The sequence below is a fragment of the Lentzea sp. NPDC051208 genome (genome assembly GCF_040682435.1).
In the GTDB taxonomy this organism is placed as follows: Bacteria; Actinomycetota; Actinomycetes; order Mycobacteriales; family Pseudonocardiaceae; genus Lentzea; species Lentzea kristufekii.
On the sequence record NZ_JBFBAW010000009.1, the window covers coordinates 56132 to 109736 of the forward strand.

Annotated in this window: 63 protein-coding genes and 1 tRNA gene (2 of these 64 cut by a window edge); 36 read left to right on the top strand and 28 right to left on the bottom strand. The window is 67.6% G+C overall.

Annotated features, from left to right (window positions below; genetic code table 11):
* Positions 1–114: the end of a GAF domain-containing protein gene (locus AB0M48_RS22655; protein ID WP_363845347.1), read on the top strand. It extends 366 nt beyond the left edge of the window; the window shows 114 of its 480 coding nt (coding positions 367–480); its start codon lies beyond the left edge, outside the window; its stop codon occupies positions 112–114.
* A 1-nt stretch (position 115) separates the two neighbouring features.
* On the opposite strand, the gene AB0M48_RS22660 is transcribed toward AB0M48_RS22655, so the two are convergent.
* Together AB0M48_RS22660 and AB0M48_RS22665 are read right to left on the bottom strand one after the other, a co-directional pair.
* Complete coding sequence (locus AB0M48_RS22660; RefSeq protein WP_363845350.1) at positions 116–412, bottom strand: antibiotic biosynthesis monooxygenase family protein; 297 nt, start codon at positions 410–412, stop codon at positions 116–118.
* 10 nt (positions 413–422) lie between these two features.
* Entirely contained in the window at positions 423–650 is a 228-nt protein-coding gene (locus tag AB0M48_RS22665; protein ID WP_363845353.1) for a hypothetical protein, read from the bottom strand.
* A 1165-nt stretch (positions 651–1815) separates the two neighbouring features.
* Between AB0M48_RS22665 and AB0M48_RS22670 the strand changes: the two genes are divergently transcribed.
* The 3 genes from AB0M48_RS22670 (at position 1816) to AB0M48_RS22680 (ending at position 5097) form a co-directional block, all read left to right on the top strand.
* Positions 1816–3249 carry a pentapeptide repeat-containing protein gene (locus AB0M48_RS22670; protein WP_363845356.1) on the top strand — a complete coding sequence of 478 codons (1434 nt, stop codon included), beginning with the start codon at positions 1816–1818 and terminating at the stop codon, positions 3247–3249.
* Positions 3250–3390: 141 nt separating this feature from the next.
* Entirely contained in the window at positions 3391–4623 is a 1233-nt protein-coding gene (locus AB0M48_RS22675; RefSeq protein ID WP_363845359.1) for a helix-turn-helix transcriptional regulator, read from the top strand.
* A gap of 108 nt (positions 4624–4731) precedes the next feature.
* Positions 4732–5097: a hypothetical protein gene (locus tag AB0M48_RS22680; RefSeq protein WP_363845362.1), complete on the top strand. Its 366-nt coding sequence runs from the start codon at positions 4732–4734 to the stop codon at positions 5095–5097.
* Between the two features lie 177 nt (positions 5098–5274).
* Here the strand turns inward: AB0M48_RS22680 and AB0M48_RS22685 are convergent, their stop codons facing one another.
* Positions 5275–6213 carry an SUMF1/EgtB/PvdO family nonheme iron enzyme gene (locus AB0M48_RS22685; protein WP_363845365.1) on the bottom strand — a complete coding sequence of 313 codons (939 nt, stop codon included), beginning with the start codon at positions 6211–6213 and terminating at the stop codon, positions 5275–5277.
* Positions 6214–6268: 55 nt separating this feature from the next.
* Entirely contained in the window at positions 6269–7078 is an 810-nt protein-coding gene (locus AB0M48_RS22690) for an aminotransferase class IV family protein (protein ID WP_363845368.1), read from the bottom strand.
* A gap of 159 nt (positions 7079–7237) precedes the next feature.
* Here AB0M48_RS22690 and AB0M48_RS22695 point away from each other — a divergent pair, with 159 nt between their 5' ends.
* Positions 7238–7441 carry a hypothetical protein gene (locus AB0M48_RS22695; RefSeq protein ID WP_363845371.1) on the top strand — a complete coding sequence of 68 codons (204 nt, stop codon included), beginning with the start codon at positions 7238–7240 and terminating at the stop codon, positions 7439–7441.
* A 5-nt stretch (positions 7442–7446) separates the two neighbouring features.
* On the opposite strand, the gene AB0M48_RS22700 is transcribed toward AB0M48_RS22695, so the two are convergent.
* Positions 7447–7776, bottom strand: a complete 330-nt coding sequence (locus tag AB0M48_RS22700) for a winged helix-turn-helix domain-containing protein (RefSeq protein ID WP_363845374.1) — start codon at positions 7774–7776, stop codon at positions 7447–7449.
* 127 nt (positions 7777–7903) lie between these two features.
* On the opposite strand from AB0M48_RS22700, the gene AB0M48_RS22705 reads away from it, so the two are divergent.
* From AB0M48_RS22705 to AB0M48_RS22760, 12 genes are all read left to right on the top strand, one after another.
* A complete protein-coding gene (locus AB0M48_RS22705) occupies positions 7904–8260 on the top strand; it encodes a hypothetical protein (RefSeq protein WP_363845377.1) in 357 nt (118 codons plus the stop codon).
* A gap of 97 nt (positions 8261–8357) precedes the next feature.
* Entirely contained in the window at positions 8358–9092 is a 735-nt protein-coding gene (locus tag AB0M48_RS22710) for an NUDIX domain-containing protein (protein ID WP_363845380.1), read from the top strand.
* A 118-nt stretch (positions 9093–9210) separates the two neighbouring features.
* Positions 9211–9477: a hypothetical protein gene (locus tag AB0M48_RS22715; protein ID WP_363845383.1), complete on the top strand. Its 267-nt coding sequence runs from the start codon at positions 9211–9213 to the stop codon at positions 9475–9477.
* Positions 9477–9746: a hypothetical protein gene (locus AB0M48_RS22720; RefSeq protein WP_363845386.1), complete on the top strand. Its 270-nt coding sequence runs from the start codon at positions 9477–9479 to the stop codon at positions 9744–9746. Before AB0M48_RS22715 ends, AB0M48_RS22720 begins: the two co-directional genes overlap by 1 nt.
* A complete protein-coding gene (locus tag AB0M48_RS22725; RefSeq protein WP_363845388.1) occupies positions 9743–10684 on the top strand; it encodes an ABC transporter permease in 942 nt (313 codons plus the stop codon). The genes AB0M48_RS22720 and AB0M48_RS22725 overlap by 4 nt, the downstream gene beginning before the upstream one ends.
* Before the next feature lies 1 nt (position 10685).
* Positions 10686–12965, top strand: coding sequence for an ATP-binding protein (locus tag AB0M48_RS22730; protein ID WP_363845391.1), 2280 nt, complete (start codon positions 10686–10688; stop codon positions 12963–12965).
* 247 nt (positions 12966–13212) lie between these two features.
* A complete protein-coding gene (locus AB0M48_RS22735) occupies positions 13213–13368 on the top strand; it encodes a hypothetical protein (RefSeq protein WP_363845394.1) in 156 nt (51 codons plus the stop codon).
* On the top strand, positions 13368–13883 hold the full coding sequence (locus AB0M48_RS22740) for a DUF2742 domain-containing protein (protein WP_363845970.1): 516 nt from the start codon (positions 13368–13370) through the stop codon (positions 13881–13883). Before AB0M48_RS22735 ends, AB0M48_RS22740 begins: the two co-directional genes overlap by 1 nt.
* A gap of 88 nt (positions 13884–13971) precedes the next feature.
* Positions 13972–15135, top strand: coding sequence for a DUF3631 domain-containing protein (locus AB0M48_RS22745; protein ID WP_363845397.1), 1164 nt, complete (start codon positions 13972–13974; stop codon positions 15133–15135).
* A gap of 239 nt (positions 15136–15374) precedes the next feature.
* Positions 15375–15704, top strand: coding sequence for a helix-turn-helix domain-containing protein (locus AB0M48_RS22750; protein WP_363845400.1), 330 nt, complete (start codon positions 15375–15377; stop codon positions 15702–15704).
* A gap of 64 nt (positions 15705–15768) precedes the next feature.
* Positions 15769–17277: a LacI family DNA-binding transcriptional regulator gene (locus tag AB0M48_RS22755; RefSeq protein WP_363845403.1), complete on the top strand. Its 1509-nt coding sequence runs from the start codon at positions 15769–15771 to the stop codon at positions 17275–17277.
* 474 nt (positions 17278–17751) lie between these two features.
* Positions 17752–18237 (top strand): peptidase inhibitor family I36 protein, encoded by a 486-nt coding sequence (locus AB0M48_RS22760; RefSeq protein ID WP_363845406.1) that lies wholly within the window; start codon positions 17752–17754, stop codon positions 18235–18237.
* Between the two features lie 97 nt (positions 18238–18334).
* Here the strand turns inward: AB0M48_RS22760 and AB0M48_RS22765 are convergent, their stop codons facing one another.
* The 4 genes from AB0M48_RS22765 to AB0M48_RS22780 form a co-directional block, all read right to left on the bottom strand.
* On the bottom strand, positions 18335–18934 hold the full coding sequence (locus AB0M48_RS22765; RefSeq protein WP_363845410.1) for a hypothetical protein: 600 nt from the start codon (positions 18932–18934) through the stop codon (positions 18335–18337).
* Positions 18931–19284, bottom strand: coding sequence for a PadR family transcriptional regulator (locus AB0M48_RS22770; protein ID WP_363845414.1), 354 nt, complete (start codon positions 19282–19284; stop codon positions 18931–18933). Before AB0M48_RS22770 ends, AB0M48_RS22765 begins: the two co-directional genes overlap by 4 nt.
* Positions 19285–19616: 332 nt before the next feature.
* A tRNA-Pro gene (locus AB0M48_RS22775) sits at positions 19617–19690 on the bottom strand.
* Positions 19691–19709: 19 nt separating this feature from the next.
* Positions 19710–20663: a metallophosphoesterase gene (locus AB0M48_RS22780; RefSeq protein WP_363845417.1), complete on the bottom strand. Its 954-nt coding sequence runs from the start codon at positions 20661–20663 to the stop codon at positions 19710–19712.
* 68 nt (positions 20664–20731) lie between these two features.
* Between AB0M48_RS22780 and AB0M48_RS22785 the strand changes: the two genes are divergently transcribed.
* On the top strand, positions 20732–21202 hold the full coding sequence (locus tag AB0M48_RS22785) for a GatB/YqeY domain-containing protein (RefSeq protein ID WP_319985392.1): 471 nt from the start codon (positions 20732–20734) through the stop codon (positions 21200–21202).
* Between the two features lie 42 nt (positions 21203–21244).
* On the opposite strand, the gene AB0M48_RS22790 is transcribed toward AB0M48_RS22785, so the two are convergent.
* Positions 21245–21958 carry a haloacid dehalogenase type II gene (locus AB0M48_RS22790; RefSeq protein WP_363845421.1) on the bottom strand — a complete coding sequence of 238 codons (714 nt, stop codon included), beginning with the start codon at positions 21956–21958 and terminating at the stop codon, positions 21245–21247.
* A 53-nt stretch (positions 21959–22011) separates the two neighbouring features.
* On the opposite strand from AB0M48_RS22790, the gene AB0M48_RS22795 reads away from it, so the two are divergent.
* The gene (locus AB0M48_RS22795; protein ID WP_363845424.1) at positions 22012–22662 is read left to right on the top strand and encodes a GntR family transcriptional regulator; all 651 of its coding nucleotides are present in this window, start codon (positions 22012–22014) and stop codon (positions 22660–22662) included.
* 3 nt (positions 22663–22665) lie between these two features.
* Here the strand turns inward: AB0M48_RS22795 and AB0M48_RS22800 are convergent, their stop codons facing one another.
* Complete coding sequence (locus tag AB0M48_RS22800) at positions 22666–25092, bottom strand: transglycosylase domain-containing protein (RefSeq protein ID WP_363845427.1); 2427 nt, start codon at positions 25090–25092, stop codon at positions 22666–22668.
* Between the two features lie 237 nt (positions 25093–25329).
* Between AB0M48_RS22800 and AB0M48_RS22805 the strand changes: the two genes are divergently transcribed.
* Entirely contained in the window at positions 25330–25620 is a 291-nt protein-coding gene (locus AB0M48_RS22805) for a WhiB family transcriptional regulator (protein ID WP_266041199.1), read from the top strand.
* 13 nt (positions 25621–25633) lie between these two features.
* Here the strand turns inward: AB0M48_RS22805 and AB0M48_RS22810 are convergent, their stop codons facing one another.
* The 3 genes from AB0M48_RS22810 to AB0M48_RS22820 are packed head-to-tail and all read right to left on the bottom strand — an operon-like array spanning position 25634 to position 28043.
* Positions 25634–26758, bottom strand: coding sequence for an ArsA-related P-loop ATPase (locus AB0M48_RS22810; protein WP_363845431.1), 1125 nt, complete (start codon positions 26756–26758; stop codon positions 25634–25636).
* Positions 26755–27747 (bottom strand): ArsA-related P-loop ATPase, encoded by a 993-nt coding sequence (locus AB0M48_RS22815; protein ID WP_363845434.1) that lies wholly within the window; start codon positions 27745–27747, stop codon positions 26755–26757. The genes AB0M48_RS22810 and AB0M48_RS22815 overlap by 4 nt, the downstream gene beginning before the upstream one ends.
* A 44-nt stretch (positions 27748–27791) precedes the next feature.
* Positions 27792–28043, bottom strand: coding sequence for a hypothetical protein (locus AB0M48_RS22820; RefSeq protein ID WP_363845437.1), 252 nt, complete (start codon positions 28041–28043; stop codon positions 27792–27794).
* A gap of 68 nt (positions 28044–28111) precedes the next feature.
* On the opposite strand from AB0M48_RS22820, the gene AB0M48_RS22825 reads away from it, so the two are divergent.
* The 4 genes from AB0M48_RS22825 to AB0M48_RS22840 are packed head-to-tail and all read left to right on the top strand — an operon-like array spanning position 28112 to position 30501.
* Complete coding sequence (locus AB0M48_RS22825; RefSeq protein ID WP_266041202.1) at positions 28112–28267, top strand: DUF4177 domain-containing protein; 156 nt, start codon at positions 28112–28114, stop codon at positions 28265–28267.
* Entirely contained in the window at positions 28264–28719 is a 456-nt protein-coding gene (locus tag AB0M48_RS22830) for a RidA family protein (protein ID WP_363845441.1), read from the top strand. Before AB0M48_RS22825 ends, AB0M48_RS22830 begins: the two co-directional genes overlap by 4 nt.
* 40 nt (positions 28720–28759) lie before the next feature.
* A complete protein-coding gene (locus tag AB0M48_RS22835; RefSeq protein ID WP_363845444.1) occupies positions 28760–29362 on the top strand; it encodes a hypothetical protein in 603 nt (200 codons plus the stop codon).
* An 11-nt stretch (positions 29363–29373) separates the two neighbouring features.
* Positions 29374–30501 (top strand): hypothetical protein, encoded by a 1128-nt coding sequence (locus tag AB0M48_RS22840; protein ID WP_363845447.1) that lies wholly within the window; start codon positions 29374–29376, stop codon positions 30499–30501.
* Here AB0M48_RS22840 and AB0M48_RS22845 read toward each other — a convergent pair.
* On the bottom strand, positions 30495–31304 hold the full coding sequence (locus AB0M48_RS22845) for an MBL fold metallo-hydrolase (protein WP_363845450.1): 810 nt from the start codon (positions 31302–31304) through the stop codon (positions 30495–30497). The genes AB0M48_RS22840 and AB0M48_RS22845 overlap by 7 nt on opposite strands.
* A complete protein-coding gene (locus tag AB0M48_RS22850; protein ID WP_363845972.1) occupies positions 31301–32083 on the bottom strand; it encodes an NUDIX hydrolase in 783 nt (260 codons plus the stop codon). The genes AB0M48_RS22845 and AB0M48_RS22850 overlap by 4 nt, the downstream gene beginning before the upstream one ends.
* Before the next feature lie 51 nt (positions 32084–32134).
* On the opposite strand from AB0M48_RS22850, the gene AB0M48_RS22855 reads away from it, so the two are divergent.
* From AB0M48_RS22855 to dnaN, 3 genes are read left to right on the top strand one after another with little or no spacing between them, the layout of a single operon-like run.
* Positions 32135–32491 carry a hypothetical protein gene (locus AB0M48_RS22855; protein WP_363845453.1) on the top strand — a complete coding sequence of 119 codons (357 nt, stop codon included), beginning with the start codon at positions 32135–32137 and terminating at the stop codon, positions 32489–32491.
* Positions 32492–32505: 14 nt separating this feature from the next.
* Positions 32506–33396, top strand: coding sequence for a Gfo/Idh/MocA family oxidoreductase (locus AB0M48_RS22860; protein ID WP_363845456.1), 891 nt, complete (start codon positions 32506–32508; stop codon positions 33394–33396).
* 60 nt (positions 33397–33456) lie between these two features.
* The gene (gene dnaN, locus AB0M48_RS22865; RefSeq protein WP_363845459.1) at positions 33457–34548 is read left to right on the top strand and encodes a DNA polymerase III subunit beta; all 1092 of its coding nucleotides are present in this window, start codon (positions 33457–33459) and stop codon (positions 34546–34548) included.
* Positions 34549–34595: 47 nt separating this feature from the next.
* Here dnaN and AB0M48_RS22870 read toward each other — a convergent pair whose 3' ends face one another.
* The 3 genes from AB0M48_RS22870 to AB0M48_RS22880 form a co-directional block, all read right to left on the bottom strand.
* Positions 34596–35843, bottom strand: a complete 1248-nt coding sequence (locus AB0M48_RS22870) for an MFS transporter (RefSeq protein ID WP_363845462.1) — start codon at positions 35841–35843, stop codon at positions 34596–34598.
* Between the two features lie 699 nt (positions 35844–36542).
* The gene (locus tag AB0M48_RS22875; RefSeq protein ID WP_030477589.1) at positions 36543–37217 is read right to left on the bottom strand and encodes a Crp/Fnr family transcriptional regulator; all 675 of its coding nucleotides are present in this window, start codon (positions 37215–37217) and stop codon (positions 36543–36545) included.
* 212 nt (positions 37218–37429) lie between these two features.
* Complete coding sequence (locus tag AB0M48_RS22880) at positions 37430–37669, bottom strand: hypothetical protein (protein WP_030477588.1); 240 nt, start codon at positions 37667–37669, stop codon at positions 37430–37432.
* 136 nt (positions 37670–37805) lie between these two features.
* Between AB0M48_RS22880 and nth the strand changes: the two genes are divergently transcribed.
* Genes nth through AB0M48_RS22900 form a run of 4 tightly spaced genes read left to right on the top strand, consistent with a single transcriptional unit; the run spans position 37806 to position 40932 of the window.
* Complete coding sequence (gene nth, locus AB0M48_RS22885) at positions 37806–38513, top strand: endonuclease III (RefSeq protein WP_363845974.1); 708 nt, start codon at positions 37806–37808, stop codon at positions 38511–38513.
* Positions 38510–39073 (top strand): TlpA disulfide reductase family protein, encoded by a 564-nt coding sequence (locus AB0M48_RS22890; RefSeq protein ID WP_363845467.1) that lies wholly within the window; start codon positions 38510–38512, stop codon positions 39071–39073. Before nth ends, AB0M48_RS22890 begins: the two co-directional genes overlap by 4 nt.
* Complete coding sequence (locus AB0M48_RS22895; RefSeq protein WP_363845470.1) at positions 39070–39729, top strand: CoA pyrophosphatase; 660 nt, start codon at positions 39070–39072, stop codon at positions 39727–39729. Before AB0M48_RS22890 ends, AB0M48_RS22895 begins: the two co-directional genes overlap by 4 nt.
* Before the next feature lie 15 nt (positions 39730–39744).
* Positions 39745–40932 (top strand): MarP family serine protease, encoded by a 1188-nt coding sequence (locus tag AB0M48_RS22900; RefSeq protein ID WP_363845473.1) that lies wholly within the window; start codon positions 39745–39747, stop codon positions 40930–40932.
* On the opposite strand, the gene AB0M48_RS22905 is transcribed toward AB0M48_RS22900, so the two are convergent.
* On the bottom strand, positions 40929–41624 hold the full coding sequence (locus AB0M48_RS22905; protein WP_363845477.1) for a TetR/AcrR family transcriptional regulator C-terminal domain-containing protein: 696 nt from the start codon (positions 41622–41624) through the stop codon (positions 40929–40931). The genes AB0M48_RS22900 and AB0M48_RS22905 overlap by 4 nt on opposite strands.
* A gap of 72 nt (positions 41625–41696) precedes the next feature.
* On the opposite strand from AB0M48_RS22905, the gene AB0M48_RS22910 reads away from it, so the two are divergent.
* The gene (locus AB0M48_RS22910; protein ID WP_363845480.1) at positions 41697–43181 is read left to right on the top strand and encodes an FAD-dependent oxidoreductase; all 1485 of its coding nucleotides are present in this window, start codon (positions 41697–41699) and stop codon (positions 43179–43181) included.
* Here the strand turns inward: AB0M48_RS22910 and AB0M48_RS22915 are convergent.
* From AB0M48_RS22915 to acs, 4 genes are all read right to left on the bottom strand, one after another.
* Entirely contained in the window at positions 43153–44070 is a 918-nt protein-coding gene (locus AB0M48_RS22915; protein WP_363845976.1) for an alpha/beta hydrolase, read from the bottom strand. The genes AB0M48_RS22910 and AB0M48_RS22915 overlap by 29 nt on opposite strands.
* Entirely contained in the window at positions 44067–44507 is a 441-nt protein-coding gene (locus tag AB0M48_RS22920; protein WP_363845484.1) for a phage holin family protein, read from the bottom strand. Before AB0M48_RS22920 ends, AB0M48_RS22915 begins: the two co-directional genes overlap by 4 nt.
* Positions 44504–45670, bottom strand: coding sequence for a Na+/H+ antiporter NhaA (gene nhaA / locus AB0M48_RS22925; RefSeq protein ID WP_363845487.1), 1167 nt, complete (start codon positions 45668–45670; stop codon positions 44504–44506). The genes AB0M48_RS22920 and nhaA overlap by 4 nt, the downstream gene beginning before the upstream one ends.
* 149 nt (positions 45671–45819) lie before the next feature.
* Positions 45820–47802 (bottom strand): acetate--CoA ligase, encoded by a 1983-nt coding sequence (acs, locus tag AB0M48_RS22930; RefSeq protein WP_363845490.1) that lies wholly within the window; start codon positions 47800–47802, stop codon positions 45820–45822.
* A 259-nt stretch (positions 47803–48061) separates the two neighbouring features.
* On the opposite strand from acs, the gene AB0M48_RS22935 reads away from it, so the two are divergent.
* Positions 48062–48790 (top strand): oxidoreductase, encoded by a 729-nt coding sequence (locus AB0M48_RS22935; RefSeq protein ID WP_363845493.1) that lies wholly within the window; start codon positions 48062–48064, stop codon positions 48788–48790.
* On the opposite strand, the gene kynU is transcribed toward AB0M48_RS22935, so the two are convergent.
* Together kynU and AB0M48_RS22945 are read right to left on the bottom strand one after the other, a co-directional pair.
* Positions 48780–49880: a kynureninase gene (gene kynU / locus AB0M48_RS22940; protein ID WP_363845496.1), complete on the bottom strand. Its 1101-nt coding sequence runs from the start codon at positions 49878–49880 to the stop codon at positions 48780–48782. The two genes, AB0M48_RS22935 and kynU, sit on opposite strands and share 11 nt — an antisense overlap.
* A complete protein-coding gene (locus AB0M48_RS22945; RefSeq protein WP_363845500.1) occupies positions 49877–50692 on the bottom strand; it encodes a tryptophan 2,3-dioxygenase family protein in 816 nt (271 codons plus the stop codon). The genes kynU and AB0M48_RS22945 overlap by 4 nt, the downstream gene beginning before the upstream one ends.
* Before the next feature lie 105 nt (positions 50693–50797).
* On the opposite strand from AB0M48_RS22945, the gene AB0M48_RS22950 reads away from it, so the two are divergent.
* The 3 genes from AB0M48_RS22950 to AB0M48_RS22960 all read left to right on the top strand — a co-directional run bounded on the left by AB0M48_RS22950 (position 50798) and on the right by AB0M48_RS22960 (position 51990).
* Positions 50798–51238, top strand: coding sequence for an Lrp/AsnC family transcriptional regulator (locus AB0M48_RS22950; protein ID WP_229905139.1), 441 nt, complete (start codon positions 50798–50800; stop codon positions 51236–51238).
* 92 nt (positions 51239–51330) lie between these two features.
* Complete coding sequence (locus AB0M48_RS22955) at positions 51331–51516, top strand: hypothetical protein (RefSeq protein ID WP_363845504.1); 186 nt, start codon at positions 51331–51333, stop codon at positions 51514–51516.
* A gap of 60 nt (positions 51517–51576) precedes the next feature.
* Positions 51577–51990: a hypothetical protein gene (locus AB0M48_RS22960; protein ID WP_363845507.1), complete on the top strand. Its 414-nt coding sequence runs from the start codon at positions 51577–51579 to the stop codon at positions 51988–51990.
* Here AB0M48_RS22960 and AB0M48_RS22965 read toward each other — a convergent pair.
* Positions 51979–52890: an N-acetylmuramic acid 6-phosphate etherase gene (locus tag AB0M48_RS22965; protein WP_363845510.1), complete on the bottom strand. Its 912-nt coding sequence runs from the start codon at positions 52888–52890 to the stop codon at positions 51979–51981. The two genes, AB0M48_RS22960 and AB0M48_RS22965, sit on opposite strands and share 12 nt — an antisense overlap.
* On the bottom strand, positions 52887–53605 hold the 3' portion of the coding sequence (locus AB0M48_RS22970; protein WP_319985365.1) for a MurR/RpiR family transcriptional regulator. 202 nt of this gene lie beyond the right edge of the window; only the last 719 of its 921 coding nucleotides appear in the window; its start codon lies beyond the right edge, outside the window; it ends in the stop codon at positions 52887–52889. The genes AB0M48_RS22965 and AB0M48_RS22970 overlap by 4 nt, the downstream gene beginning before the upstream one ends.

The window sequence follows — 53605 nt, forward strand, 5'->3', positions numbered from 1 at the left end:
CCGCACACCGCGACCCCCGCCGAGACCGAGACGCTGGAGTCGCTGGCCCTTGCCGCCGGCGAGGCCCTCGAACGGTTCCCGGAAGGTCTGCCCGCGCGGGGCTTCATCAGCTGAGTCAGCTCACGTGCCGGAAGTGCCGCAGCGCCAACGGCTGCTGCAGGTACGCGTCCTCGTCCGGGAACGTCACCGGATCGGTGCGCCACCCAGGACCCGCGTAGTTCTCCAACGCCTGCTCGTCCCGCCACCGGCTCACGTACCGCACACGCAACGGGTCGTCGAGGTCGACGAGCACCTCGTGCCCCAAGAGCCCGTCGTAGATCTCGGGAAACCCCTTCACGAGGTCTCGCACCCGTGCGACGAACTCCTGCTCCCGGCCCGGCTTCACCAGGGCCTCGGACACTCGAGTCAGCATGGCGCCAAGCCTATTGGCGGCCGAGTTCCTCGTCGAAGATCTGGTCGACCTTGCGCGAGGCGCGCGACAGCGCCCTGATCGCGAAGAAGGCCACGATGAAGCCGACGGCCACCACGGCCGTCACCCAGGCAGAAGTGAGCATGTAAACGATCCCCAAGGACTGCAGCACCACAATTGCCTTGGCGGCAATGACGATCCACGACCTATGAGACGGGTTGGCGGCGGAGGCGGAGTCCATCACAACATCTCCCGACATGTTCCACGATGGCTGAACCACTGCCTTCGTCGTTTGGATCAAGACAGCCGTTACGCAACGTGAGTTGAACCGTCAACCTTCACTCGTAAGGGTTAACGTGACGTGGTCGTTTCGTAAGGTTTGGAGCGGAATGATGGCGCTATGTCATGCAAGCACGGTCCCGTCTACGGCCGCGCGTGTCGAGGTGCGTCACACGATCGGGTGACTTATCGAGAACGTTGATGTCCTTTTCCGTGACCGGAAAGGACCTTCGACTCTGGAGGAAGGGCTTTCCCGGGCAAGGTCGACGAACAAAAGCTGAGACGAATTCACGACCTAACGAATCGCTGCTCGCAGGTCGGACGGAGTGGTGAACGACGCGACCGTGCCGATCACCTCGGCGGCAACGGTCAGGTCGCCGCCGGCATGTCCGGGAGCCGAGTCGGAGAGTTGTTCTCCTCGGTTCCCCGGAGTCAGACCCGAAACGGCTGCGCAAACAAAATCAGCCCCTGTCCGCATTTCTGCGGCAGAGGCTGATTTGTTTATTCAGTCGGGGTGACAGGATTTGAACCTGCGACCTCTTCGTCCCGAACTAAGTCCGACGGCGGTGAGGCGCTGGCACGATCTACGTTTCAGCTGTTCAGGGCGTTGGTTGTGGTTGGTCTACGTTGGTGTGCGAAGCCCGCTGTCGGAGGTTCTTCTCCCAAAGTTCTCCCAACGGATCATTCAGGTCCCTCGGGAGGGTCGTGCTCTCGCTCAAAGGTGGCTCCAGCGAGTTGGGCAGCCGTCACAGTGGCTCCAGTCAAGTCAACGCCTTGGAGCTGTGCCCTACCGACAGCTGTAGCCACGCTGCCTGGTTCGGCTACGACCCAACTCCTGCTACAGCACTACGCCTGACTTGCAGATGCGTCCGGAGCCCCGCTTCATGAGCCACTTGGCGGAGCGGAGTCCCCAGACGGGAGTGTGGATAGTCTCCGTGTAGGCGGCACGGCTGACGACGTACGATCCGCGCCCCTGATGCAGATGAAGCATTCGTCAGCTTGGCGACGATGAGCAGTGTGTGGATGATCCTCGGAAGCCGCTTCCTGCGCCCTCGACACCCAGAGCTGAGCTGACGCTCCTGCCTTCTCTCACTTCACGTCCCCCGCTGCCTCGGTGGACAGTACCCGTGGTTGCGGTCGCAGTGCTCGCCGTAGCCATCATTGTATTGGTGGTGTTGTGGCGGTGGGTGGATACGTTGGCTTTTGCCGACGCAGATAAGAAGGCGACGGCCCAGCTGGACGTGGTGAAGGTCGCCGCTTCTATCGCCGTTGGCGGCGGTGGACTGTTCGCCTTGTATTTGGCCGCACGGCGGCAACGTACTCAGGAGCTGGAATTGGAGGCTCGGCACGCTGAGATGGCGCAGCGTGATCGGGTCCAAACTCACGCAGAGCAGGTTGCAGACGACAACCGCATACGTGCTGAACGTGTAGCCAACGCGAATGAACGGGATGCCGACGACCGACGGGTCACTGATCTTTATGCCAAGTCTGTGGAGCAACTCGGGTCAGAGAAGGCCCCAGTGCGTCTTGGAGGTCTATATGCACTCGAACGACTTGCGCAGGCTAATTCCGACCAAAGGCAAACAGTAATAAATGTGATATGTGCTTATCTGCGCATGCCGTACACGATCCCCGATCGAAGCGTTGTGAACGCACTCGAAATAGAACACGAGGAAGAGTCTATTCGGTCGGAATTTAGTAGGCGCGGTGCATTGCCGGAGTCGGAAGAGCTAATCCAATCCCGAAAACGCTATGAGCTGGATCAGCAGGAGCAGGAGGTGAGACAAGCGGCTCGGCGCATCCTTGCTGCGCATCTCCGCCCTATGGTTGACCCCAAAACTAATGGACCCTCTAACCCGGGCTACTGGCCTGAACCCCTTCGGGTTGACCTAACCGGAGCGGTGTTGGTCGACGCAGACTTTGGTGGCTGCCACTTCTTTCAAGCAGTATTCGATCGCACTCAATTTCACGGCAGAAGCACATTTTCTGGATCCATATTTAAGAATACGGCCCGGTTTAAAGATTCTGTCTTTCATGAAATTGCTGTTTTCAATGGTTCCTGCTTTGAGCGACAGGCGGCGTTTGTGGGAGCAATGTTCAGGGCGGGGGTTAGTTTCAGTCAGGCGCTCATGACGCGCGCAGAGTTTACTCAGAGCAGGTTTGACGGTCGCGCCAATTTTTTCGCATCCAGGTTTATGGGCAAGGTGCTTTTTGATGACGCCTTCTTTTCTAGGAATGCGCGTTTTGATCAGGTATCTTTCGAGCAGGGAGTTATTTTCCGTGAGGCGACGTTTGTAAAACACGTGACATTTGAGCGGGCGGATTTTGGGGCTGCATCCAAGTTTGACCTTGTGGAGTTCGGTGCTACAGCCACTTTTAGAGATGTTTCCGGCTCTCGTTTTATTGATCTAACCGAGGCTAAAGTGACCGTGCCGGACGGCCCTCCTAATCCTCGTGGTGTCTGGCCGTCTGAGTGGAAACTGGTGATAAACACCGATCTGAATCCGCAAGAGGAGCGCTGGGGCAGTCTCGTTCGCAGCGCCGACGCCCAGCAGATCTAATCAGTGATTGGCAGTTAACGCTCGATCTATCTGAAGGCAAGCCGCATCGCTACGCTAGCTACGACATCCTCGCCGGATGTGCGCCCCTGGGTTAGCCACCAGGGGCCTCGGCGGGGACACATCCGGCGATGAGGTGGACCGATGGTGACCTCGGGTTTTCCCGATCCTGCGCACACCACGATCGGGCAGCGCATCAAGTGGGCGCGCGAACGTGCCGGCATGTCCCGCCCAGTCCTCGGCGGTCTGGTCGACCGGAGCACCGAGTGGGTCAAGGCAGTCGAGAATGGTCGGCTGCAAGCGCCGCGCCTGCCGATGCTGCTCCGCATCGCGCACGCCCTCGGTGTGCAGGACCTGGCCGACCTCACCGGCAACGGCCACGCCGTGCCGGTTTCCGTGTTCGCAGGCGAGAGGCACAAGGCACTCACCGAGGTACAGGCGGCACTGACGGACTATCACCTGCTTGGCGACGCACCGCCGCCGAATGTCGCGCATCTCGCGGTACGTCTTGAGCAGGCATGGCAGATCCGGCACGCGAGCCCCGATCACCGCACCCAGCTTGGGCTGCTTCTCCCTGACCTCATCCGGGACGCTCAACGTGCCGTGCGTGTGATTCGTGGCGAGGAACGTCGCGACGCACGCCGGGTGCTTGCCGGGGTGTACCGGCTCGCTGACTTCTACTGCGCGTACCAACCCGCTCCAGAGCTGGTGTGGCTCGTCGCGGACCGGGCGATGCACGAGGCGCTGGAAGCTGACGATCCGCTCGCGATCGCCGGGGGAGCCTGGGCGAAGGTTCAAGCCCTCCGCGACGCCGGCCGCTGGGATGAGGCGCTAGACGTTGCGGCGTTCGGTACCCGCGAGATTGAGCCCTACCTGGACAGCGGCGACGACTGGCGAGGCATGTGGGGCGCTCTGAAAGCCGAAGTCGCGTACGTGCACGCTCGCCGTGGTCGACACGGACAAGCCTGGGAATCGTGGGAACTCGCGGACCGCGTCGCGCAGGAGCTCCCGGTTGGCTACCGGCACACACAGTCGTCCTTCAGCCGTCCCGTGATGTCTGCACACGCCACGACGCTCGGTGTGGAGCTGCGACGTCCAGCCGAGGCACTGCGCGCGGCCGACCAGTTCGACCCGGATGCCATCGCTTCAGTGCCGCGGCGAGCCCGGCATCTGATCGAGGTAGCGCGTGCGCACGACCAGCGCGGCGAGCCGCACGCGGTGTGGGCGCTGCTCAACCACTCGGAGCGCACGGCGTCCGAGACGATCAAGTACAACGGGTTCGCGCGGGAAATGCTGATCGGCCTCCGCAACAACCCGCCGACCGGGCTGCGGCAGGACGTCCTGGACCTGTGCGATCGGGTGGGCATCGCGGCCTGACCTGATCAGGTGGGGGTACAGGTTGTACCCCTTTGCACGTCGTGGCGGTCCTACGGTCCCGAACATGCGGCCGATCACCAGTGCGGATGGCGTCGTGGTGGGTGGGGCATGAACCTGCTCACCGACGCCGAAGCAGTAAAGCTCTTTCCCAGCCTCCAGAACCTGATCCTCATTCGGGACGCAGGCTGGAAGTTCCTCCCGATCGACGATCCTGGCGACCCCAACGCCGAACTCGACGCCGCGAGGGTCTGGTCCAACGGGTGGCGAGACTGCATCCGTGTTCGCGACGAGACCGACGCACTCGGCCTGCGCATCTGCGTCCCTGCCGACCAGCACAGCGCACCCACGATCGTGTGGGAGCGAAGCGGCACTCTCGCCGAGGTTGTCCACCAACTGCTGGCACTTCCCGCACCTGGCATGCGACTTGCGCCAACGCTGGCCATCGGCACAGCACCGAAGCTATGGACTCCGTAGCCGAGCGGCAGTTGGGGGCGGGGATCTTCCGGCCGCTCATGCACGTGATCGCACTGGACGCGCCACAGATCACCTTCAACGGGATACCTCTGTGGTTCGCCGTGTGCGGTGCCGTTTGTGTTCCTGTCGCTCGAATTCTCGCCGATCGTCAGCGCTGTCCGAGGTGCTCGGGAACTGTCAGCGGCGACGCAGCAACTCGTCCATCGTCTCCGCCGCAACCACGCACCTGAAGCCTGTGTCATCGTCCTTCATGGTCGCGTTCGCGTCATTGAAGGACGACGGGGTGGCCCGGTTGAACGGGCTCGTCCAGGCGCCGCCTTTGAGTTCGTGGCGACCGGGCTTGCTCTCGGTTGAGCACCATTCCCAGACGTTCCCGCACATGTCGTACACGCCGTACGGGCTTACGCCGCTCTGGTAGCAGTCGCGCGCCGTGGTCTGGCCAACGCCGTTCTCCCGGACGTTGCACTTGGCCGGCGTCGGTTGGTCGCCCCACGGGTAGACCGTTCCGCGGGTCCCTCGCGCTGCCTTCTCCCACTGCTGGCCCGTTGGCAGCGTCTTCCCCGCCCAGGTCGCGTAGGAGTTCGCGTCGTGCCAGGTCACGAAGACCACCGGGTGGTCCTTGATCTCAGGAGGGCACTGCCCGTCAGGCCAGTGATCCGGCGCCTGATGTCCAGTCGCAGCAACAAACAGCGCGTAGTCCTCATTGGACACCGGGAACACGTCGATGTAGTAACCGGGAATCCAGGCAGGAGTATTGCCAGGGCCTCCGAGGAAGACGCTGCCTTCGACCATGATCATGGCGCTGCCGTCGGTCGGGTGGTTGACCTGGCCGCTTCCGATCGGTTCGATCTGTGCCTCTTGGTCCCCGGCGCTCAGTACCGAATCGCCGACCAGGAAGGCGAATCGCGCGTGAGTGTCGGGGTCGCTGCGGTTGAGACAGGTGTCGAGTGCAGCCTGATTCACGGGCCGAGGCTGGATGTTCTCGCGGCCAGCCTCCCACTTCGAGACCATGCGCTCGCTCACTCCGAGATGAGCGGCGAACTCGCGGAGGCTCATGCGCATTGCATCGCGTAGAGCGCGAACCTCCACACCTGTCCAGCGGTGCACCGTCGGCATTGCACACTCCCCCTCGGAGAACCTCCGAGCGAGCCTAGCTCGCCGATAGCGCCGCCTATACCCGTTCGGCCGGAATGTCGGCATACAGCTCCCTCAACTCCTTCAGAACGGGGTGAGTCTCGGACGGCCACTCCGTCGCGTCCACCGAGGACACAGCCCGAACGCCAGTCGCTGCATTGGTCGCGAACGCCGCTTCCATGCTCGAAAGGTCCGACAGCGTCAGCGGCTCCGTCACGATCTGCTCGTCTAGTTCCTGATTGAGCAACGTCATCGTGATACCCGCGAGCCACGGGGACCGTGGCCAAATGATGCGGCCTTCGCGAACAAACCCGATGTTCGACGTTGCGACCTCGGAGATTGTGCCGTCAGGGTTGAGAAAAAGGACATCGTCATAGCCCTCTTTTTGGGCAGCTCGACGGCGCTGCATCGTGCCCCAAAGGCCTACGTGCTTCACGGAAGGCATGTCGCGCTGGTAGGAGGCGGCCTGAAGTCGCCACGGTGCCGGAGAACCGTTCGTGGCTTCGCGGTGGGTGACCAACACGTGAGGGTGCGCGTCGCGTCCGATAGTCCCCAGGTCGAGAGCTGGATCGAAGACCGTCACTCGAACGACCACGCGAGCGCCTACGTGCTCGCCGAGAACCTTCCGCACGTAGCCGCGGACCTGCTCGGTGTCGAGGTCGTGATCGAAAAGCTGTCGGCAATCACGTGACAGCCGCTCCATGTGCAAGGACAGTCCCCGAACCTCGCCATTTTCTACGAGCATTGACGTGAAGTGGCCGTAGTTCGTGAGGGCAAGCGCCTTCACTTGATCAAGGGTGGCGGGGACGCCATTCAGGTCCATGCGTTCAGGCTCCCACTCCGTCATCGGATTCTGAAGGTGGGTCGCGCCGAAGTTCGGCGAAAGTTCAGTGGTGGAAGTTCGGTGGAAGTTCGGCGTTGAGGTACTACTCGGGCAGTTCTCGTGTGGCGCAGATCGCAGCAAGCTTGAGGCAGAACGAACCACGGACGAGAACGGGGCACTGAGATGGCGAAGAAACAAACGATGATGCCGCTGCCGACCGGCGGCGGGACTGGCCGGCGCTTGCTGGGGATGGTGGTCCTCGGGGTTCTGGTGGCCCTCGTGATCCGCGACCCCGCTGGGTCGGCGACGGCAGCCCGGCAGTTGCTGGGCTGGGGAGGGACGGCGCTGGACGCCCTGGCCACGTTCGCGGAAGCTTTCGGATCGTGACCGGGTCACCGTTCCTGTTCGAGCGTCGCAACGCGTTCGGTCAAGGCTGCGAGTTGGCCGCGCATCTCGCGGACTTGTTCGGCTAGGTCAGGTTCTTCCTGGCCCTGGCGATCGAGGACAAAGCTTCCGCGACCAGGGATTGCCTTGATCCAGCCCTCTTCTTCGAGTTTGGCCAGTGCTCGCTGCACGGTGGCGGCTGGCCGGCCTTCCTCATCCATGAGCTGTCGCTGGGTCGGCATCTTGGCGCCCGGCTGAAGCTCACCTCTCTTGATCTTGTCCCTGTACTTGCTGGCAAGCACCTCGTACGGGTGTCCCTCGGCCTCTGAGAGCGGCATCCCATCAGCTTACAGCGCGCACTAGCGCGCACTAGATCACTCATTCGGAGTATCGACGCGACGGAACCCGTCTGCGTAAGTTTGAACTAGAGCGCACTAGCGCACACTAGAGCGAAAGGAACCGACGATGACGAACTACAGCCCGGACGGCCTCACCTACAGGCACGTGACCACGCTGGTCAGCGAGGTTTCGAAGGAGATCGGGTCGCTGTACGCGCCGACGTCGGCGCTGTCGGACGGTTCAGCACGTGCGGCCCGCAACGCTCGGATGCTGGCTCGGGCCGCCAAGGGCATCACTCCTAAGTACGGCGTGACGCTGACGCAGGCGGTTCGGGAGGAATCGGCGCCGGTTCGCGTCGTCGCAGTGGCCACCGCACCGCCGACGCCGATCTACGGCAGGAAGAACGGCAAGAGCCGTCGCGCTCGCCGCAACGCCGTACGGGCGCAGATCGCCCGTCGCGTCACCGGTGGACAGGCTGCCTGATCCTCACATCCCGGGCCAGCGGACTCCCGCCAAGAAGTCACCGCCGATCTGGGTTCTCACACCACTACTCGTCCCAACCCGAGAGGGCTTACTTCCTATGCGTAACAACGCTTCTAACCGTCCCGACACGTCCATCCCGGAGTCCCAGCGCGCGTGGTCCACGCCGTTGCCCGGCTACGCCCCGGTGGACATCACCCCGCCAGAGCTGCGCCGCCTGGGCTTGCCTCTGAGCGTTGTCGAGGGTTGGGCCGAGCCGTACGTGACGCCGGAAGACGTGCCGAACTGGCCCGCCCGGCAGGTCACCGCGGTCGTGCCGTTCACCCTCAACGCCTGGGGTTGGCCGCTCAACCCGACGGGCCGCACCGGACGCACGGGCCGCAACCTGGGCAAGTGGGGCGAGAACGCCGCCGCCGACCCGATCGTCGTCGCCGGTCACGGCCGCAACCGCCAGGTGCTGCTGATCAAGCGCGGTGACATCGGAGTGTGGGCGATCCCTGGCGGCATGGTCGACCCCGGCGAGTCCGCTCCGGCCGCGCTCGTCCGGGAGCTGCGCGAGGAAACCGGCGTGCACCTCGGTGACCTGACGCCCACTGTCATCGCCCGCCGCTACGTGGACGACTACCGCAACACCGATCACGCGTGGATCTGCACCACCGCAGCGCTCTTCCAGCTCCCCGACGTCGTCCCCGCGACCGGAGCAGACGACGCGGTGGACGCCGCCTGGTGGCCCTTTGCCGACCTGGTGGAGCTGTACGAGGCGATCACGGCGGCCGGTGGGCAGCTCTACGCCGCGCACGTCCCGCTGCTCACCGCCGCACTCGACCAGCTCTGACCAGCACCAAACCAACGAACAGCGTCGCCCGGACCGGCGGACTCCCGCCAAGAAGTCACCGCCGGTCCGGGGTTCCCACACCCACCATCCGATCTCGTAACCGGAAGGGGCACCCAAAGTGTCCACCACGATCAACGCTCGGGTTTCGGGCACAGAGCCCACGATCTGCGAACTGCTCGAGTCCTGGCAGCAGGCCGTTCCGCTGATTGGTGCGCGTGACGACGTGGTCGCCGATTGGTTTGAGCAGTCGGTGAAGCTGCTGACGCCGATCACGTCTGACCCGACGCACCCGCAGTACGCGGAGGCATGCGAGCTGGCGCGGGAGAACTCCCACGACGCTCTTGCGCTGCGCCAGTCCGCGCGCTCGAAGGGGGCGACGCGGTGATGGACGAGCCGATGTTGTTGCTGCTGCTGGGTTCCGGCCTGGCGTTCGTATTCGCCGTACTGCTGTGGAAGCTGCTGATCACCACGGTCGGCATCGTCGCGTCGCAGTGGGCCGTGATCACGGGCCTACCGGACGAGCCCGTGGCGCAGGTCCTGGCACTCGCGATTCCCGCGCTGTTGGCCGCATTCGCCCTTCTCTACCTCCCGAGCATCGCCGCTCGTTCCGCTGTCCGTTCCACCCGCGTTCTCGTGAAGGGAGCACACCGATGACCAGCGCCTATCCCACATCGATGGACAAGCTGACCGTGCAGGTGCGCGCCCTGGCCGAGGAGATCGGCGAGACGCCGTCGGCGAACCAGATCATGACGAGGTTCCGCGTCGGCCGGCCGAAAGCCCGCGAGGCCCTGGCCGCGCTCGCTGTCGACACCGCGAACGCCGCCGAGACGGACGCGGTGGGGAGTGCGTCTGAAGCCGCGCACGACGAACCAAGCGCACGCCGGTTGCACGCCGTTCCCGAGCTCACCGCCGCGCCTGTGGAGCCCGCCGATCGCACGTTGTTGGAAGCGGCCGAGGAGGCTCCGGCCGCACCGAGTGTGACCGAGGCCCTGACCGCCGAGCCAACGCCGGGCGCGCTCGTCTCACCGGCAGAAACGGCAGGTGAGGCAGAGACGACCGTGCAGGCAAGCCCCATCGCGGGTGCACCCGTGCCCACCTCGCCTCCGTCGGGTCGTACGGGATGGATGGGGACGCGGTCGCAGGTGCGTCGGTGGCCGATCGTGCTCATTGCTCTTGGTGCGTTCGTGTCCATCTGGGGTGGCTGGGTCGAGCTGGGCAAGCTCACCGGTTTCGGTGAGATCACCCCGCTTCCCGGTATCGCGGACGACTGGACGATCAACTCCGCGATCACGCTCCCACTCGGGATGGAGGCCTACGCGGCGCTCGCGTTGCAGGTGTGGCTGTCCGGTCGCACTCGCTCGGACAAGGCGCGTTCGTTCGCCAAGTGGTCCGCGCTCGGTGCGCTCGTGCTCGGTGCGGGCGGTCAGGTCGCCTACCACCTGATGAAGGCCGCCGGCATGACCGTTGCACCGTGGCAGATCACCACCGTTGTGTCCTGCCTTCCCGTGATCGTGCTCGGGTTCGGCGCCGCACTGGTGCACCTCATGGCCGACGACAACACCCACGACTCAGAGCAGGAGGAGGTGCGCTGACATGAGCACCCTGGACAACACCCAGCCCGACAACGACGACACCGCTGACACGGGCGCGACCGTGTACGACCTGAGTGCTCACCGCACCGCACCTGTTCTTGAGCCTGGCGCAGCGGTCGAGCCGAGGATCTTCGACGGCGAGATCGTCAGCGACAAAGCAAACGCCGCACTGGATGCACGCGTGGAGCGTGGCGAGCTGGTGTTGTCGCGGGCCGCGAGGACCACCGCGGTTGTGGTGCGTACGAGCCGTACCGTCGCGGACGGCACCGTGCGTGTGGTGCGCGACGAGCGCACTCATCGCGTGGCAAAAGCGTTGGGCCGCAACGTGTTCGTCTACATTCCGGCGGGCGCGGTCAAGGTGGCGCAACGGCTGTGGGAGTCGCAGACCTCGGCGCGCTACGAGCGGATGATGCGACAGGCGGAACTGGCCGGTGACCTGGACAAGGTCGGGGAGTGGGAGGCCCGGCGTGAGCAGGAACGGGAACGCCGTCACCGCCGCCGTCAAGCGATGCTGAACGCTCCGGTTGCGATCGCGAGGGCGACCGCAGTCAGCATCGTCACGGTCACGGTGCTGCTGCTCCTGTTGGGGATCGTCCTGGCCGTCTCGTCGGGCGAGTTCGTGCAGGTGCTCGCACCGATCGCGGCAGTGATCGACGCGATTGCGTGGCTGGTGTGGCTGGCGTCGGTGCTCGTGCTGCCGCTGGCTGTGGCCGTGCCTACGGTCGGCCTGGGAGTGCTGTGGAACATCGGCCGCAAGGCCGACGTCCCGACCTGGCTCGCCCCTGCCCGTCAGGCCCGTGACAACGCTCCGCCGATCACGCCATCCATTGTGGTCAAGGCTCTGCGTGACCTCGGGGTGCGGGAGCTGCGCAAGGCCATTGACGACATGGGCGACGCGGGCGCCGGGATGCTCTCGCCGATCGTGCTCGCCGGATGCGGTGTCGAGCTGGAGGTGTCGCTGCCCTCGGGTGTGTCCACGAAGGACATCACCGATCGGCACCGGCGCCTGGCGGAGAACCTCAACCGGCACGAGCACGAGGTGTTCATCACGATCCCGGTCGCCGCGCGTACGGTGCGACTGTGGATCGCCGACCCCGGCGCGCTCGACGAGCCGATCGGCCCGTCGCCGCTAGTGCTGGACGACACGATGACCGCCGATCTCTACACCGGCCGCGCCCCGTGGGGCCAAGACCTGCGCGGTGACGCGGTAGCGATTGCGTTGCTGCAAAGGCACTTGCTCATCACGGGCCTGTCCAACCAGGGCAAGACCGCTGCTTTGCGGGCGCTGGCGTTGTGGCTCGCACTGGACCCCACGGTCGAGCTGCGCATTGCTGACCTGAAGGGCATCGGTGACTGGCACATGTTCACCGACCTGGCCACGACCATGATCGCCGGACCGACCGACGAGCACGTCATCGCGGCCACGCACATGCTGGAGGGAGGTGTGGAGGAGATGGAACGCCGCCTGGCCGCCGTCGATCCCGAGGTGCACAAGAACGGCGTCACGCGTGACCTGGCTCGTTCCGGCGAGGGCTTCCATCCGCTTGTGCTGATTGTGGATGAGGCACAGCAGGCGTTCATGTGTCCGGCGGTGGGCGACGACAAGCGACCGTACGGCGGAAGCAAGAGCACCTCGCGGTACTTCATGGCCGCACGCAAGATCCACAATCAGGGCCGCGCGGTGAACGTGATTCTGTGGCAAGGCACGCAGAACCCCACCGATCAGAACCTCCCGAAGCTCGTCCGCGAGGGTGCACACATCCGGGGATCGCTCGTGCTCGGTACTGAGGCCGAGTCCCGGATGGCGTTGGGGGACAAAGCGGTCAACGCCGGAGCCGCACCGCACAAGCTCCGACAGGGCATGGACAAGGGCACGCTTGTGGTCGCCGGTGACGGCGTGCCCCTGGCCGCTGGCCAGTCCAGCCTCACCGTTCGCACCCACTTCGTGGACGGGGAGGAGGCCACCGCGGTCGCCGACCGGGCCAAGACGATGCGGGTCCCGGTCACGACCGACGCCGGTCGTGTTGGCCCAGCTCGGGACTTCCTCGCCGACCTCGCGCAGGTGATGGGCGGCGAGACCCGTGTGCGAACCGAGGTGATCCGCCAGCGGCTGCGCGAGCTGCACCCCGCCACCTACGAAGGCATTGCGGCGGGCGACCTGGCCGCGAAGCTCGCCGCCGCTGGGATCGAGTCATACAAGGCACACGGCGGTGTCATGGCCATCCGTACCGCCGCCGTCCACGCTGCGATCGCGGAGCGTGACGAAATCGACGGCGAGTAGGCGGGGACCCGGCGCAGAGGAACGCGGGGAGGCACGCAACATGCGGGGAGTAGTCCCCGCATGCCTCCCCGCGCGAAACTGCCCGTTCTGAGCAGCGACAACGTCCGTGCGGGGAGGCGGGGAGGCGCCCGCCTCAACCTGCGGAAACCCCTGAAAACGACGCTTGAGACGGCGAGATTCAGCCTCCCCGTTGTAGTTCCTCATGCTCACCTTCAGTAACTAAGAGTAGTCATCTCGGGAGTCCTTCATGACGAACTGGACGATCCACATCGAGAAGTCGCGGACCTTGCTGGGCAACTTCAGGACCCTGTGCGGCCGGACCATCACCAACGTCAAGGTGTCCGGTCCGGCCCTCACGGTCACCTGCCCGAGGTGCAAGGCCGCAGAGAAGGGCGGCCGGTGATGGTGGACCGCCGCACGTTCCTCACTGACCCTGACGACGTCCACGACTTCAACCGCCGGCCGCTGCGAGATCCCGCCGTCGTCCGCGCTTGGTGTGCACCTTTGCTTAGCCAAGCATGGGCCGCCATGCGTGCTGGTGACTCCATGCCGATGGCAGGCAGCACGCGATGGGAAGCCCTCAACGATGACGACCCGCGCAAGCTCGCCGCCGTCCTGCACGCAGCGCTCGCACACCTTGAGGAGTCCACTCCGCGCTTCATCGCCGCCCGTCTCGCTCACGAGCTGGCTGCGGAGCACCGCGACGAAGTGGCCACGCAAAAGGAGACGGCCGCTGATCTGTCGGCCGCGATGTCCAGCGCGGGCGCGCTGAACCGGTACCTGCCGTTCTGCACGCTCGCGGCACGCCGCACCACCTATGCCACACCGCCGCTCACTGCCGATGAGATCCGCCACCGCGCCCATCGGTCGTGGGGGCTCAGTGACACCAGCACGACGCCACGGAAGGCCGCTGCTTGAACGTCCCGTTAGCCGTGCCTGCCCAAGAGTTCACGCCCGACAACGCACACGGCCAGTCTGGCCGCGATGCCGAGAGGAGGACAGCCGCATGATCACACCGACCGGTGCCGAGCTGCTGGACAACCTGCACGCCGCACTCACGCGATACGTCATCCTGCCCAGCGCACACGCCGCTGACGCCGTCACGCTGTGGATCGCCGCCTCTCACGCCCAACCTGCGTGGGCGCATGCGCCCCGGCTCGTCATCCGCGCTCCGGAGAAGCGCTGTGGCAAGTCGCGATTGCTCGACGTTGTGGAAGCCACGTGCCACCAACCGTTCATCACGGTCAACTCGTCGTCCGCCGCTGTCTATCGGTCGATCAGCGAGGACCCTCCGACGATGCTCGTTGACGAAGCCGACACCATCTTCGGTCCCAAAGCCGACGGCAACGAAGACCTACGCGGTCTGCTCAACGCTGGCCACCAGCGCAACCGCCCCGCCAAGCGCTACGACGCTGCCACCGGACGAGTGGAGTCCATCCCCACGTTCGCAATGGCCGCGCTTGCGGGCATCGGCGCCATGCCCGACACCATCGAAGACCGCGCGGTGGTAGTTCGCATGCGACGCCGCGCACCTGGTGAGACCGTCGCTCCGTTCCGGCACCGCCGTGACAGAACCGTCCTGCGGGAACTCGCCGGCCAACTCGCCGAGTGGTTGCGGACTGATCTGTCGGACCTGGAAGCCGCGGAACCAGCCATGCCGGTGGAGGACCGGGCCGCCGACACCTGGGAACCGCTGTTCATCGTCGCCAACCACGCCGGAGGTCACTGGCCCGAACGTGCTCGGGCCGCCGTACTCGCTCTCACCGCTGAGGCCGAGGACAGCGACAAAGGATCACTAGGTGTGCGGCTGCTGAAGGACTGTCGCACGGCGTTCAGCGGAGCCACCGCCCTACCCACCGCGACGCTGCTCGAACGCCTCAATTCCGACCTCGAAGCACCCTGGAGGGAGTACGGCACAAGCGGCCTCACTGCCGCGAAGCTCGGTCGAATGCTCGGAGAGTTCGACATCCGCTCATCCAACATCCGGTTTGCGGAAGGAAGCCAAGCCAAGGGCTACGAGAAAGCCGACTTCATTGACGCTTGGGAACGCTACTGCCCGTTGCCGGTTGCGCTCGTGCCCGACACCGACGCTGGGAGTCCCGTCCCGTCCGTCCCAAGCGTCCCAACGCAGGTCACGCCTGGGACGGTTCGCTTGACCGGGACGGCTTGAGGCGTCCCGCGCGTGACTCGCAGAACTACCTCGTAACCGTCCCTGGGACGCCTCAAAGCGTCCCGGCGGTCCCAAGCGTCCCAGCTCTGACCTGCGCTGGGACGCTTGGGACGCTTGGGACGGCTACCCGACCAATCCCGGCGTGATCGCGCCACCGCAGACACCACTCGAACCTGAGGCGATGGCGCATGCCCAAATCCGGGCGGCCCGCCTCCCTGCCCAATGGGGGAGATGCCGCGATGTCCCAGAACAAGAACGTCTCGACGTTGCACAAGCCGAGCGAGGTAGCGAAGCACCTCGGATGCTCGGAATGGTGGGTGAAAGAGCAGGCGCGGCGCCGACGAATTCCGTTCAGCTGGATTGGCGGGCGCTACCTGTTCACAGATGCCCACATCGACGAAATCGTGTTGATCTGCGAGAAGAGGCCGATCTCGGCCGCCGCCACGGTCGCTGTTCCCCAGGAAGTTCCTTGCGGAAACCGCACTCCTGTTGGCGGGCCAGTGGTCCGGCTTCGCTCGCGCTCGCCACGGCGTGCTCTCGCAGCAGAAACACGTTCAACAGCCGCCTGACGAACCACCGCGCCCCGCCGTGACCACTTGCGTCGGGGCGTGTCATCTCTTGGGAGCACTCACGATGGGATACGCGGAGAAGCGCGGTGACTACTACCGCGGGCGGTACAAGATCGCGCCGGGTAGGTACGGCACGGTCAAGAACGAGCACGGCGAGACGATCCGCTTCACGAAGAAGCGTGATGCCGAGAACGCGGCGAACGAGGCTGAGGCCGACATTCGCAACGGTCGCCAGACCACATCCAAGAACTCCGACATGCGCTTCGGCGAGTACGTGAACAAGTGGTACTCAGTGCAGGATCTTGCGGCCTCAACGATGCAGAACTACCGCAGGCACATCGAAGAGCACATCTTGCCGACGTTCGAGAACGAGGTGATCCGTGAGATCAGCCCGATGGACGTGAACGAGTGGGAGAAGGCAGAGCGCTCAGCGGGCTACGCCGAGTCCAGCATCAAGACCTGGCGCCGGACTCTGCACCTCATCCTTGCGGACGCGTATGACCAAGGGCTTGCCGACGCGAACCCGGCGGCACGGCGCCGGGGGCGAGGGAAGCGTGCCGGCCGATCCGGCAAGCGAGGGCCGGAGAAGATCGTCACGACGATGCTCGGTGCACTGCTGATCGCGGAGCGCGCTGCGCTGCTGTCTGGACGCGATGACGAGTTCGTTGCGGTCATCACCAAGGCCTTCACAGGGATGCGTTGGGGCGAACTCGTCGGCCTTGAAGCCGAGCACGTCAAGGAGGGGGAGATCCGCGTGCAATGGCAGCTCTACGAACTGGACACGGGGGAACTGCACAGGTGTCCGCCTAAGGACGACTCGTATCGAACGATCGACACCCCGAAGTGGCACTCTGAGCTGCTCATCGAGCACCTGGCGCACAGGACGGCGGGGCCGTGTTCCTGCCACGGCCTTGATTACGTGTTCACCGGCCACCGACCGAGCAACACCTCTGTGCGGACGGTGGGCGCGAAGCTCGTAGACGTCGCCAGGCTCGCCGCGGTTTCCACGGGAACGGTGTCCAACGTTCTCAACCGGCCCGAGACGGTGCCAGGGAGAACACGGCTTGCGGTTGAAGAGGCGATCGCTGAACTGGGCTACGTCCGTGGCGGTGCTCCGGCTCAGCTTGCCGCGCACTGGCGTCGGAATGGGTTCGCGACGTGGCTCTTTCAGCCGGCCGCAACGGGTTGGTACCCAGCGAAGGCGCCGCATCCCGCACGGCCGGTGCCGATCATCGGTAACCCGTGGCCTGGCGTGCCCGTGCGGGGGAGGAACGCCGCCTGCCGTGCAGATGCGGCCTGGTTGCCCGTGGCGAAGGGCCTTACGCCGCATGGGCTGCGGCACACGCACAAGACGCTCATGGTCGAACTGGGTGTGCCGAGGCCGCTTCAGGATGAGCGCATGGGACACCTTGACGGCACTGTGCAGGGCCGCTACTCGCACGTGACGCAGACGATGCGGGATCAACTCATGGCGGACCTGACGGAGGTGTGGGAGCGAGCGTTAGAGGCGAGACGGGCGCTGAGACCGGGTTCGCCGGTTGTGGCGCTCGACAAGCTTCTCAGAGCCGCTTAAGGGTGTCGCCACGTCGCGACCGCGTTTGTCGACGTTGCGCGACCGCTTGACCTGCACGATTTCTGTCAGGAATGGTACCTGCCGATTCATAGCGCGGAAGGTGTTGCCGCTGGAATCGAGCTCGCTGGCTAGATTGGTGCGCATACCGCACGAAGTGAGCATGCTGTATCAATTGCGTTCGTTCCTCGGCGAACGAACCGCGCGCGAAACTGGAATAACCGTTAACGTCAACGCCTGAATGCGATGTATCCAGTCGATAAACACTACGTTCGGTAATGTCGATCACTCGTTTGGTCGATAAGGTTTTCCAATATGTGCCTGCTATCGTTCACGGTGTCGAGTGGGGGCAATCGGCGGGGGGAATTCGCGTCGCGACCGATTCTGTTTGTGGCAACTCTCGATTGCCCTGCGGCTCGTAAATGTGAATAAGTATTAGGGGGATCGATAGTGCGAATTCCAATGTCAGTCAGGCTCGTGCTGAGTTCTGCTGCGGTCCTGTTGGTCGGACTCGGGAGTGTTGCCGTTCCGAGTGTCGCCAGCGCTGCGGGGCCGGAGAACTGCACTGCGGTCTACGAGGCTGCTGGACCGAAAGTGGCTGGCGAGCCGACGGAGCTGGTGCTCAAGGATTATCAGTGCGGCGATGACATCGGTACCTTGAACTGGGTCGTGATGAAGGCCTGGGATCACGCCGATTACAAGGGTGATTCGGTCGAGTTCAAGATCAGCTCGGGCGAGGAATGTGACATCGACGGATACCGTTGGACCTCGATGCCGCAGTACTGGAACGATCGAATTTCGTCATTCCGCGCCTACGGTTCGTGTCAAGGTGTGCGCCTGTACAACGATACCGGTACGTCCGGAACCCCCTGCGGCAGCTACAAGAATGATGTCAGCTGGGTTGGTCACATGAACGATATTGCCTCTTCGTTCCGTAACTCGTCAGAGAAAAAGGAATGTTAATCTAAGGGCCGAGCATCGCACTAGCTTCTGCTGGGATATGTGATGGGGAAGGTCAGGCTGCAGCCTGACCTTCCCCATCGTAGTTTCTTCTGGACCCTCAGGCACGCTTGGAGCGGGTTGTGATGTACCGGATCGCCAGCAGTGCGGCGACCTGCAAGCTCGTGTATGGCAACGCCAGCAAGCCGAGGCTCACGAAGTCACCTACCGCTCCGCGAGGATCGGTAGTCAGATCCGTCAGGGAGTACCACTGGCCGGCGCTAACAAACCCAAAGACCCACATGAGGCCTCCCGCGCAGGGCAAGCCTGTAAGCAGGACACGCACTGGTACCGACCAACGTCGTGACAAGCCGATTAGTCCAGTACCGACTAGGTAGCCGACTGGAGGCAGTAAAGCTCCTCCCAGCAAAAGAAGGGCCAAGCCCGCGAGATCGCTACGTTTCAACGGCGCTGACGCGACCTGCGATCCTGACGGCCTATCGTCCAACTCCGCCGCAACGATCTCCGATGGTTCCCCCAAGCGGTCCAGCAGGTTCCTAATCTCGATCTCTGAAGCGTTCTCCGGCAGTGAGATCTCAATGTGCGACCTGATCTCCTCGGCCAGTTCGGCACGACGAGCCTCCGACAACACCGACGCATCGTGCAGGAGCGCGCTCATGTAGTTGGTAACGAGGGGATGCTCCACAACAGGCCTGCTCATGCGACGTCGACCTCTCCCCGAATGATCTTGTTTACCGACTCGCTTAGCGACATCCAGTCCGATGCGAACCTGTCGCCCGTAGCGATGCCGTCAGCACTGAGGCCGTAGTACCGACGCGGTGGTCCCAACTCGCTCTCGCGCCACGTCGTGTCCACCAAGCCTTGCTTGCGCAACCTAGACAGCAAGGGGTATATGGTGCCTTCGCTGGCTATCAGCCCATGCTTGGTGAGCACGTCGACCAACTCCACGGCATATCGCTCGCGGTCGCGTAGTAGCGCAAGTACGCAGTACTCGACCAGGCCTCTCCGCATCTGCGTGAGCGGACTACGCTCACGCTCCCCTGTTTGCATGCTCTACAAGGTACCTTGTGGCCAAAGGTAGCGCCAGGGGTGGTTGGCTGCATAGTTCATCTAACGCGACCGTCGCGGCGTCGCCATTGGGAACGACAGAGGTCTGTGGGTCGCCTCGACGCGAAGGGGCAGTGAGCCTGCAGGGAGCCGAGTGGATGTGCGGAAGGCGTGAAGACATGGGTGGAGAGCCTGCGCTCAATGCCTCACGCGGCGCGCTCGTTCATCGGGAAATGCAAGCTCTTCTCCCCGATTTCTCCCAGAACGGTCCGAAAACACAGGTCAGGCCCTGTCCACGTCTACTGTGGACAGGGCCTGACCTGGTGTTATATTAATCGGGGTGACAGGATTTGAACCTGCGACCTCTTCGTCCCGAACGAAGCGCGCTACCAAGCTGCGCCACACCCCGGCTGGGAACATGTAGAACTCTACATCATGTCCGCGCCAGCTCCGAATCGGACCCCCTCATTCCGCCCCTGACCAGGCGTAACGGGCCTGGGAACCAGGGTCAGCAGGGATGCCTCGGGAGGACAGCAGAAGCGCACCGGCGCGTACGGCGAAGTGCCCATGCCGGCGGACACGTTCATCCACATGTGCGAACCCCAGCGCGAAACGCCACGGGCCCGGCCCCGGTCCAATTCGCAGTTCGTCACAACGGCGCCGTAGAACGGGATGCGCAGCTGGCCGCCGTGGGTGTGGCCGGCCATCACGAAGTCGTAGCCGTCGGCGGCGAACGGGTCCAGGACGCGCGGTTCCGGGGAGTGCGTGACGCCCAGCCTCAGTGCCGCGGACGGGTCCGGGGTGCCGGCGATGTCGGCGTAGCGGTCGCGCTTCAGGTGGGGGTCGTCGAGGCCTGCGCAGAAGATGGCCTGGCCGTTCACCATGATGGTCTTGCGCAGGTGCGTGAGGTCTTCCCAGCCTCGTTCGATCATGCCTGCGCGCAGGTCGCGCCACGGGAGCGTCACGCCGTGGATGCGCTTGGTCTTGGACGACGGCAGCAGGTAGCGCACCGGGTTCTTGAGCTTCGGCGCGTAGTAGTCGTTGCTGCCGAACACGAAGACGCCCGGTTTGTCGAGCAACGGGCCGAGCGCGCGCAGCGTGCCGGGGACGGCGTCCTTGTGCGCGAGGTTGTCGCCCGTGTTGACCACGAAGTCCGGGTTCAGGTCGGCCAGGGCGGCGACCCAGCGCTGCTTCGACACCTGGTTCGGCGTCATGTGCAGGTCTGAGATGTGCAGCACGCGGATCGGCTTGGCGCCGGGGGACAGGACCGGCACCGTGGCGGTGCGCAGAGTCCAGTTCCTTCTCTCGATTCCCGCCGCGTACGCGACGGTCGCGGCGCCGAGAGCGGTCGTGGCGAGGAGGGCGCGGCCGAGCTTGTTCACGCGTCAAGGGTACGGAAGGGCGGTAACTCGATCGGCGCGGCATCCGGCGGGCGGTACCGTTCTGCCTCATGGCGGAGTTGAAGACGCGACTGCAGAACGACCTGACCGTGGCGATGAAGGCCAGGGAGACGGTCACGGCCGGTGCGCTGCGGATGGCGCTCACGGCCGTCACGAACGAGGAGGTCTCGGGCAAGCAGGCCCGTGAGCTCAGTGACGACGAGGTCGTGAAGGTCCTCTCGCGCGAGGCGAAGAAGCGCAAGGAGGCCGCGGAGGCCTTCGACGGTGCCGGTCGGACCGAGAAGGCCGAGCTGGAGCGCCAGGAGCTCGCCGTGCTGGAGGTCTACCTCCCCAAGCAGCTCGACGACGCGGAGCTGGCGTCCATTGTGGACAAGGCGTTCGACGCCGTGGCCGCGCAGCTCGGTGAGGCGCCGGGGCAGAAGCAGATGGGCCAGGTCATGAAGGCCGTCAACGCCGAGGTCGCCGGCCGCGCCGAGGGTGGCCGGGTGGCCGCCGCGGTGAAGGCCAAGCTGGCCGGCTGACACGAGTGTGCCGCAGCGGTCCGGCCGCTGCGGCACCCCGACTCAGAACGCCCTGTCGACCGCGTCCGCGAACTCGCCCATCGACCCGAACTCCAGGTCGTAGCTGAAGTCCTCGGTCGGCTTCGGGGTCGCGCCCCAGCCCGGCCGGTCGTGCCGCCGGTTGATCCACACGGACCGCAGCCCCTCGCGCTTGGCCGGCACGTGGTCGTGGAACAGGCTCTGCGCCACGTGCAGAAGCTCCGAACGCTCGATCCCCAACGAGTCGAGCGTGGCGTCGAGCGCACGGAAGTGGTTCTCGGCGGGCTTGTACGCGCCGACGTCCTCCGCGGTGATGATCGCCGCGAAGTCCCCGCGCAGCTGCCGGTTGCTCCCGGCGAAACCCTCGCGGTGCACGTTGGACAGAATGATCAACTTGTAGTGGGAAGCCAGGCGCGCCAACGCCTCCGCCGAGTCGGGGAACGCCGGCCAGTCCGGAACGGACGAGCCCAGTCGCCGCGCCCACTCGTCACTCACCTCGCGGCCGAGGTCGGAACCGGCCTGCCGGAACGCGGCGGTCAGCACGTCCGGGTACAGCGCGAACTCGGCCGTCCCCACCTCGGCTTCCGCGGAGGCGTAGGCGAGCAGCAGCTCCTCGTCGGACAGTGACAGCCCCTGTTCCCGCGCCCACGGCGAGAGCACCGCGATGAGCCCGGCCTCCCAGTCGATGAGCGTGCCGTAGCAGTCGAAGCTGAGCGCCTTGAACGTCGTCAGGTCCATGGCGACCAACTGTAGTACAGTTCAACTGTAGGGCAACTGGTTAAACTGGCCACATGTCAGCCCTGGACGGCCTCGAAGTGCGCCGCACCACCACGGCCCAGCAGCTCGCCGACGGCCTCTCCGAACGGATCATGGCCGGTGCTTTCGGCCCTGGTGACAGGCTCAGGGAGAGCGCGATCGCGGCCGAGCTGGGCGTCGCGCGCAACACCATCCGCGAGGCCGTCCGCATCCTGGAGCTGACCGGCCTGGTCCGCTACGAGGTCAACCGCGGCGCCGTCGTCATCGCGCCCACCCCGGAGAAGATCGAGGCGCTCTACACCGCCCGCGAACGCCTCGAAACGGCGGCGGCGATCCGCACGCCGCGTCCCGAGCAGCTCGAAGCGATCACCAGGGCGTTCGACGAGCTCACCGAGGCCGCAGCCGAAGGCGACACGGCCAGGATCGTCGATCGGGACCTGGCCTTCCACCAGGCCGTCGTGGCGCTGCTCGACAGCACGAGGCTGGACGAGTTCTTCACCGCCCTGACCAAGGAACTGCGCTTCTACCTCACGGTGCTCTCGAAGTCCGAGACGCCGGAGGAGGTCGTGGCGCAGCACCGGGTCATCCTCGACGCGATCCTGCTCGGCGACCACGACAGGGCGGTCGCCGAGATCCAGGCGCACATCGACGTGAGCGTGGAGCAGCTCAAGCAGCTGCTCGGCTGAGCGCTATCTGCCCGGTTCGGTCGGCAGCGTGATCGGTGGCGGCTCGTTCGGGTTGCCGGGGCTGGGCGGCGGCTGCGACGGCTCCGTGGCCACCGGCGGTGGCACGTACCCCGAGCTCACCGACAGCGTGATCACCGTGCCGCGCAACGCGTTGCCGCGCGGCGTCTGGCTGACGACCGTGCCCTTCGGCTGCTCGGAGTTCACCGACTGCTGGCTCACCTTGTAGCCGGCCTGGTCCAGGATCCGCGTGGCGTCGTTGATCTGCTTGCCCACCACGTCGGGGATCTGGATCTCGCGGCCGCCCTTGAGGTAGCGCTGCTCCACCTGCGGCAGCGGTGAGACCGGGATCGAGCCGTGCACCTTCGTCATCGTCTCGAACCACGTCTTGGCCGGGATCGTGCCGCCGAAGATGTTGCCGTTGCCGCACAACCGCGGTGCGGCGCCGATGCAGATCGGACGCGGGTTGGTGCCGTCGTTGAACGTCTGCACGGCGCCCGCGAAGTCCGGAGTCGCGCCGATGAACGCCGCCGACTTGTACTCCTCGGTGGTGCCCGTCTTGGCGATCATCGGGCGGGACCACTTGGCGGCACGGGCGGCGGCCGCGGCGGTGCCGTTGCCGACGTCGTCCTTGCTCATGCCGACGGCCAGACCGTTCGCGAGACCCTCGGCGACGACCTGCTCGCACGGCGCCTCGTTGACGGGAACGGCCTTGCCGTTGCGATCCAGCACCTTCGCGATCGGCGTGGGCGGGCACCACTTGCCGCCGCTCACGATGGTCGCGACGACGTTCGCGAGCTCCAGAGTGGACACCGGCGCAGGGGAGAGCGTGAACGACGCGTTGCCGCCGTTCTGCTTGTAGAACTCCGTCTGCGAGATGCGGTTCTGCTTGTCCTTGGCCTTCGGGTCGGGCCTGGTGCCCTGCAGGTTCGTCGCCATCGTCTCGCGCATGCCCAGCCGCGAGGCCATGTCCACGACCGCGTCCATGCCCGTCTGCTCCTCCAGGATCACGAAGCCGGTGTTCGGCGACGTCGCGAGGGCCTGCTGCAGCGTCATCGAGGACGGGTAGTTCGAGTCGAAGTTCGACAGGCAGTACCAGCGCGTGCCGGGCTCACCGGTGCTCGGGCAGCGCTGGGCGCCACCCTTGAAGACCTTGGAGGTGTGCGAGGTCGGCGTCGGGATGACGTTCTCGATGCCGAGACCCTTCTCCAGCGCCGCCGCGGCCGTGAACACCTTGTAGATCGAGCCGGCGCCGAACTTGTTCTCCACGCCGCTCGGCAGGTCGTACGTGGTCTGGCGCAGGTCGGACTTCAGGCCGTAGTCGCGGTTCGCGACCAGCGCGAGCACGTCGTGGCGTTCCTTGCCGGGCTTCACGATCGCCATCGTGTTGGCGATGCCCTCGGTGCCCTTGGGAACACCGGCCTCCGCCGCGGCCTTCGCCTGCGAGGTGGCTGCTCTGTCCAAAGTGGTCTGAATGGTGTAACCGCCGGTGCGCAGCTGTTCCTCGCTGAAACCCGCGCGTTGCAAGTAGTTCACGACGTACGAGCAGAAGAAACCGTTTTCCGGACCGGCGCCGACACAACCGTTCGGCGGGGTGCGCACCGGAGTCGCGAGACCCAGGCCTTCCTTCTTCGCCGCCTCACCCGCGTCGCGCGACAGCTTGTCGTTCTCGACCATCCTGTCGATCACTTTGTTGCGCCGGTCCAAAGCTTTGTCCGGATACGCTTCGGGGTCGAGCGCTGACGGACTGTTCACCATTCCCGCGAGCATCGCGGCTTGTGGAACCGTCAACTTGTCGGGAGTCGTGTTGAAGTAAGCCTGAGCCGCCGCCGCGATGCCGTAAATGGTCGAACCAAAAGGAACGACGTTCAGGTACCGGGCGAGGATCTCCTCCTTGCCGAGCTTGCGCTCGAGCTGCAACGAGATCCGGGCTTCGCGCATCTTGCGCGCGATGGTCTGCTCCTGGGCCTTGGCCTGCTCCAGCTTGTTGTTCCGCGCCACGACGTGGACCAGGTAGTTCTTGACGTACTGCTGGGTGAGCGTGGACGCGCCCTGCGAGACCGAGCCGCTGACCTGGTTCGTCAGGCCGGCACGGATCGTGCCCTTCCAGTCGACGCCCTGGTGCTCGTAGAACCGCCGGTCCTCGACCGAGATCAGCGCCGCCTTCATGGTCGGCGAGATCTTCTCGGGAGGTGTCAGCACTCTGTACTGGTCGAACAGGTAGGCGATCGGGGCCCCGTCCTTGTCCGTGACCGTGGTGATCAACGGAGGATCCGTCGTCACCAGGTCGGCCGAGATGCTGTCCACCGTGTCGCTGGCTCTGTTCGAGACGAGACCTGTCGCACCCACGACTGGGAACAGCATGCCGGCGAGGAGAACCCCAGCCAGCAGGCACAGGCCGAGCATCTTGAGCACGCCATTCCTGACTCGCACGCGGGCCAGCGTACGCCGTACACGAACGGGTGAAGGTGATCAGTAAGTGCCGTTACTCAGCATGAGTAGACATACGCAAGACAGGTAACAGTCGGGTGACCCAGGCTTGGAGAGGGAACCGAACGGCACTACAGTCCGTCAACGTCCAAGGAATGCAGCCGTGGCTCGAACGCTACGGCATCCGTGGCAGGGGTGTGGCGGATTTCCACATTTGGACAGCACTGAGGAGTGGGGGATATGAACCAGGGGGATTGGCGTATCAACGCTTCGTGCCGTGACGAGGAGCCGGATCAGCTCTTCGTCCGAGGTGCGGAGCAGCGCAAGGCGAAGCTCGTGTGCCTGGGTTGCCCGGTGCGCATGGAATGCCTGGCCGAAGCGCTGGACAACAAGATCGAGTTCGGGGTCTGGGGAGGCATGACCGAGCGCGAACGCCGTGCTCTGCTGCGCCGCCGTCCGGACGTCGACTCGTGGCTCGAACTACTCGACAACGCACGTCAGGAACACGTCGAGGACACGAGGGTCGGCTAGGCGCAGCCGGCGTCTACTCGCCGGCGAGCCGGCGACCTATCTCCCGTAGGCCGTCGAGGTCGTGCACGTCAGCAGGCAATGCGGGCACGCCGACCAGCGAAACGCCGGGGTGGGCACGCGTGAACCGGGCCAGCAGCCGCTTCTCACGATCGGCGACTGCCACCCGGTCCGCGTGCAGCCGGAGCACTGCCGCGGCGAGCGGCGCGTCACCGGAGCGGTCGAGGTCGTCCGCTGCGGCGACCGCCTTCGCCGCGGGCAGGTCGGTCGCGAGCACGGGATGCGTCCTGTTCGCGACGAGCCCGCACAGCGGCATGTTCTCGGCGCTGAGGCGCTCCACGAAATAGCTCGCCTCGCGCAATGCGTCGGGCTCGGCCGCCGCGACCACGACGAAACCGGTTCCGGGCGACCGGAGCAGTTCGTAGGTGCGCTGGGCGCGCTCGCGGAATCCTCCGAACATGCTGTCGAAAGCCTGAACAAAAGTTGACGCGTCCTGCAACAGCTGGCCACCGACGATCGTCGACACGGCGCGCGTGAAAAGGCTGAAACCGGTTCCAACGATCTTGAGCAGCCCGCGGCCGCTCGCACGCGCCGGAGCCGACAGCATCCGGATGAACCTGCCGTCGAGCACCGTCGACAACCGCTGCGGCGCGTCCAGGAAGTCGAGCGCCGACCGGCTCGGCGGGGTGTCGACGATGATCAGGTCCCACTCGTCCTGCGCCACCAGCTGGCCCAGCTTCTCCATCGCCATGTACTCCTGCGTGCCGGAGAACGACGAGGAAATGGTCTGGTAGAAGGGGTTCGACAGGATCTGGTCGGCCCGGTCGCGGCCGGCGTGGGTCAGCACCATGTCGTCGAACGTGCGACGCATGTCGAGCATCATCGCGAACAGCTCGCCCTTGGGCTCGAAGCCCTCCACGACGACCTCGCGCGGGTGGTTGTCCAGTTCCCGCAGGCCCAGCGACTGCGCCAGGCGTCGGGCCGGGTCGATCGTCAGCACGACCACGCGCCTGCCGCGTTCGGCCGCGCGCAACGCCAGCGCCGCCGCCGTCGTCGTCTTGCCCACGCCGCCGGAGCCGCAGCACACGAGGACGCGCGTCCCCAGGTCGTCGAGCAGGGGGTCGAATTCGAGCCTGTTCATCGGACTCCTGCCGCGACCAGCGCCTCGGCCAGCTCGTAGAGCGCGGCCACGTCCACCCCGTCCGTCAGGTCCGGCAGCTCCAGCGTCGGCAGGTCCGACTCGCCGAGCAGTTCCTTGGCCTCTTGTTGTGACTGCACCCGGATGGCGTGCTCCACGGTCTCGTCGACCAAACCTTCGAGAGTGAACTCGTCGAGGTCGAGCCCGGCGGCCTGCAGCCCCGCGCGCACCCGCGCCTCGTCGAGCCTGCCCTCGGCGGCGACCGGCAGCGACCGCGCGGGCAGCCGCGTCGGCTGGACCCGGTTCACCAGCACCGCGCCCGGCCGCAGGTCGGCGCCGTCCAGTTCGGCGACGGCGTCCAGGGTCTCGCGCACCGGCATCTCCTCCAGCAGCGCCACCAGGTGCACCGCCGTGTCGCCGGAGTGCAGCAGCCGCACGACGCCCTCGCTCTGCCCCTTGATCGGCCCGACCTTGGCGAGGTCGGCCATGGCCTTGGTGACGTCGAGGAACTTGACCACGCGCCCGGTGGGCGGCGCGTCCAGCACGACGGCGTCGTAGAGGTGGCGGCCGTCCGCCCCGGTGCGGTTGACGCACTCCTTGACCTTGCCGGTCAGCAGGACGTCGCGCAGGCCGGGGGCGAGCGTGGTCGCGAACTCGATCGCGCCCATCTTGCGCAGCGTGCGGCCCGCGAAGCCGAGGTTGTAGAACATCGCCAGGTACTCGAGGAGCGCGGCCTCCGCGTCGACCGCGAGCGCGTGCACCTCACCGCCGCCCGGCGCGGACGCGATCCGTTCCTCGGAGTAGGGCAGCGGGGCCCGGTCGAAGAGCTGGGCGATGCCCTGCCTGCCCTCGACCTCGACCAGCAGCACCCGGCGCCCGCCGGTGGCCAGGGCCAGCGCCAGCGCGGCCGCCACCGTCGTCTTGCCCGTGCCGCCCTTGCCGGAGACCACGTGCAGACGGGCTCGGGTCAGCTCCTCGGTCCACGACGTCACACGTCCAGACTATGTGTGAATCCGGCCGGAGGTGGACTGGTCGGTCAATCGACCATGGTGAGGAAGAGAACGGCCATGGCGGTGGCGGCGACCAAGGCCCAGGCCACGACCGACGGCAGCCACAGCGCGATGCTGGCCGTGATGACGACCACGACCACCAGTCCGATCAGTCCGGCCTGGACGACGGCGACGCGCTGGCTGTGCTTGCGGTCACGCACCTGAGCCATGGCGACGAGCACCATCACCAGCCCACCCGCCGCGAACAGGGCGGTGGCGATGATCCGCCAGGTCTCCATGTGATCAAGGTAGCTCCAACCGCGCCGACCGCGCAGGCCCCGCTCGGGTGGCAAGTTAGGCTCCGCGCATGACGAAGTGGGAGTACGCGACCGTGCCGTTGTTGATCCACGCCACGAAGCAGATCCTCGACCAGTGGGGCGAGGACGGCTGGGAGCTGGTCACGGTGCTGACCAATCCGACCGGTGAGCAGCACGTCGCGTACCTGAAGCGAGTGAAGCCGTGAGCACCTGGAGCAACCGCCTGGAGGAGCTCGGCATCGAGCTGCCCGGCGTCGCCGCCCCGCTCGCCGCGTACGTGCCCGCCACGCAGAGCGGCTCGTGGGTGTTCACGTCCGGCCAGCTGCCGTTCGTCGACGGCAAGCTGCCGGCCACCGGCAAGGTCGGCGCCGAGGTCTCCCCGGAAGAGGCCAAGCAGTACTCCGCGACGTGCATCCTCAACGCTCTCGCGGCCGTGCACGCGCTCGTGGGGATTGACTCGATCAAGCGAGTCGTGAAAGTTGTCGGGTTCGTGGCCTCCGCCGAGGGCTTCACCGGTCAGCCGGGTGTCATCAACGGCGCCTCCGAGCTGCTCGGCGAGATTTTCGGTGACGAGGGCAAGCACGCCCGGTCCGCCGTGGGCGTGGCCGAGCTGCCGATCGGCGCTCCGGTGGAGATCGAACTGATCGTCGAGGTCTGAGTTCCCGGTTCTGGTTACGGGTTCTGCTGAAGGGTGTGACATGTCGGACACGTGCCACGAACTGCTGCTGCGGCTCGCCGGGCGCCTCCCGGACGACCTGCTGTGGCGGTACCGGGACTGGGCCGCATCGGATGCGTACGCCGTGCTCGCGCGGTCGCTGCCGCGCACCCTTCTGCACGGACGCATCCCGCTGACCGATCACGAACTGCGCCTTTTGCAGGACGCGCTGGTGCCCTACGGGGCGGATCCCGGTGCGCTCAGTTCGGTCAAAGGACTGGACGAAGTGCCCGCCACCGACTACACCTTTTCCCCGGAATCACCCGATCGGGTGCCGATGGGTGATTCCGCGACCGTCGTTCTCGGTGCCACGCTGCGAGGCCGGCACGGGGTCGGTGAGGTTCGCTCCTGCTGGCGCATCGGTCCCTCCGGGATCAACCGCGTCCTGCTGGTGGCGGCCACGACCGGCCACGCCCGGCTGACCGGTGAGTTGCAGCGCGTTCTGCGGGCGTTGGGCGAGCACGACCCGTGCGTAGAGGTCATGTCGTCCGGAATGGACCTTCCGCCCTATCACCGGGCGGCGTTGGCCGCATCCGAGCTGGTGTGCGCCGGCGCCGAGTCCGATGAGCACCTGGTGCTCAGCTAAGGAGAGTTGACGTGACGAACGACGGTGTCGGCCTGCCGGTCCGTCTCCACGATCTCCTGTTGTCGATGGCCGGGCGCGTGGACGACGCCGCTCTGTCGCAGGCCCGCGAGTTCCTCGCGGTCGGAGAACTGGACCGATCGATCGAGCTGCTCGTGGGCACGCTCGTCGCGGGCAGCATCCCGGTGCTGCCGGACGAACGCGCCGCCATCACGTGGGTCCTCCACGAGGTCCGCTCGGACGCGTCGCTGACCGACCGCCTGCCGGTGGTCGAGATGCTGCCGTTCGTCAGGCACCGCTTCACCTCCGAGACCGACCCGGCCTCGGACATCGCCGGCGACCTGGCCCGTGCGGTGTCGGTGCTGCCGGACGTCCGCTCGGTGCGGTGCGTCTGGCGTTCGTCGCCGACGGGCTCCACGCCGGGCCCGTTGCCGCAGCGCGTGGTGCTGGTGGACATCGGTCCGCAGGGCTTCGCGCCCGCGACCGCCTACCGGGTCGACTCGGTGCTGCGCAAGGCGGGCGTCCGCGCCGCCGTCGAGGTCCTGACGACCGGTGTGCAGATCAGCGAGTACCACGCCGCCGCGATGACGTCCTCCCTCGCGGTGCCGATCTCCGGCGCCCCGGCCCCGATGGCCGACCACGTCTCGCAGCAGCAGCAAGCCTGGTTCGACCAGCCCGCCGAGGAGCTTCCGGCTCCGGCGCCGGTGGCCGAGCCGACACCGGCGCCGGAGCAACTGGAAGAGACCGGCTCACGACGCACACGTTCCACACCGCCGGCGGTCGAGGGCTCGCAGCCCTTCCCGCCCAAGCCCGTGAAGCGCATCCCGAGGGCCACCGTGGAGCCCGAGATCGAGGCGCTCCCGGAGCCCGTGCCGATCAACCGGGCCGAGATCACCACCGAGCTCAAGCCCGACGAGCTGGCGGCCCTGCAGGCGGCCTTAGCCGAGCCCGCCGAGCCGTCGTCGGTGGACGCGAACCTCAGCGAGCGCGAGCGGGCCCTGCTGCAGCAGCTGCACGAGGAGCTGGCGCAGCGGGAGCAGACCGGGTCACCGGCCACCGACAGCGGCCGCTGGCAGATCGACCGCTCGTCGTCGCGTCAGTCGGCGTTCGGGGCCACGAACAACGGCCACCAGCCTCAGTAACCGGTCCGCAGGTACTCCAGCTGGGCCCGCACCGACCACTCGGCGGCGGGCCACAGCACCCGGTCGACGTCCGCGTAGACGACCTCGACGACCTGGCGCGGAGTCGGCGCGCCGCCGAGCTCCTGGACGGCCTCGCGGACCTGCTCCAGGCGTTGCGAGCGGTGGGCGAGGTACATCCGCGCCGCTTCCCCCGCGTCCGCGAGTTCCGGTCCGTGACCGGGCAGGACGGCGGTGTTCTCCGGCAGGTCGGCCAGCAGCTTGAGCGACTCGAAGTAGTCGCCGAGCCTGCCGTCCGGGTGCGCGACGATCGTCGTGCCGCGGCCCAGGACGGTGTCGCCGGTCAGCACGGCCTCGCCCTCGATCACGAAGCACAGCGAGTCGCTGGTGTGGCCGGGCGTGCCCAGGACGCGGAGTTCCAGGCCCGCGCTGATGATCACATCGCCGTCGGTGAGGCCCTCTGACCCGTAGGTGAACGTCGGGTCGAGCGCGCGCACCGGAGCCTTCACGAGTTCCGCGAACTCCCGCGCGCCCTCGGAGTGGTCGGGGTGGCCGTGGGTCAGCAGGATCTCGGCGACCGGGCCGATCTCCGCGATGCGCTTCAGGTGGGCGTCGTCGAGCGGGCCGGGGTCGACGACCACGTACGACGTCGCTTCCGGGGCCTTGAGCAGCCACGTGTTCGTGCCGTCGAGCGTCATCGGGGACGGGTTGTCGGCCAGCAGCACGGCGGCGTGGCCGGTGACCTGGCGGAGTTCGCCGTACCGAGGGTGCTGCGCGCGGGCGCCGATCAGCGGGGAGCCGCTCACTGGAACACCACCCGGATGACGTCGCCGTCGCGGATCAGCTTGGGGATGATCTTCTCGACGCTGCGTTCCTCGGCCATGACCTTCTCGACGCTGCCCAGAGCGCCCACCTCGTCGAGGGTGCGCCAGGTGGGCGGCATGAGCATGCGGCGGCCCTCCTGGGCGTCCTGGATGGCGGCCGCGGGGGTCTGCCACGCCGCGTCGGAGGCCTCGGTCGTCTCGCCGTCGGCCTTCTGGCCCGACGGCAGCGCGGCGACGAAGAAGCGGGTGTCGTAGCGGCGAGGCTCCTCGTACGGGGTCACCCAGTTCGCCCACGGTCGCAAAAGATCCGCGCGCAGGACCAGGTTGTTGGCCGCCAGGAACTGCGCGAGGGAGAGCTCGCGGTCGACCAGTTGCTGCCGGGCCTGCGCGTAGACCTTCGTGTCCGCGACGACCGAGGTGGCGTCGGGACCCGCGAGCAGCACGCCGGACTCCTCGAACATCTCGCGCACGGCCGCGCACACGAACGCACGGGCCGTGGCCGCGTCGACGTCGAAGATCTCGCCCCACCACTCCGGCGGCGGACCGGTCCACGCGACAGACGTGTCGGCGTCGCGCTGGTCCACGCCCCCACCGGGGAAGACGGTCATGCCGCCCGCGAACGCCATGCCCTTCACGCGGCGCAGCAGGAAGGCCTCGAGGCCCTCGGCGCCGTCGCGGAGCAGGACCACGGTGACGGCGTCGCGTGCCTCGGCGGGTTGGGAAACCGGCGTTCGGGGTACCAGGTTTCCCGGCAAGGTCATGTCGTCGGGCATCCTCCGAGCGTACGACCGCGCTTACTCGAGGATGGTGTGATGGCGACGAACGTCTCCGGCTGCCTGGTGAAGGTCCTGCTGTTCCTGCTCGGCGCGGTGATGGGCACAGGCCTCACCGCGGTGGCGGGCGTGGTGATGTTCGTGCCGGACAGCACGACCGTGAGCAGCGTCGAACCGACCTCCGACGCGCCGGGCATGTACGTGAAGAAGGTCGAACGGGTCGTCGGCGGCGACCACTACGAGATCTGGCTCGGGCCGTCAGCCGATCGCGGCTACGTGGTGACGGTGCCCGGCGGCTGGGGTCACGAGCCGAAGCGGGAGGCCGATCAGGACGGCGTGCGCCTGAAGTTCGGCAACGGCGGCGAGATCTTCGTCCCCAAGGCCAGTTACTCCTGAGGCAGGATGTGCGAGTGGACGAACAGCTGCGCGTAGGACTTGTCGGTGCGGGCCCGTGGGCCCGGATGATCCACGGCCCCGGAATCGCGAACCACCCCGGCACCACGCTGACCGGCGTGTGGGCGCGCCGCCCGGAAGCGGCGCGAGAGCTCGCCGGTTCCCTTGGCGCGGAACCGTTCGAGGACTACGCGGCCATGCTGTCCACTGTGGACGCCGTGGCGTTCTGCGTGCCGCCGGGCGTGCAGGGCCCGATGGCGATCGAGGCGGCGAAGGCGGGCAAGCACGTCGTCCTGGAGAAGCCGATCGCGGAGTCCGCCGAGGTGGCCGCGGAACTCGTCGCGGCCGTGGAGGAGGCGGGCGTCGCGTCCCTGGTCGTGCTGACCCGCCGCTACGCCCCCGAGACCAAGGAGATGCTGGCGCAGCTGCACCGCACCGGCGGCTGGACCGGCGCAGACAGCCGCTGGATCTCCGGCGCACTGCTCGACGGCCCGTTCTCGAACTCCCCGTGGCGCCACGACAAGGGCGCGCTGGACGACGTGGGCCCGCACGCGTTCGACCTGCTCGACGCCGCCCTGGGCGAGATCACCGACGTCCTGGCCGCGAACGTCACGGACACCGGCCTGTGGCAGCTGATCCTCCAGCACGCCGGCGGCGCCACCAGCACCGTCTCGCTGTGCCTCTCCCTGCCGATGCAGCCGCCGTTCGCGGACTTCACCGTCTTCGGCACCGAGGGCCACCGCACCCTGACGAACCGGGACACGCCCGCGCTGGAGTGCTTCACGAACCTGCTCGACGACTTCGTGGCGATGGTGGACAGCGGCACCACCACGCACGAGTGCGACGTGCGGCGGGGGCTGCACCTGCAGCGGATCATCGACCTGGCGCGCCGCAAGGCGAGTGCCTGAGATCTGAGCCCGAACCGGGGCGCCCGAAAATGTCAGGGGTGCCCGCTAGCGTCCTGAACCATGGACCTGACCGCCACCACAGCCGACCTGGCCGGTGCCGCCGCCGAGGTGGCGCGGCTGCTGCCGACGCGTGTGCTCGACCCGGTGCTGGCCGGGCTCCGCCTGAAGGCCGGCACGGACGTGGAGGTCGCGGGCAGCGACCAGGAGCACGGCGTGCGCCTGAGCGTCTACGCGACGGTGCACACCGAGGGCGAGGTGCTGGTGCCCGCGAAGCTGCTGGCCGCGACGCTCCAGGCGCTCGACGAGCCGCAGGTGCGGCTCAAGGTCGAGGGGCAGCGGCTGGCCATCCGCACTCCCACGTCCAGGTTCGCGCTGCCGCTGCTCGACCTCGCCCACCACCCCGGCGTTCCGGTGTTGCCGGAGCTCCAGGGGCACATCGACGCGGCCAAGCTCAGGATCATCGCGGCCGTGGCGGGTGCGGCGAGCAAGGACGACGCGTTGCCGATCTTCACCGGCATCCGGATCCAGTCGGACGCCCACAAGCTGCACTTCATGGCCACGGACCGCTATCGCATGGCCTACGCCACAATTCCGTGGGAACAACAAGGTCAACTCGACCTGTTGGTACCTGCGAAGGCCATCGTCGAGGCGGCCCGGCAGGCGACGGACGAGGTCGCCCTGCACGCGAACCAGGACCGCATCGGCCTCGCCTGGGGCAACAACTCGATCTCCACCGCGCTCTTGGCCGCTCCGTTCCCGGACGACCGGGCGCGCCGACTACTGGAGGCAGTCATCGACAGCACGGTGCTCGTGGACGCCGACGCGCTGGCGCGCGCCGTCCGCAGAGCCACGCCCTACGGCGGCCCGCACCAGGCCGTGACCATCCAGGTCGAGGACTCGGAGGTCAGGGTCAAGGGCAGCGACCCGCAGCAGGGCGAGTCGGAGGAGTTCGTCAAGGCGACGGTCGAGGGCGACCGGCTGACCAAGACGTTCCAGGCCCGCTACCTCGCGGACGCGCTGAAGGCGTTCGCCGGCCGCCGGATCGAGCTGAAGATCCAGGACGGCCTGCGCTCCACGGTGCTGACGTCGCCGCCGGGCGAAGACGGCGTCGAGCTCACCTATCTCGTGGTGCCGATGCGTTCGGTGGCCTGAGGAACGCAGAAGGCCGGCCCGATCCGGGCCGGCCTTCCGAGTGTCGATCAGCGCGAGGCGAGTTCCATGTCGGAGCGGGCCGGCACCTCGGCGGGCACGCCGCGCTGCACGGTGGCGCGCAGCAGCCAGACCGCCAGCGCGATCACCAGGCCGGCGACACCCGCCGCGACGAACGCCGGTCGCGTGCCGAAGTGCTCGATCAGCTGGCCGGACAGGCCCTGCCCGATGGCGAGGCCGACGGTCACCGAGGTGATCACCCAGCCGAACGCCTCCGCGGCCATGCCGTTCGGCGTGACCTGCTCGATCGCCGCGGAGTGCGCGGTCGACTGCGGCGTGATCAGCGTGCCTACCAGGAACAGCGCGATGCCGAGGCCGATCAGCGTCGCCGGGATCGAGAGCAGGAACGTCAGCAGCGCGAAGCCGCCCAGCAGCACCGGCAGGCGCAGGTGCATCGGGCGCGGCCACGGGCGCATGCCGTAGAGCACGCCGAAGATCACCGAGCTGATCGACCACAGCGACAGCATCAGGCCACCCATCGAGGCGTGACCCGCGGCCTTCGCGAACGCCGGCACGGCCACCTCGACGAAACCGATGGTCACACCGAAGCCCAGCGCGGCCAGCGCCACCGTGCGCATGCCGGGGTAGGCGAAGGCGCCGAGCAACGGGCGCGGTGCCTGCTCGACGGGACCCCAGGCGCGGACAACGGGGTTGAACGCGAACCACAGCGCGCCGACGACCATCAGCACGGAGCCGACGAGGACACCGGTGCCCGCCCACGGCGCGGCCAGCAGCAGACCGGCGAGACCCGGTCCGAGGATGAAGAAGACCTCCATGCTGATCGCCTCGTAGGCGTAGCCCGCCATCCGCGTCGGGCCGGCGGGAACCATCCGCTCCCACAGCGCACGCGACGCCGAGCCCACCATCGGCTCGGTCGCACCGACGCCGAGGGCCAGCGGGACCAGCACGAACACGGACGCGGCCGCCTCGACGGCGAGCACGGAGACGGTGACGAACACGGCGAACATCCCGGTCACCCAGAGCAGGGGACGGGTGGGGCCGAAGCGGTCCATCAGCCGGCCCTGGACGACGGAACCGAGTGCCACACCCGTCAGCGCCGCCGCCGAGACCATGCCGGCGACCGCGAACGATCCCGTCGCGCGCTCGACGTAGAGCAGCAGCGAGAGCCCGACCATCGCGATGGGCAGGCGGGCGAGCAGAGACGCGACCACGGGGCCGCGCATGCCGGGGGTCGTCAGGGCAGCGCGGTAGTCGGAGAGACGGGCGGAGTGGGACATGTGTACCAGTATGCCAAAGTTGGTACGGATGTACCAGTTCGGGTGCGCGGAGTCACCATGGTTGCGATTGGGTCACGGGAATGGGATGACCGGGTGAAACATGCAACGAATCGGCCACACACGAGGTCCTTGAGGGTGAAAGGGCTTGAGTGGTCGGGGTGTCGACGTGCGAAAGTTGACTCGCTGACCGAGACCGAAGACCGAAGACCAACCTCTGGCCAGAGGGTCGGGGCCTGCGCGCCAGAGGATGGAAGGCGTGGTTCGTCGGGGGATGGGCCGCGCGAACACAAAGGACCGGTGCGCCACGTCGGGGGTGGCGCCCGGTCCTTCGTGTTCGGGGGCTGTGCTTGTTGGCCGCTGCTCCGCAGACGGCGGCGAGTTCGCCGGGAAGCTGGTCATCCGCCCGCCGCTTCGCCCCGATTGGGCTTCGCCGAATCGGGACGAAGAGGCGAACGGATGACCAGCGCGAACTCGCGAAACTCCTCGCCCGGCCGGGCGTCGCCGCGAACTCGCGATGCCTGCCGTGCCGGTCGGGGCGTCGCCGCGAACTTGCGATGCCTGCCGTGCCGGTCGGGGCGTCGCCGCGAACTCGCGATGCCAGTGCTGGCGGAGCGCCGTTGCGTGCTTGGGCCTAAACGCAGCGGAGCCCCGTTGACTGCACGGGGCTCCGCTGCGTTGGTGTCTTGCTCTGTGTACTGACTAGCGGGCTCGGCGCGCCAGGCGCTCCGGGTCCAGGATCAGCACGCTCTTGCCCTCGAGTCGTAGCCACCCGCGGTGCGCGAAGTCGGCCAGGGCCTTGTTCACGGTCTCGCGGGACGCGCCGACGAACTGCGCGATCTCCTCCTGCGTCAGGTCGTGCGTGACGCGGAGCAGGCCGGCCTCCTGCGAGCCGAAGCGCTGTGCGAGCTGCAGCAACGCCTTGGCGACGCGGCCGGGCACGTCCGTGAAGATCAGGTCGGCCAGCATCGAGTTCGTCCTGCGCAGCCTGCGGGCCAGGGCCCTCAGCAGCTGCTCGGCGATCTCCGGCCGGTTGGTGATCCACTGACGGAGCGCGGGGCGGTCCATGGACACCGCGCGCACCTCGGTCACCGTCGTCGCAGTCGACGTGCGGGGGCCGGGATCGAAAATGGACAGTTCGCCGAACATGTCGGAGGGCCCGAAGATCCCCAACAGGTTCTCGCGGCCGTCCGGCGACTTGCGGCCGATCTTCACCTTGCCGGACTGGATGATGTACAGGCGATCGCCCGGCTCACCCTCCGCGAAGATCACATGGCCACGCGGGAACTCCACCGTTTCCAGGGTCGTCGCCAGCGCCTCTGCGGCCGCCGGGTCCACCCCCTGGAAGATGCCCGCTCGCGCCAGGGTCTCGTCCACCTCGTCCCTCCTAATCGACGCGACGGCACGCCTACCACCATCTTTGGTGGAGTCAGCGCCGTGCCGCCGATCACTGCGTTGCAGTCTAAGGGCTCTCTTGTGGATCGCCGCTCGGCTCGCCGTCTTACTAGGCAGAACAAGACTGACTCGATCCAGAGCCCAACGAACCAGTCTACGCCATTCGGGTGCCGGTCAACGCAGGGCCCTGGGTCCTAACGGACGCGCTTGCGCGCACCACCGCGGCCACGACGACGGAGCCGGAACATGTCAAGGGCGCGACCGATGCCGTGTCCGTAGAGCGCCTTGACCTCTTCAGGCCTGGCGGACTCCAGGAACTCCTCGACCTCGTTCTCCTGCACGGCAACGTGCCGGAGCTTCGCTTCGACGCGCTCCATGAAGAGCGCGAAGAACATGATCACGATCGGAACGACGATCACAAGCCAGGCAGTCATGATGCTCCGAAGTGTGGCGCATGAGGGATTCGAGTGCGGATCTAGGGGTGGGTTCCGGCGTGTTGACTACTCTGGATCAGTGCCCGCAACCAAGAAACCGGAAACCAGACTCGGCCTGACCCGCAGGGCCCGCCGGATGGTGCGCGTGCTGGCCCAGGGATACCCGGACGCGCACTGCGAGCTGGACTTCACCACGCCGCTCGAGCTCGTCGTGGCGGTCATCCTGTCCGCGCAGTGCACCGACAAGAAGGTCAACGAGGTCACTCCCGCGCTCTTCGCGAAGTACCCGACGGCCGCCGACTACGCCGGTGCCGACCGGGCCGAACTCGAGGAGATGCTCCGCCCCACCGGTTTCTTCCGGAACAAGGCGACGTCTCTGCTGGGTCTCGGTGCCGCTCTTGTGGAGCAGCACGACGGTGTGGTGCCGGGCAACATGGAGGAGCTGGTCAAGCTCCCCGGTGTAGGACGCAAGACGGCCAACGTGGTTCTCGGCAACGCGTTCGATGTGCCCGGGCTCACAGTCGACACCCACTTCGGGCGTCTCGTGCGCCGCTGGGGCTGGACCGACCTGGAGGACGCGGTCAAGGTCGAGCACGCCATCGGCGAGCTGATCGAGAAGCGCGACTGGACCATGGCCTCGCACTGGATCGTCTTCCACGGCCGCCGCGTCTGCCACGCCAAGACACCGGCCTGCGGCGCCTGCCTGCTGATGAACGACTGCCCGTCGTACGGCCTCGGCCCGGAAGATCCGGACAAGGCCGCCAAGCTCGTGAAGGGCGACGAGAAGCCACACCTGATCGAGCTCGCCGAGCGGGTACGGGCCGGTGAGAAGCTAGGAGCGTGAACAACCGCACGCGCTGGCTCGTCGTGGTGCTCGTCCTCGGCGTGGCGGGTGTCGTGGCCCTGTGGCCCCGCGACGAAGCGCCGGGGCCGCAGCCCACGTCCACCCGTCCCACCCAGGACATGGCCGCGTTGCGCGCGCAGGCCCAGCTCCGGCCGTGCGTGCCGGGGGCGGAGGGCGGCGTCGGCGTGACGTGCCTGCGCGACGGCACCCGGACGGCCCTCGCGCTCAAGGGTCCGCTCCTGATCAACTTCTGGGCGACCTGGTGCCAGCCGTGCCAGGAGGAGCTGCCCGTGCTGGACACGTACGCGAAGCAACCAGGTGCCGTCCCGGTCGTCCCAGTTCTCGTGGAGAGCAGGGAGGCGGACGGCCTGGAGTTGCTCGCCAGGCTCGGCGTGCGGCTGCCGTCGGTCTACGACGGGGCCGACGAGCTTCGCAAGCAAGTCAAGGCGCCGATGACGCTTCCCGCCACGTATTACGTAGCAGCGGACGGTCAGGTCCGGCAGATCACCGATCCGCCGTACTTCAAGGCGCCGGAACAGGTGGAGAAGGCGGTTCGATGACGGAGGCGACAGAGCCACCCGACTGGATGCAGCGCCTGGCCAAGGCCACCGAGGAGATCGACGCGCAGACGTTCATGCGGGTCCCGCGGGCGCCGGAGCAGGGCGTGCGCAAGGCGGCCGTGCTCATGCTGTTCGGCGAGTCCGAGGAGCACGGGCCGGACGTGTTGCTGCTGCGCCGTTCGGACACGCTGGGCTCGCACCCCGGCCAGGTCGCGTTCCCCGGCGGTGCGTCCGACGAGACCGACGACGGGCCGGTGGGCACGGCATTACGCGAGGCTTACGAGGAGACAGGTGTACTTGAGTCAGGAGTGAGACCACTGGCGACGCTGCCGGAGCTGTACGTGCCGGTGTCCGGGTTCGTGGTCACGCCCGTGCTCGCTTACTGGGAACAGCCGAGCCCCGTCGCACCTGTCGACCCGGCGGAGACCGCCGCGGTCGCGCGGGTGCCGGTCGCGCACCTCGCCGATCCTGCCAACAGGTTCCGGGTGCGTCACCCCGCGGGTTACGTCGGAGCGGCCTTCTCCGCGCCGGGCATGCTGGTGTGGGGTTTCACCGCGGGGTTGATCAACGGCCTGATCGCACTCGGCGGCTGGGAACAGCCGTGGGATGCGACCGATGTGCGTGACCTTGAACTAGCGTTGCGCGCTACACAGTGAGGCGGAGGTTTCGGGTTGAACTGGGTTGACCTGCTCGTGCTGGGCCTTGCCGCGATCGCCGCGGTCTCCGGGGCCAGGCAAGGCATGGTCGTCGCGCTGCCCGCTTTCGTCGGTGTGCTCGTCGGCCTGATCCTCGGCACGCAGATCGCACCGCTGCTGGTCTCCCAGTTCGAGAACGTCGTCACCAAGGTCGTGTTCGCGGTCGGCATCGTCGTGCTGCTCGTGGCGCTGGGCGAGACGATCGGCGTCTACATCGGCCGGACGATCAAGGCGCGGGTCAACGCGTCGCCGTTGCGCGGCGCGGACAACGCGCTGGGCGCGATCGTGCAGGGCTTCGTCGTCTTCATCGTGGCCTGGATGATCGCGCTGCCGCTGACCTCGGTCGTCGGCCTGCCGGACCTCACCTCGTCGCTCAAGCAGTCGGTGATCCTCGGCAAGGTCGACCAGACCATGCCGCAGGCCGCCCGCGTGCTGTCCGGCGACCTGCAGAAGCTCTTCGACGTCTCGGGCTTCCCGCAGGCGATGGACCCGTTCAACCGCACGCCGCTCAAGGACGTCGAGCCGCCGGACAACCAGCTGGCGAGCTCGCCGGTGGCGGGCAAGCTGAAGGCGTCCGTGCTCAAGGTCCGCGGCCGTGCGCCGTCGTGCTCCCGTGCGCTGGAGGGCACCGGCTTCGTCATCGCGCCGGAACGCGTCATGACCAACGCGCACGTCGTGGCCGGCACGAACGAGGTGACGGTCGAGGTCGGCCGCGGCCAGTTCGACGCGACGGTCGTCTCCTACGACCCGCGCACGGACATCGCCGTGCTCGCGGTGCCGGACCTGGAGGCCACGCCGCTGCAGTTCCGCTCGGACGAGGTGCAGCCGGGCGAGGACGGCATCGTGCTCGGCTACCCGCTCGACGGCCCGTACAAGGCCTCGCCGGCCCGTGTGCGGGAGCGGATCCCGCTGCTGCGCGGCCCGGACATCTACGACGCCCAGACGGTCACGCGCGACGTCTACACGGTTCGTGCCGAGGTCCGCTCCGGCAACTCCGGTGGTCCGCTGGTCGACCCCAACGGCCGGGTGATGGGCGTGGTCTTCGGTGCCGCGGTCGACGACCCGGAGACGGGCTTCGTGCTCACCGCCCAGCAGGTGCAGGCGATGGTGCAGAAGGCGCCGACGCTGACCAAGCGCGCCTCGACCCAGGGCTGCGCCAGCTAGAGCGAATGCCTGGCGGCGATGCCGTCCAGCACGTAGTCGAGGCCGGTGTCGAAGACCTCGGCGTGGTCGCGGTCGGTGGACTCGTGCATGACCCTGCCCAGCAGGGGGAAGCGGCCGGTGGCGAGCATCCGTGCCATGTACGGGCCGGACGCCCGCTGCCACTGCTCCTCGGTCATGCCGGTGGCTCGTTCGGCGCGCAGCTCCGTGATCTCGCTGCGGACCGCGCCGAACACGTACGCCATCACGGCGCCGACCACGCCGAGCACCTGGTCGATGTCCGCGAGCCGGACCGTGGCCAGCGTCGACTCGATGTGCGCGAGCGAGTGCGGGCCCTGGTGCGGGCGGCCGCCGAGCAGGTCGATGAACCACTCGTGCCGCTTCGCCGCGTTCCGGACCTCGTGCGCGACGTGCCTCAGCCCGGAACGCCAGTCCGACTTCGCCGGTGGTGGCGTGATCTCGCCGTAGACCTCGTCGACCATCAGGTCCAGCAGCTCGTCCTTGGTCTCGACGTAGCCGTACAGGCGCATCGGGCCGGCGTTCAGCGCGGCGGCGACCTTGCGGAACGACACGTCGTCGAGCCCGCCCCCGTCGGCGAGCCTGATCGCGGCGTTCACGATCAGTTCCCTGCTCAACGGGGTCGGTGACGGCTTGCTGGGCGGCTCTGGGCGGTCCCACACGGGTTCGTTCGACATCGGGCTGGACAATACAGCGTCTCATCGCGATACAGTGTATTGAGCGATACAGCGTATCGAGAGGGGATGGTCGTGAAGACTCCGGTGGTGGTGGTCGGGGGAGGCCTGGCCGGGACGTCGGCCGCGTTGTTCCTCGCGTGGCGCGGGGTGCCCGTGACGTTGGTGGAGAAGCATCCGGGCAGTTCGGCGCACCCGCGAGCGGTCGGTTTCAACGCTCGGGTGGGCGAGCTGCTGCGGGCGGTCGGGGTGGAGGACGAGTTGCCGCCGAGCAGGATGGCGAAGGGCTTCGGCGTCCGGCGGGTCAGGGCCGAGAGCCTGGTCGGCAAGAAGTTCGACGAGACGTTCTGGTCGCCGCCGGCCGAGCTCTCCGAGGTCGAGTACTCGCCGTCCGCGGGCGTCGGTGTGGCGCAGGACCGGATGGAGCCGATCCTGCGCGACAAGGCCCGCGAACTCGGCGCGGACATCCGGATGAGCACTCGGATGCTGGAGTTCACGCAGGACGACGAGGGCGTCACGGTGATCGTCCAGGGCGATGGCGAGCCGTACGAGATCCGCGCCGACTACCTGATCGCGGCCGACGGCCACCGCAGCCCGATCCGCGAGCAGCTCGGCATCGGCCGCACCGGGCGCGGGTACATGCACACCTCTCGCAGCGTGCTGTTCCGCGCGCCGTTGCAGGAGTACCTGAAGGACGGGATCGGCCAGTTCGTCATCGACGGCGTCGGCTTCCTGACCACCTACGGCGACGGCCGCTGGGTCCTGATGCTCGACGACCGCGAGTACGACGAGCCCGAGCTGCGGCAGAAGATCTTCCAGGCCATCGGCCGCGACGACCTCGACGTCGAGATCATCACCACCGGTCGCTGGACGATCAGCGCGGCCGTCGCCGACCGGTTCTCCCAGGGCCGCGTCTTCCTTGCGGGCGACGCCGCGCACACGTTGCCGCCGAGTCGCGGCGGGTTCGGGGCGAACGTCGGCATCGAGGACTCGCACAACCTCGCGTGGAAGCTCGCCGCGGTGCTGGACGGCGAGTCGCGACCGTCCCTCCTGGACACCTACGACGCGGAACGGCGTCCGGTCGCGACCCTCTGCCACCAGCAGATCTTCGCGCGCAACGACGGCCACAACCGCGACGGCGAGCCGGACGACGCACCGCTGTACGACAACAACGCCATGCACTTCGGCGTCCTGTACCGCTCGGACGCGGTGCTCGGCGCGGGCCCGGAACTCCCGCCCGCCCAGCTCCCCGAGCAGTGGAACGGCCAGCCGGGCACCAGGGCACCGCACGCGTGGATCGAGCCGGGCAGGTCCACTGTGGACCTGTTCGGGCGCGGCTGGGTGCTCGTCGCCGACCACCCGCAGTGGGAGGAGGCCGCGGCGGGCCTGGCCGTCCGGTACGAACGGGTCGGGCAGCTGGACGTGTTCGGGCTGTCGGCCAAGGGGGCGTCGCTGGTCAGGCCCGACGGCTACGTCGCATGGCGGTCGGTGGACCTGCCGGACGACCCGGCCGCGGAACTCGCGACCGCGTTCAGTTCAGCTTCTGCAGGAACTCGGTGATCAGCCTGCTCGTGGTGTGGGGTGCCTCCTGGTTCGGGAAGTGCCCCACCTCCGGCAGGTAGCGGAACTCCGACTCGGGCCCGAGCCACTGCAGCGAGTCGCGCGCGGAGGACTCCAGGACGATCGGGTCCAGCGCGCCGTGGATCTGCAGCACCGGCACCTGCACCGGTTTGTCGACGGCCTCGGCGAACCGGCGGCCGTCGCTGCGCAGCTGCGAGCGCACCGCCCAGCGGTAGTACTCCAGCGCGCTGTGGGCCACGCCCGGCACCGTCATCGCCTGCCGGCAGCGGCGGATGACCTCGTCGAACTCGGGCGCCGACCGCCACTTCGGGCCGGACCACGCGGCCAGCAGCTTGGCGACCTGCAGCCCGTTCTCGGCGGTCAGCCAGCGTTCCGGGTGGATCGGCAGCTGGAAGCGCAGCACGTGCGAGTTGGTCCGGGGATGCCTGCGGAACGTCCGGCGCGTCACCAGGGGGTGCGGTGCGGACAGCACGGAGATCGACGAGACCACGCGCGGGTGCAGGGCGCCGACCGTCCACGCCGTGGCGCCGCCCCATGCGTGACCCACGAGGTGCGCGCGCGGGGCACCGAGCGCCTTGACCAGTCCCGCTATGTCACCCGCGAGGGTGAAGCCGTCGTAGCCGCGCGGAGGTTTGTCCGAGTCGCCGTAGCCGCGCAGGTCCACGGCCACGGCGCGATAGCCGGCCTCGGCCAGTGCGGTCAGCTGGTGCCGCCACGTCCACCAGAACTCGGGGAACCCGTGCAGCAGCAGCACGAGCGGGCCCTCGCCGAGTTCGGCGACGTGCAGGCGGATGCCGTTGGCCGAGACGTCGCGGTGCGTCCACGGACCCGCGACCCGCACGACGGACGGGTCGGGTTTGCGGCTCAGTTGTCGTCGCCCCTGCGCCTGAGGGCCGCGACGGTGTCCTTCGCGGCCGCGATCGACTTCTCCGGCGCCCTGATCTTGCGGACCTTGCGGTAGCCGAGGAAGGCGAAGGCGACGGCGGTCAGCAGCATCACGGCGAACACGAGCCCGAAGCCCGCCCAGTAGCCCCAGCCGAACCACTCGGCGAAGCCGAAGCCGAGCGCCATGAACAGGAAGAACAGGCTGAAGCAGAGGATCGTCAGGGCGACGATGAAGAAGACGCTGCCCTTCACGCCCTTCTTGATCTCGGCCGTGATCTCGCCCTTGGCGAGCTCGACCTCTGCTCTGACCAAAGTCGACACGTGGGCCGTCGCATCACGGACAAGACCGCCGATCGACGCCTCGGCCGTCGGGTCGTCTGCGGTCAGCGGAATCGACGCGATGTGCTCCCTGGTGGTCACTCGGACATGGTGCCATGAGCCCGGCTGCGACGAATGAGCAACACCGCGGCGAGCAGCGACGCGATCATCGAGGCGATCAGCACAGCGGCCTTCGCGGTCTCCGGCTCGTCGAGGGAGAGGTCCGCGATCAGCAGGCTGACGGTGAACCCGACCCCGCCCAGCGTCGCCACCGCCACGATGTCGCGCGGCCCCGCACCGGACGGCCACACCGCCGCCTTGAACCACACCGCGAGCGCCGACGCCCCCACGATCCCGACCACCTTGCCGACGATCAGCCCGACCATCACGCCGATCGCGATCTTGTCCTCGAAGAGCTTCCCCAACGCCTCCGCGCCCACCGGCACACCCGCCGCGAACAGCGCGAACACCGGCACGGCCACCCCGGCCGACCACGGCTGCAGCCGGTGCTCCAGCCGCACGGCCGGCGCCTCCTGCTCGTACGGGTCGCGCCGCACCCGCGTCAGCAACGCCAGCGCGACGCCCGCGATCGTGGCGTGGACGCCCGACTCGTGCATGAACCACCAGGTGGCCAGCGCGATCGGCACGTAGAGCCAGGGACTGGTGATCCTCTTGTGCTGCAGGAACCAGTACAGCGCCAGCAGCAGCACGACCGCGCCCGCCGCGAGCAGGTTGAACTGCGCCGTGAACAGGATCGCGATCACGATGATCGCCCCCAGGTCGTCCACCACGGCCAGGGACAGCAGGAACACCCGCAGGCTCGACGGCAGCCCGGACGCCGTCAGCGCCAGCACCCCGAGCGCGAACGCGATGTCCGTCGCGACGGGGATCGCCCACGCCTTCTCGATCCCCGGTTGCCCCCAGCCGATTCCCAGCGCGACCAGCGCGGGCACGATCATGCCCCCGGCCGCCGCGACGATCGGCAGGACGGCGGCCTTCACGTTGGACAGCTCGCCGACGACGAGCTCGCGCTTCAGTTCGAGCCCGGCGACGAAGAAGAAGATCGCGAGCAGGCCGTCCTTGGCCCAGTCGCCGACCGACAACGGTCCCAGGTGGAGGTCCCGCAGCGTGAAGTACGCGGGAGAGAGCGGGGAGTTGGCCCAGATCAGCGCTACGGCGGTGGCCCCGAGCAGCACGGTGCCACCCACGGTTTCCGTGCGGAGGTAGCGGGCGAACTCGGCGACTACGGCCTTCTTGCGCGACAAAAGGAGCTCCCAGGGCGGTCGACGGGTACACGAATACTCGTGCCGACCAGACTTCCCGGCTCACCGAGTGCTGTGGTGCACAGCACTTGTCGTGATCTTAACGCGAACGGGCGCCCTCCTCAGAGGACGCCCGTCACGTTTGAAGCAGATCAGTCCTCGGCCTTGCCCGACTGCAGACCCGCCGAGATCAGGTCCATGACCGACGAGTCGGCCAGCGTCGTCACGTCGCCGACCGCGCGGTTCTCGGCGACGTCGCGGAGCAGGCGGCGCATGATCTTGCCCGAGCGCGTCTTCGGCAGCTCCGGCACGACCATGATCTGCCGTGGCTTCGCGATCGGGCCGATCTCCTTGGCCACGTGGTCGCGCAGCGCCTTGATCGCCTCCGCGCCGCCGGCGTCCGCACCCGCGCCACCGCGCAGGATCACGAACGCCACGATGCCCTGGCCGGTCGTGGCGTCGGACGCGCCGACGACGGCGGCCTCGGCCACGGTCGGGTGCGACACGAGCGCCGACTCGACCTCGGTGGTCGAGATGCGGTGACCGGACACGTTCATCACGTCGTCGACGCGGCCGAGCAACCAGATGTCGCCGTCGGCGTCGTACTTGGCGCCGTCACCGGCGAAGTAGAAGCCCTGGTCCTTAAAGCGCGACCAGTACGTGTCGCGGTAGCGCTCCTCGTCGCCCCAGATGCCGCGCAGCATCGACGGCCACGGCTCGTCCAGCACGAGGTAGCCACCGCCGCCGTGCTCGACCTCGACGCCCTCGTCGCTGACGACCTTCGCGCCGATGCCGGGCAGCGGGCGCTGCGCCGAGCCGGGCTTGGTCGAGATGACACCGGGCAGCGGCGAGATCATGATCGCGCCGGTCTCGGTCTGCCACCACGTGTCGACGATCGGGGCCTTGCCGCCACCGACGTTCTCGCGGTACCAGATCCACGCCTCGGGGTTGATCGGCTCGCCGACCGAACCCAGCACGCGCAACGAGCTGAGGTCGTACTTGGCCGGGATGTCCGCGCCCCACTTCATGAAGGTGCGGATCAGCGTCGGCGCCGTGTAGTAGATCGAGACGCCGTACTTCTGCACGATGTCCCAGTGCCGGCCCTCGTTCGGGGTGTTCGGCGTGCCTTCGTAGACGACCTGCGTCACGCGGTTCGACAGCGGGCCGTAGACGATGTAGCTGTGGCCGGTGACCCAGCCGATGTCCGCGGTGCACCAGTACACGTCGGTGTCCGGCTTGAGGTCGAACACGTAGTTGTGCGTGTACGACGCCTGCGTGAGGTAGCCACCGGACGTGTGCAGGATGCCCTTCGGCTTACCCGTGGTGCCCGAGGTGTAGAGGATGAAGAGCGGGTGCTCCGAGTCGAACGCCTCGGGGGTGTGCTGGTCGGACTGCGAGTCCACCAGCTCGTGCCACCACACGTCCTTGTCCGTCCACGCGACCTCGGTGTCGGTGCGCTTGACGACGATGACCTTCTCCACCGACGGCGCGTCCGCGACGGCCTCGTCGACGGCGGGCTTGAGCGGCGCCGGGTTGCCGCGGCGGTACTGGCCGTCGGTCGTGATCACGAGCCGGCACGCGGAGTCCTGGATCCGGGTGCGCAGCGCCTCGGCGGAGAAGCCGCCGAACACGACGTTGTGCAACGCGCCGACGCGGGCGCACGCCAGCATCGCGAAGATCGCCTCGGGGACCATCGGCATGTAGATCGCGACGCGGTCCTCGGCACCGATTCCCAGCGAGGTCAGCGCGTTCGCGGCCTTGGAGACCTCGCGCTGCAGCTCGGCGTAGGTGATGGCGCGGGAGTCGCCGGGCTCGCCCTCCCAGTGGATGGCGACCTGGTCGCCGTGGCCCGACTCGACGTGGCGGTCCACGCAGTTGTAGGCGACGTTGAGCTTGCCGCCGACGAACCACTTGGCGAAGGGGGCGTCCGACCAGTCGAGCACCTGGTCCCACTTGGTTTCCCAGTGCAGCCGTTCCGCCTGCTTCGCCCAGAACGCCTCGCGGTCGGCCTTCGCCTCCTCGTACAGCGCGGGCTGTGCGTTCGCCTGTGCCGCGAACTCGTCGGAAGGCGGGAACGTCCTGCTCTCCGTGAGCAGGTTGTCCAGAGCGTTGCCCTGGCCTGGCGACTGCGTCATGGTGCGAGACCTCCTGGAAAGTCCAGACCGGTTGGGGATGCGGGTACTGACCGTAGTGCGAGCCAGCTCACTTCCAACAGGCTCCTCCCCAAAAAGGTTCAGACCAATCTGGGACGGTCGGTTACACGGCTGTCATTGTGTAACCCGTTTCGTCTGGTCCAGGCACGTGTGGCGCGTTGAACGGGCGCAGTTGCGCGCTCAACGGTTGGGCCAGTGAGCTGGGTCACGCGTTTCACCTGGTCAGGTACTCTGCGCGACCGTGACCGATCCTCTCGCACCGCTGCTTTCCTTGCCCGGCGTGGCAGACGCCGCGAACGCCGCCAAGGACGCCGTCTTCCAGGTCCACCGCCATCGGGTGAACCTGCGCGGCTGGGCCACGACGGCGGCGGAAGCGTCCGTCCGCGCGGCCCGTGCGTCGGCGGCACTGGCAGGCGGTCCGACCGAGATCCCGGAGTCCGGCGAGGTCTCCGACCCCGTGCTGGCGGGGTCCCTGCGGATCGCGGAGGCACTGGGCGGGCTCGTCGCCACGTGGCAGCGCGCGCCGTTGCAGGCCCTCGCGCGGTTGCACGTTCTCGCCGCCGCAGACCTCACGGCCGACGTCGGACGGCCGCGCGTCTCGCAGGACGTGTCGCAGCGGCTCGACATGCTCGGCTCGCTGGTCACCGGCGGCACGTCCGTGCCGGCGCCGATCACCGTCGCGGTGGTGCACGGCGAACTGCTCGGGCTGGCGCCGTTCGACGTCGCCAACGGGGTGGTCGCCCGTGCGGCCGCGCGGATGACGTCGATCTCCACCGGCCTGGACCCGAAGGGCCTCGGCGTGCCGGAGGTGGCGTGCCTGCGTCGTTCGGCGGAGTACGAGGCCGCGTCCGTGGCGTTCGCGTCGGGGTCCCTGGAGGGCCTCGCCCAGTGGATCCTGTTCGTCTGCTCGGCGCTGGAGGCGGGCGCCCGCGAGGCGAAGAGCATCGCGGACGCCGCACTCACCGGGTGATGTCCGCCAGGACCTCGGCGGCCCTGACGGCGTCCTCGTCGGTCACGTAGAGCGGGGCGAAGCCGAACCGCAGGATGTCGGGCGGCCGGTGGTCGCCGATGACTCCGCGCGCGATCAGTTCGTCCATCACGGCCTTGGCGTCCGGGCAGCGCACCGAGATCTGGTTGCCCCGCCGCTCCGGCGTGATCACCTCGAGGTTCGTGAGCTTCTCGACGTGCTCGCGGAACAACGCGGTCAGCGCCAGGCCGCGCTGCCTCAGCTCGGCCAGGTCGACGTCGTCCCACACGTCCAGCGACGCGTCGAGCGCCAGCATCGACAGGATGTCCGGCGTGCCGACCCGTGCGCGCATGATGCCGGGATCGGGCTCGTAGGACGGCTTCATGCCGAACGGCTCGCGGTGGCCGTTCCAGCCCGACAGCGGGTTCTCGAACGTCGCCTGCTTCGCGTGCGGCACGTAGATGAACGCCGGCGAGCCCGGTCCGCCGTTGAGGAACTTGTAGGTGCAGCCGACCGCGAAGTCGACTCCGAGGGCGTCCAGCTCGATGGGCAGCACGCCGGCGCTGTGGCAGAGGTCCCAGACCACCTGCGCGCCGACGGCATGGGCCTGCTCGGTGAGCGCCTTCATGTCGTGCAGCGCGCCGGTCCGGTAGTCGACCTGGTTGAGCAGCACCACGGCGGTGTCCTCGCTCAGGTCCAATGAGGACGGCTGTGCGGCGCGGATCTTCAGCCCGGTCAGCGACGCCACCGACTGCGCGATGTAGCCGTCGGTCGGGAACGTCGACTCGTCGCACACGATCTCGGTGCGTTCGGTGCCCTTCACCGCGCCCATCAACGCCTTGTAGACGTTGACCGACGTCGAGTCGCCCACCACGACCTGACCGGGAGCGGCCCCGACGAGCCGGCCGATCCGGTCGCCGATCCGTTGCGGCGCCTCCCACCAGCCCTCGCTCCACGACCTGATCAGCCGCGTGCCCCACTGGTGCTTCACGACCTCCTGCATCCGCTCGGCGACGTGCTTCGGGGGTGCGCCGAGCGAGTTGCCGTCGAGGTAGACGACCCCTTCGGGGATGTCGAACAGCTCGCGCCTCACACGTAGCTCCTCGCGGTCCACAGTTCGGGGAACACCGCTCGCTGGGTGCGCTTCTCCAGCCATGCGACACCGGCGGAGCCGCCGGTACCGACCTTCGAGCCCATCGAACGCCGGGTCGCCAGCAGGTGGTCGTAGCGCCAGCGGGCGAACTCCTCGGCGATGTCGGTCAGCGCCTCGCCCAGTTCCAGCAGGTCGCGGTCGTCGCCGCGGTAGATCGTCGCCCATACCTGCTCGACCTCGGCCGACGGCTCGTAGGCCTTGGTCAGGTCCCGGTCCAGCACGCTCTGCGGGATGTCGAAACCCCTGCGCCGCAACGCGGCCAGCACGTCGTCGTAGAGCGACGGCTCGCCCAGCGACTTCTCCAGCTGGTCGTGCATCGCGGGAACGGCGCGGTGCGGCACGAGCATCGACCGGGACTTCTCGCCGAGCAGGAACTCCATCTCGCGGTACATGCCCGACTGGAACCCGGAGCCCTCGCCGAGCGCGTCGCGGAACGAGTTGAACTCGGTCGGCGTCATGCGCGCGATCGGCCTCCAGGCCGCGGACAGCGCCTGGAGGTGCAGGTCGGAACGGCGGAGCGTGCGCACGGCCGCGCGCAGGTCGTCGGCGCGCAGTTCCGTCTGGGCCTGCCGCCACTCGAAGCAGAGCAGACCGAAGTACAGCTCCATCACCTGCGTGATGACCAGGAACGACATCTCACGGGGATCTTTGGACCACTGCTGTTGAAGGGTGTGCAGCACCGACGCGTGCACGTAGTCCTCGTACGGCGTGGTGCCGCCGAAATCCAGCTTGGGGGACACGGGGCAGCTCATGGGTCAATCGTCGCCGGAAAGGCCCGTCACCTGAATGGGCGACGAAAGCCGTTCGGCTCGAAGTTCTTCCAATCGCAAAACAGATAGCCGAGTAGCTTTGCGTTCATGTTGGACGAGGTGGACAAGGCCCTGTTGGAGGCGCTCCAAGAGGATGCGCGGCTGTCGTACAACGAGCTGGCCCGCCGGGTCCACGTCTCACCGCCCACGGTCGCCCAGCGGGTCCGCCGGCTAGAGAACATGGGCGCGATCACCGGCTATCGCGCCGTGGTCGACCCCACCGTCGTCGGGCGGCCGGTCGTCGCGTTGGTGCGCATGAAGTGCTACGGCCCGCGGTGCATCACCGTGCACCCCGAACTGCTCGACGACCTCCCCGAGGTGGTCGAGGTCGTCCGGCTGACCGGAGACATCTGCTCGGTCGTCAAGGTCGTCACCACGTCCATCATCGAGCTGGAACGGCTGCTGGTCCGGCTGGCCGCGCACGGGGAGACGTCCAGCGCGATGGTGCTGTCGACACCGATCCCGTGGCGTCCGGTGCTACCGGGATAGCCTCCTGGGTCTCGATCCGTTGTCCGTCGGGGACCTCATCGCTCAACCACTGCTCCGGTGCTCAGGCCCGGAGCTGACCCGAGGAGCCCTCGATGCTGTCCCCGAAGTCCGCTGAGCTGGTCGAGGTGACGCTGCCCGCTGTCGGGGCCGCCATCGGCGAGATCAGCCGGCTGTTCTACCAGCGCCTGTTCGCGGCCTGGAGCGAGGTCTACTGGATGATGGCCGACACGCTGATCGGCCTGGAGCGGTTCCTGCCCAGAGGACAGCAGGACTACTAAGGTGCTCGCCCGGTTCCAGGAGACCGAGGACGTGGTGACGTTCGTCGTCCGGCCGGGGACGTGACCCTGCGGCCCGGTGACGGCCCGGTGCTGTTCGCGTCGGGCGGGATCGGCTGCACGCCGATGATCTCGATGCTCGCCGAGCTCGCCGCCACCGGCTCGCCGCGCCAAATCATCGTGGTGCACGGTGACCGCGACCAGTTCAGCCACCCGTTCCGCGCCGAGCTCGCCCAGCTCGTGGCCAAGCTCGAGGACGCGCAGGCGCACGTCTTCTACGAGCTGCCCGTCGGCGAGTGGCCGGCCGAGCGGACCGGGCTGGCCGACCTCCGCGGCGTTCCCGTTCCCGCGAACACCACCGCGCACCTCTGCGGGCCGGTGCCGTTCCTGCGCGCGATGCGGACCCAGCTGCTCGCGGCGGGCGTCACCGACATCCACTACGAGGTGTTCGGGCCGGACGTCGTGTCAGCCGGCTAGCCGGTCCAGGGCGTTGCGGACGTGGCCCAAGGTGGCCTCCAGGGCAGCGGCCGCACGGTCGGTCGGTGCGCCGGACAGCAGGTGGACCAGCGCCACCTTGAGGTCGCCGTCCGCGTCCGCCAGCGCCCGCTCGCACGCGGCCTCCGGCTGCCCGGTGGCCTCGTGCAGGATCCGGATCGTCCGGCCGCGCAACTTCGCGTTGGTGGCGCGCATGCTGATCATCAGGTTCGAGTAGGTGCGGCCGAGTTTGATCATCACCGCCGTGGAGAACGACGTCAGGACCAGCTTCTGGGCCGATCCCGCCTTCATCCGGGTGGAGCCGGCGATGGCCTCGGGGCCGGTGTTCAGCGCGACGAGCACGTCGGGTGTGAACGGCACCGACGCGTTGTTCGACACCAGCACGGTGTGGGCGCCAAGCGCTTGCGCCTCCTGCAGCGCGCCGATCACGAACGGCGTGCGCCCGGACGCCGTCACGCCCACGACCAGGTCCTTGCCGGTGGCGTGGCGGCGGATCTGGGCGGCGCCCGAGTGGTCCTCCACCTCCTCGACGGCGCGGACGAGGGCTTCCGAACCGCCGGCGTGGTGGGCGACGAACCAGTCCGCCGGTGCGTTGAACGTGGGCACGAGCTCAGCCGCGTCCAGCGTTGCCAGACGCCCCGAGGTGCCCGCGCCGACGTAGTGCACGCGGCCGCCGGACATGATCGCCGCGACGCCGAGGTCGACGGCGCTGGCCAGTTCCGGCAGTGCCTGCGCGACCGCCGCGGGGACTGTGCGGTCCTCCTCGTTGATCATGCGCAGCACGTCGATCGTGGATACCCGGTCGATGTCCGTGGTGCGGGGGTTCCGTTGCTCGGTCGGAGATTCCACGTGCACCACCACACCGTTCCGGGGGGAGATCATTTAGTCGTCTCCCGCGGCCGCCGCCGGCCATCTGGTCTGGCACCGAGCCGATGGCCGGACACCGCTTCGTAGGTCGCCTCCAGCGCCGTCTTCGCCGTGTCCACGTGGTGCTGTGCGACGCCGATGAACAGGCAGTCGATCACCGTGAGCTGGGCGATGCGACTCGCCATCGCGCCGGAGCGGAACGTGGTCTCGCGCGCGGCCGTGGTCAGCACGTGGTCGGCGATCTCGGTGATGGGCGAGCGCGGGAAGTTCGTCAGCGCGACGGTGGTGGCGCCGGTCTCGCGGGCGACGCGCAGGGCCTCGACGGTCTCCGCGGTCGAGCCGGTGTGCGAGATGCCCACGGCGACGTCCGCGCCGGTCAGCACGGCGGCCGAGGTCAGCGCGATGTGCGTGTCGTTCCACGCGAAGCAGGTGAGCCCTATGCGGTGCAGCTTCTGCTGCAGGTCGAACGCGACGAACGCCGAAGCGCCGAAGCCGTAGACGTCCACCCGGCGGGCGCCCGCGACCGCTTGGACGACCTTGTCGAGCGACTCGATGTCGAGCTGCTCCGCGGTCTCCTCGACGGCGCGGGCGTCGGCGAACGCGACCTTGCCGACGACCTGCTTGAGGTCGTCGCCCGGTCCGATGTCGCCACCCATGTCGTGGTTGGCCCTGGCCTGGCTGCGGGCCGTGTCGGCGGCGAGCGCGATGCGCAGTTCCGGGTATCCACCGA

What these genes read in the sequence shown, in the direction of transcription:
- AB0M48_RS22660 (WP_363845350.1), bottom strand. Translation starts at nt 412, where the DNA reads ATGCTGACTCGAGTGTCCGAGGCCCTGGTGAAGCCGGGCCGGGAGCAG.
- AB0M48_RS22665 (WP_363845353.1), bottom strand. Translation starts at nt 650, where the DNA reads ATGGACTCCGCCTCCGCCGCCAACCCGTCTCATAGGTCGTGGATCGTC.
- AB0M48_RS22675 (WP_363845359.1), top strand. Translation starts at nt 3,391, where the DNA reads ATGGTGACCTCGGGTTTTCCCGATCCTGCGCACACCACGATCGGGCAG.
- AB0M48_RS22680 (WP_363845362.1), top strand. Translation starts at nt 4,732, where the DNA reads ATGAACCTGCTCACCGACGCCGAAGCAGTAAAGCTCTTTCCCAGCCTC.
- AB0M48_RS22685 (WP_363845365.1), bottom strand. Translation starts at nt 6,213, where the DNA reads ATGCCGACGGTGCACCGCTGGACAGGTGTGGAGGTTCGCGCTCTACGC.
- AB0M48_RS22690 (WP_363845368.1), bottom strand. Translation starts at nt 7,078, where the DNA reads ATGACGGAGTGGGAGCCTGAACGCATGGACCTGAATGGCGTCCCCGCC.
- AB0M48_RS22695 (WP_363845371.1), top strand. Translation starts at nt 7,238, where the DNA reads ATGGCGAAGAAACAAACGATGATGCCGCTGCCGACCGGCGGCGGGACT.
- AB0M48_RS22700 (WP_363845374.1), bottom strand. Translation starts at nt 7,776, where the DNA reads ATGCCGCTCTCAGAGGCCGAGGGACACCCGTACGAGGTGCTTGCCAGC.
- AB0M48_RS22705 (WP_363845377.1), top strand. Translation starts at nt 7,904, where the DNA reads ATGACGAACTACAGCCCGGACGGCCTCACCTACAGGCACGTGACCACG.
- AB0M48_RS22710 (WP_363845380.1), top strand. Translation starts at nt 8,358, where the DNA reads ATGCGTAACAACGCTTCTAACCGTCCCGACACGTCCATCCCGGAGTCC.
- AB0M48_RS22720 (WP_363845386.1), top strand. Translation starts at nt 9,477, where the DNA reads ATGGACGAGCCGATGTTGTTGCTGCTGCTGGGTTCCGGCCTGGCGTTC.
- AB0M48_RS22725 (WP_363845388.1), top strand. Translation starts at nt 9,743, where the DNA reads ATGACCAGCGCCTATCCCACATCGATGGACAAGCTGACCGTGCAGGTG.
- AB0M48_RS22730 (WP_363845391.1), top strand. Translation starts at nt 10,686, where the DNA reads ATGAGCACCCTGGACAACACCCAGCCCGACAACGACGACACCGCTGAC.
- AB0M48_RS22735 (WP_363845394.1), top strand. Translation starts at nt 13,213, where the DNA reads ATGACGAACTGGACGATCCACATCGAGAAGTCGCGGACCTTGCTGGGC.
- AB0M48_RS22740 (WP_363845970.1), top strand. Translation starts at nt 13,368, where the DNA reads ATGGTGGACCGCCGCACGTTCCTCACTGACCCTGACGACGTCCACGAC.
- AB0M48_RS22745 (WP_363845397.1), top strand. Translation starts at nt 13,972, where the DNA reads ATGATCACACCGACCGGTGCCGAGCTGCTGGACAACCTGCACGCCGCA.
- AB0M48_RS22750 (WP_363845400.1), top strand. Translation starts at nt 15,375, where the DNA reads ATGTCCCAGAACAAGAACGTCTCGACGTTGCACAAGCCGAGCGAGGTA.
- AB0M48_RS22755 (WP_363845403.1), top strand. Translation starts at nt 15,769, where the DNA reads ATGGGATACGCGGAGAAGCGCGGTGACTACTACCGCGGGCGGTACAAG.
- AB0M48_RS22765 (WP_363845410.1), bottom strand. Translation starts at nt 18,934, where the DNA reads ATGAGCAGGCCTGTTGTGGAGCATCCCCTCGTTACCAACTACATGAGC.
- AB0M48_RS22770 (WP_363845414.1), bottom strand. Translation starts at nt 19,284, where the DNA reads ATGCAAACAGGGGAGCGTGAGCGTAGTCCGCTCACGCAGATGCGGAGA.
- AB0M48_RS22785 (WP_319985392.1), top strand. Translation starts at nt 20,732, where the DNA reads ATGGCGGAGTTGAAGACGCGACTGCAGAACGACCTGACCGTGGCGATG.
- AB0M48_RS22790 (WP_363845421.1), bottom strand. Translation starts at nt 21,958, where the DNA reads ATGGACCTGACGACGTTCAAGGCGCTCAGCTTCGACTGCTACGGCACG.
- AB0M48_RS22795 (WP_363845424.1), top strand. Translation starts at nt 22,012, where the DNA reads ATGTCAGCCCTGGACGGCCTCGAAGTGCGCCGCACCACCACGGCCCAG.
- AB0M48_RS22805 (WP_266041199.1), top strand. Translation starts at nt 25,330, where the DNA reads ATGAACCAGGGGGATTGGCGTATCAACGCTTCGTGCCGTGACGAGGAG.
- AB0M48_RS22810 (WP_363845431.1), bottom strand. Translation starts at nt 26,758, where the DNA reads ATGAACAGGCTCGAATTCGACCCCCTGCTCGACGACCTGGGGACGCGC.
- AB0M48_RS22820 (WP_363845437.1), bottom strand. Translation starts at nt 28,043, where the DNA reads ATGGAGACCTGGCGGATCATCGCCACCGCCCTGTTCGCGGCGGGTGGG.
- AB0M48_RS22825 (WP_266041202.1), top strand. Translation starts at nt 28,112, where the DNA reads ATGACGAAGTGGGAGTACGCGACCGTGCCGTTGTTGATCCACGCCACG.
- AB0M48_RS22835 (WP_363845444.1), top strand. Translation starts at nt 28,760, where the DNA reads ATGTCGGACACGTGCCACGAACTGCTGCTGCGGCTCGCCGGGCGCCTC.
- AB0M48_RS22850 (WP_363845972.1), bottom strand. Translation starts at nt 32,083, where the DNA reads ATGACCTTGCCGGGAAACCTGGTACCCCGAACGCCGGTTTCCCAACCC.
- AB0M48_RS22855 (WP_363845453.1), top strand. Translation starts at nt 32,135, where the DNA reads ATGGCGACGAACGTCTCCGGCTGCCTGGTGAAGGTCCTGCTGTTCCTG.
- dnaN (WP_363845459.1), top strand. Translation starts at nt 33,457, where the DNA reads ATGGACCTGACCGCCACCACAGCCGACCTGGCCGGTGCCGCCGCCGAG.
- AB0M48_RS22870 (WP_363845462.1), bottom strand. Translation starts at nt 35,843, where the DNA reads ATGTCCCACTCCGCCCGTCTCTCCGACTACCGCGCTGCCCTGACGACC.
- AB0M48_RS22880 (WP_030477588.1), bottom strand. Translation starts at nt 37,669, where the DNA reads ATGACTGCCTGGCTTGTGATCGTCGTTCCGATCGTGATCATGTTCTTC.
- nth (WP_363845974.1), top strand. Translation starts at nt 37,806, where the DNA reads ATGGTGCGCGTGCTGGCCCAGGGATACCCGGACGCGCACTGCGAGCTG.
- AB0M48_RS22895 (WP_363845470.1), top strand. Translation starts at nt 39,070, where the DNA reads ATGACGGAGGCGACAGAGCCACCCGACTGGATGCAGCGCCTGGCCAAG.
- AB0M48_RS22905 (WP_363845477.1), bottom strand. Translation starts at nt 41,624, where the DNA reads ATGTCGAACGAACCCGTGTGGGACCGCCCAGAGCCGCCCAGCAAGCCG.
- acs (WP_363845490.1), bottom strand. Translation starts at nt 47,802, where the DNA reads ATGACGCAGTCGCCAGGCCAGGGCAACGCTCTGGACAACCTGCTCACG.
- AB0M48_RS22945 (WP_363845500.1), bottom strand. Translation starts at nt 50,692, where the DNA reads ATGAGCTGCCCCGTGTCCCCCAAGCTGGATTTCGGCGGCACCACGCCG.
- AB0M48_RS22950 (WP_229905139.1), top strand. Translation starts at nt 50,798, where the DNA reads ATGTTGGACGAGGTGGACAAGGCCCTGTTGGAGGCGCTCCAAGAGGAT.
- AB0M48_RS22955 (WP_363845504.1), top strand. Translation starts at nt 51,331, where the DNA reads ATGCTGTCCCCGAAGTCCGCTGAGCTGGTCGAGGTGACGCTGCCCGCT.
- AB0M48_RS22965 (WP_363845510.1), bottom strand. Translation starts at nt 52,890, where the DNA reads ATGATCTCCCCCCGGAACGGTGTGGTGGTGCACGTGGAATCTCCGACC.